Genomic DNA, 56,251 nt, shown 5'->3' on the forward strand with positions numbered 1-56,251 from the left:
AGATGCGCGACACCGACGAGGACGTCTTCCGCGCCGCCGAAGAACTCGGCATCGACCTGTCCCGGCGCGAGCCGAGCAGCGTCGAGGAGATCTGACGGCTCGCGCACGCGGCCCGCGCCTCCTCTCCGGCGCGGGCCCGGCGTACCGGTCCGTACCGTGAGTTCCGGAGGACACGATGAACGACGAGACGGCCGCGCTGCTCTTCGAGGTGGTCGAACGTCTCCAGCGGAGCATCGCGGCCCGCCACTGCCCGGCGGTCGCGGCCCTCGAAGGCGAGCGGCGGCTCGTGCTCAGCGACTACGACTATCTCCGCGACCCGCGGTCGGCCGTCTCGTTCGAGACGCGGGCGGCCGCCAGGGCTCGGGAGATCAGGGCGACGCGATGGGTCCTCGCCGTCCCCCTGGTCTGGGTCACCGCCTCCGGCACCGTCTACAGCCGGGCCGTGTCCAACCACCCGCTCCGCGAGGGCGAACAGGAGACGATCACCTGGATGAGCTTCCACGAGGGCGACGGCGTGGACTACGGCCGGGTCCCCTACGCGCGCCGCCCCGGCGGGGAGCCCGTGTTCGACACCCCGGAGATGTTCGCCGTGGGCGTGCTCCCGGCCCGGGCCATGCCGGGCCACACGCTCCTTCACACGCTCTTCCCGAACGGCTGACCACCCCTGTGGTCCGCCGGCGGCCGGCCTCCACTGCCGGGTCCACGGTTTCGCAGCCATGCTGCGGGGCGCGCGGGGTGGGGACGCAGGCAGGTCATCCGGGCCGGAAAACGACGAGATCCCGTCCGATCGGACGGGATCTCGTCAACACGCTGTCGCTGTGGAGCTATGGGGATTCGAACCCCAGACCTCCTCCATGCCATGGAGGCGCGCTACCAGCTGCGCCATAGCCCCTTGCGTTTCGCACCGCCCAGCGGCACCACGCCAGTGTATAGGACATCGCACCCTGCTCCGTAACCGGCGAGGTGACCGTCGAGGCCGCCGGGACAGGCCCGCCCCGGCGGCCGTACGGTCAGCCGAGCGACAGGGCGCGGGTGATCAGGGTCGCCAGCTCGGACACCGCGGGGTCCTCCGTCGAGGCCGCCAGACGACCGGCGTGTCCGGCCAGCTCCTCGGTCTCGACCCCGGCGACCGGCCTTCCGGTGCGGAGATACTCGGCGAAGGCCGCGGCGACCACGTCCACCTGGAACCGCGGCGACGACTTCTCCCACGGAGAGGAGACCAGGTCGGCCCGTCCGATGGAGCCGCTGACCTCACCCGGGGCGCGGGTGTCGGGGTCCTGCCAGCGCACGGTCGCGGTGGCGAGCTGGCCGGAGGCGCCCTGGCGCAGCCGTACCTCGTACAGGGCCGTCACCGTGTGACCGGGGCCGACCTCGCCGCCGTCCTTGCTGTCGTCACGGAAGTCCTCGGCCGCGATCCGCCTGTTCTCGTAGCCGATCAGGTTGTAGGACTCGACCGTGGCGGGGTTGAACACGACCTGCGCCTTGGCGTCGCGGGCCCGCAGGTCGAGGGTGGCGGCGAGTTGCTCGACGAACACCTTGCGCGCGTCGTCGACCGAGCTGACATAGACGGCGGCGCCGTCCCCGTTGTCGGCGAGCTGCTCCATCAGCTGGTCCCCGTAGTCACGGCCGACCCCGACGCACAGCAGGGTGATCTGCTTGCCCGCGTACTCCTCGACCCGGTCCAGGATGCCCTGCCAGCTGGTGTCGCCGTTGTTGGCCAGGCCGTCGGAGAGCAGGATGACCCGGTTGGTCGCCACCGGCCTGAAGGCCTTCGCCGCCTCCTGATACCCGGTGGTCAGCCCCGCCTCCAGGTTCGTCGAGGCCTGTACGGCCAGCCGCTCGACGGCCGCGTCCAGCTCCTGCCGTTCGGTCGCGGGGGTCATGGACAGCACGACCTGGGCCTGGTCGCTGAAGGCGACGATGGAGATCTTGTCCCCGGGCCCGAGCTGTCCGATGAGCCGGTGCAGCGCCTCACGGACCAGGTCGAGTCTGCCGGGTTCGCCCATCGAGCCGGAGACGTCGACCACGAAGGTCAGGTTCGCCGGGCGTCGTTCCCGTGACTGCGCCTGACGGGTGCGCAGACCGACCCTGAGCAGCGCCGTACCGTTGCCGGGCATCCGTGCGCCGTCCAGCTGTACGGAGAAACCGTCGTCCTCGGGTTCCCGGTAGTCCTGGCGGAAGGAGTTGACGAACTCCTCCGGTCTCACCCTGTCCCGCTCCGGGAGTCTGCCCTCCCCGATGACGCGTCTGGCGTAGTCGTAGGAGGCGGTGTCCACGTCGAGGGCGAAGGTGGAGATCTGGTCGACGGTGGTGTCGTTCATGTCCTTGGACGTGCCGGTGTCATTCTCGCGTTCCTCGGGTGCCTGGGCGTTCGCGTCGCCCCTGGGCTGGGTGCTGGGCGACCTATTCGCCGAGCTCCCGCAGGCGGCCGTGACCCACAGGGCGAGGACGGCCAGGACGACGGCGAGCGTGCGTGGTTTCATGTTCGCCTCCACAGAGATTCACAGGGATTCGCCGTGATTTATCTGGATTTGCATGGATTCACGGGGACTCGCGGGATTCGCGCGCCATCCCGTACGACGACCCCCTCATGACCTGGGCCTGGCGCTTGACCCAAGCGAGCGCAAACCGTGCCCGGCGCGTGATCGGCCTCTCCCCGCTCGACACCTCAAGTGACCACACGTTTTCCTCATTAATCAGGCTTCGTGCGGAAAAAAGGGGACATAGGATTCGGGATCATGCGCGTGTATCTCGGACTGGCGGCCAAGCGTCCCGAAGCCGGAATTCCCGAGGCGGTGCTGCACACGGTGCGCGCCTCGATCGAGACCGCCTTCCCCGTCCCGGCCGAGGTCATCAGACCCCGCGAGTGGCACAGGCCCGGCGTCAGCCTGTTCGCCTGGACCAACGAGCCCGACGACTCCCGGACTCCCCCGCTGCTGGCCACCGGCCACGACAGGGTGACCGGGGTCAACGGCAACCTGGCCGTGCCCGGCGACGTCGACCGGCTCGCGGGCGCCCCCGAACTGAGCGCCGAGGCGGTCGGCGGCTGCTTCTCGGTCTTCCGCGCGACCGGTACCGAACTGGCCGCCGCGACCGCGATCCACCGGGTCTGCCCGGTCTACTACGCCGAGACCCCGGACGTGCACGTGATCGGCAGCAGGGCTCTGCTGGTCAGCCTGGCCGCCTTCGGCGAGCGGATCGAGTGGGACGTGCTCGCCCTGCAGTCGATGATCCGGCAGGGCTACTTCCTGTCCGACGAGACGCCCTACCGGGGGGTCAGCGCGCTGCCGCCCTCCTCGACCGTCACCGTCAGGGGCGGCAGCCGTACGGTCACCGAGGCGCCGCTGCCGGTCGCCGTCGCCGCGCCGTCCTCGGCCAGGCGGCGCAGGGCCCTCATCGGGGGGCTGGCCGACGCCCTGCTGACCTCGGTCGAGCCGCTGCGCGCGGCGGGCGAGCCGGTCAACCTCGCCCTCACCGGCGGCCGGGACAGCAGGCTGGCCGCCGCGGTGCTGCACGCGGCGGGGATTCCGCTGCGCGCGACCACGAACGGCCTCGACAGCCACCCCGACGTGATCCTCGCCGGGCGGATCGCCGGGGCGCTCGGCGTCGAGCACACGGTCATCCCCCCGGCGCGCACCGAGCGCAGGGACGCCGTCCTGGTCGAGCACCCGCTCGCCAGGACCTACGAGACACTGCGGACCTGCGAGGGGATGACCTCGGCCTACGAGTCGATCGTCGGCTACCTGCCGTACAATGCCAGGCCGACCATGTCGGGGCAGAGCGGGGAGGTGTTGCGCGCGGGCAGCTTCCTGCTGCTCCAGAGCGACCTGAGTCCCAAGGCACTGCGGCGCCGGATCGACACCACCTTCATGCGGGACAAGGCCCTGTTCAGCGCCGAGGCCAACGACCACGCCCGTGAACTGGCCCGCCCCTGGCAGGAGCGCGAGGGGGTCGAGGCCCTCGACCAGATGTACGTCTTCTACCGGATCGGCCGCTGGCAGGCCGGTTCAAGGGCGGGATCGCAGCGCCGGGGCGACCCGGTCTGGCCCTTCCTCGACAACCGGGTGGTGCGCGCGGCCCTCGGGCTCGACCAGGCGTGGCGGCTGTCGGAGGAGGTCGTCCACGAGCTCATCACGACCTTCGCCCCGAAACTTCGCCACATCCCCATCGAGGGCAAGCCGTGGCGCTTCACCGCCGACAGGCGCTACTACCCCTGGCAGCGTAAGCCGGGATTCCTGACGGCTCCGAAGACCGGGGGCGGCTGGAGCTGGCGCACCAGCCCGGGTGAGGCGCTGAGCGGCGTGCTGCGCGACCACATCCTGGAGCACCTCGACCTGCTGGCCCCGATCGTCTCCCCCGACGAGGTCCGCAAGCTGTTCGCCGCGCCCGTGGTCACCAAGCCCGCCCAGGTCTGGCATCTCTACACGGTGGCCACGATGCTGTCGGGCGCGTACCCGGGCAAGGCCCCCGAGGGACTCGACGAGATCCACGTCCAGGTCCCCTCCTGACCCGGCTACGTAAAATCACCCCTAGACAGCGGAGAGTTTTCCTACAACATTAGTGGGATATTGATCTCGGCCTAGGAGTTCCCGTGGCACTCATTCAGCCCGATCCCACCTTCTATCCGTCGGCCCGTGACGCCATGCAGGCGCCTCGGGAGGAGCTCGCCTACGTCGCCCTGCTGGACGCCGAAGGGCAGGGCCGTCCCGACGGGCTCGCCACGATCGACCTGTCGGACGGGTCGATCGTCAGCGTCGGCGACATGCCCCACGCGGGCGACGAGCTCCACCACTTCGGGTGGAACGTCTGCAGCGCCGCCCTGTGCCCGTACGCCCCGCACCCGCACGTCGAGCGGCGCTACCTGGTCCTGCCGGGACTGCGCTCCAGCAGGATCTACGTGTTCGACGTCAAGGACGACCCCCGGCGGCCCAGGCTCGTCAAGACGATCGAGCCGGAGACCGTATTCGACAAGACCGGCTACAGCCGCCCGCACACCGTCCACTGCGGCACCGACGCGATCTACGTCAGCGCGCTCGGCAACGTGGACGGCGACGCGCCCGGCGGCGTCTTCACCCTCGACCACGACACCTTCGAGCCCAAGGGCCGCTGGGAGGTCGACCGGGGCCCGCAGGAGCTGCACTACGACTTCTGGTGGCACCTCGGCCACGACACGATGATCACCAGTGAGTGGGGCACCCCCAACCAGATCGAGGCGGGCCCCTCGCTCGACCTGCTGGTCGGCAGGAAGTACGGCCACAAGCTGCACGTCTGGGACCTGACCAAGCGCAGGCACCTGCAGGAGATCGACCTCGGGGACCAGCACCAGATGGCCCTCGAACTGCGTCCCGCGCACGACCCGTCCAAGACCCACGGCTTCGTCAACACGGTCATCAGCGTCGAGGACCTGTCGGCCGGCATCTTCACGTGGTACCAGGACAACGGGGTCTGGAAGGCGGAGAAGGTCATCACCATCCCCGCCGAGCCCGCCGAGCCCGAGCTGCTGCCCGAGCCGCTCAAGCAGTTCGGAGCGGTTCCGCCGCTGGTGACCGACATCTCGCTGACCCTCGACGACCGCATCCTGCTGGTCTCCTGCTGGGGCACGGGCGAGTTGAAGGCCTACGACGTCTCCGACCCGTTCTCCCCCCGCGAGACCGGTTCGGTGCGCCTCGGCGGCATCGTCGGCAGGACCCCGCACCCGGCGCGCCAGGGACGGGCGCTGAACGGCGGCCCGCAGATGGTCGAGGCCAGCAGGGACGGCCGGCGGGTCTACTTCTCCAACTCGCTCTACCGCTCCTGGGACGACGTCTTCTACCCCGACGGCATCTCCAGCTGGATCGCCAAGGTGGACATCGGCGACGACGGCTCGCTCTCCCTCGACGAGGGCTTCTTCGTCGACTTCGCCGCCGACGGCCGCCGGGCACACCAGATCAGGCTGCAGGGAGGCGACTCCTCCTCCGACTCCTACTGCTTCCCCTCCTGATCCCCGCGACGACCGCAGAAAGGAGTCGGCCTCCTCCATGAACGCTCTTGCGGGCCCCGCCCCGAAGAACAGGACGGAGCGCGCGAGATGGACCTGACGTCCGTGCTGGTCCTGGCCGGTCTCGGCGCCTTCCACGGCCTGAACCCGGCCATGGGCTGGCTGTTCGCCGTCGCCCTCGGCCTGCAGGAACGCTCGCGCTCCGCGGTGCTGCGCGCCCTGCCGCCCATCGTGCTCGGCCACGCGGGCTCGGTGCTGGTCACGCTCGCGCTGGTGTCCCTCGCGCGGCTGGCCGTGCCTCCCAGGGCCGTCTCCTACGGCGTGGCGGCCGTGGTGTGCGGGTTCGGGATCTGGCGGATCGTACGGCGGCGCCACCCCCGCTGGGTCGGCATGCGGGTGAACCGGTGGCAGCTCGCCGGGTGGTCGTTCCTGATGGCCACCGCGCACGGGGCGGGCCTGATGGTGCTCCCGGTCACCCTGCGCGGTGGCCACGGCGCCGCCGTACTGGCCTCGCAGAGTCTGCTGGCCACGGCGGTCCACACCCTTGCGATGCTGACGACGGTCACGGCCGTCGCCCTGCTGGTCTACGAGAAACTGGGGGTGGCGGTGCTGCGCAAGGCGTGGTTCAACCTCGACCTCGCCTGGGCCGTGGCCCTCGTCGGCGCCGGGGCCTTCGCCGCCCTCACCTGACACGTTTGACCCTGACACCGTGTGAGCCCGTACACCTGGAACCATCATGTTCAGCATCGGAGACTTCGCCCAGCTCGGCCGCGTTTCGGTACGCATGCTGCGCCACTACGACGCGCTCGGGCTGCTGCGGCCCGCCCACGTCGATCCGGCCAGCGGCTACCGCTTCTACCACGCGGCGCAGCTCTCGCGCCTCAACCGCGTCATCGCGTTGAAGGACCTGGGCCTCACCCTGCAGCAGGTGAGCTCGATCCTCGACGAGAAGGTGACCGTGGCCGAACTCCACGGCATGGTACGGCTGCGCCGTGCGGAGCTTGAGGAGCGGATCGCCGCGGACACCGCGCGGCTGCTGCGGATCGAGGCGAGGCTCCGGACGATGGAGAGGGAGGGCCACATGGCCGTCGAAGAGGTCGTCGTCAAGCGTGTCCCGCCGGTGCGGCTGGCGGAGGTCAGCGCCGTCGCGGCGAGCTACGACAGTGAGGAGATCGGCCCCGTCATCAAGCCCCTGTACGAGGAGTTGTTCCAGCGCCTCGAAAGGGCGGGGGTCGCACCGTCCGGGTACGGCATCGCCCACTACGAACCCGTCCAGGACGGCTCGGTGGTCGTGCACGCCGGAGTCGAGGTGACGGCCCAGCCGTCCCCGGGGCACGACTTCGAGATCGTGGACCTGCCCGAGATCGGGACGGCCGCGACCATCGTCCACCGGGGGTCGATGGACCACGTCGACTCGACCTACCAGATCCTGGCCCACTGGGTCGAGGAGCACGGCTACCGCAGTCTGGGCCTGGCCAGGGAGATCAGCCTTGAGTGCCCGGCCGACCACGAGAAATGGGTGACGGAGATCCAGCTCGCCGTGGCGGCCGGGTAGCCCTGACCCGGTTCGTCCAAGAAGGGGATTCGTCGCCCACCTGGACGGATCCCCTTCTCCACGGTGACGCCGATCCCGGTCCTAGATCCACGCGCCCGCGGCGACCAGCGGCGCCAGCGCCAGGACGGTCCAGGCGAACCAGCGCCGGATCCGGTCGGCGGGCAGCCGCGTGGCCAGGCGCCCGGCGACCAGCGAGGTGAGCAGCGCCCCACCGGCGAAGAGCAGCACCAGGCCGTAGTCCAGCCGCGTGCCCACGTGCCCGGCGAACCCCGCCACCGAGTTGACCGCGACGACGACCAGCGAGGTCCCCACCGCATCGGTCGCGGTCAGGCCGAGGAGCAGGGTCAGGGCGGGGACGACGGCGAACCCCCCTCCGACGCCGAACACCCCGGTCAGCACCCCGACACCGCCTCCCGCGGCCAGCGCCCTCGGCAGGCACCGGCGGCGGTTCACCCGCCCCGCCGTGGTACGGCAGGCACCGCCGGTCGACTCCGCGTCGCGCAGCATCCGCACGGCGACCACGACCATGATGACCGCGAACGCGGGCAGCAGCAGTTCGCCGGGCAGCCCACGGCCGAGTACCGCCCCGGCGAGGGCGGCAGGCACGCCTCCCGCGGCGAACACCGCCGCGACGCTCCAGCGGACCTGTCCCCGGCGCAGGCGTGGGACGAGCGCCCCCACGCTGGAGATCGCCACAACCGCCAGCGAGGTCGGGACGGCCACCGCCACCGGCTGGCCCGCGCCGTAGACCAGCACCGGCACGGCCAGCACCGAGCCACCCGCGCCGAGCAGTCCCAGGCTGACGCCCACGACCACCGCGCCGGCCAGCACCAGGGCCACGGTGAGAGTCATCGCCGACAGGCCCGCGCGAGCGCGGCGGCGGGATCACCGGCACCGGCCCTGTTGTACGGCAGGCGGGCCAGCAGCATGCCCATCATGCAGTTGTCACTGGCTCCCGCGTAGCCGAGCCCCGCGCCGACGAACGCCGTGACGAACAGGGCCGGTGCCCACCAGAGGCTCAGCGTGACGGAGCCGAGGACCAGCAGCCCCGCGACCAGGCGGACCTGCCTCTCCAGGCTCCAGCGGCGCCGTCCCCGGTTGACGGGCGCTCCCGAGGTGATCCAGGCGTTCAGCCCGCCGGTCATGACGGCCGTCCCGCGCAGCCCGGCGGCGGTGAGCTTGTCCTGGGCCGTCCTGGCTCGTCCGCCGGACTGGCAGACGAGCACGCTCCGGCCGGTCATCGCGCCGGCCAGTTGCGGCAGATACGCCTCCAGCCGGTCGAGGGGCACATTGACGGACCCGTCGATGTGCGCGCTCTCGAACTCGGCGGGGGTTCGCACGTCCAGCAGCAGCACGGCGCCTTCGGTCTCCCGGGCCGCGGTCAGCGCCCGGACGGTGGCCACGTCGACGGCGTTCACCGCGCCTCCCCCTTTCCGGCCAGGGCCGCCGCCACCTGCGAGGCGCCCGCGTCGCCGAGCACGACCGGGTGCAGGCCGTGGCGGGTGAGGACGGTGGCGGCGATCGAGGCCCGGCGGCCCGAGCCGCAGACGACCAGCACCTGCCGCTCGCCCCGCAGCTGTTCGGGGACACCCTGGGTGAGCAGGTCCGGCAGGAATCGCTCGACGGCGCCGGGCAGCGGGTCGGCCCGCCGTTCACCGGGCATGCGCACGTCCAGCACCCGGGCTCCGGGCATCCTTTCGAGGAAGTCGGTCAGGCCGAGCAGCTCGAAGCCGGCGCTCGCGTGCCCGCCGAGGTCGCGGACGACGCCGCGCACGTCGTCGACGCCGATCCTGGCCAGCTGGGTGAGGGCCTCGGTGACGTCCTGATCGGGTTCCGCCACCAGCACGATCGGTTCTCCGTACGGCACCAGCCAGCCCGCCCAGCTGCCGAAGTCGTCGCCGGGCGCGATGCCGGTCGATCCCGGCAGGAACCCCGCCGCCTGCACCGCACGCGGGCGGACGTCCACGACGTGCGCGTCTTCGGGGATCTCCTCGACCGTTGTCTCCGGCGGACGCAGGGCCGGCATGGCGGGCGCTCCGAGAAGGTTGGCCGGTCCCATGTGGGCGTAGAAGGCCGGGATGGGCATCGGCGCGGCCAGCAGTTCGTCGGCGAAGGCCTCGGCGTCGGGCAGCGCGAGCAGCGGGTTGTCCCGTCGCTCGTCGGCGATCGTGGAGGTGTGGCGGCCGACGCCGGACACGCTGCAGAAGGATCCCTCGCCGTGCGTCGGGAACAGGTCCACCTCACCGGGCAGCGCGGCCAGCCGGTGCAGCGAGCCGTACTGCAGCCTGGCCAGAGTGCGGGCGCGCTCGGGTCCGAGCAGGTCAGGCCGCCCTGCGGAGGAGACCAGCAGGCTGCCGCCGGAGAAGACCGCGACGGGCTCGCCGTCGATCAGCACCAGATAGCCGGTGTGCTCCGGCGTGTGGCCGGGCGTGTGCATCGGGCGGATGGTCAGACCGCCCCCACCGTCGATGTCCTCCAGATGGAAGGCCGGGGTGTGCGGGTACGCCGCCGCGGCGGCCGCCGGGAGCACCAGCTCGGCGCCGGTGCGCAGCGCCGCCTGTCCGCCTCCCGAGACGTAGTCGTTGTGCAGGTGGGTCTCCAGCACGAAGCGCAGCTCGACGTCGCGTTCGGCGGCCACGTCCAGGAAGCGGCCGATGTCGCGTTGTGGATCGACCAGGACACCGCGCCCCTCGTGGACGAGCAGGTGACTCTGGTCGCCGAGACCGGGCGTGCGGAACGAGATGACCTCCATCGTGGTCCTTCCTTTGGTAAATACCCCAGGGGGTATCAGTGAGACATGAGAGGGGCCAGGTACCCCCGGGGGTATATGCGGGACACACGGCGAGCGGGTGCCCCAACCGCTCGCCGCCCTTCGGTTCAGGCCAGGGCCAGGAAGAGCTTCTCCAGTTCCTCGACCCTCATCGGAGCCTCCTCACCACGGGCCTGGGCGTCCTGGCAGCATTTCAGGCCACTGGCCACGATCTTGAACCCCGCCCGGTCGAGCGCCTTGGACACGGCCGCGAGCTGGGTCAGGACCTTCACGCAGTCCTCCCCCGCCTCGATCATCGAGATCACACCCGCGAGTTGCCCATGGGCACGGCGCAGCCGTGTCACGGCGTCGCCCACCATCGATTCCGTCAGCTCCATACCCCCTAGGGTATGTATGGGTGTCCGTTTCGGCAAATCAGCGCATGTCAACGGCCGAAACTCCCGTTAGGAACGGCGTGGGTCGTAGTTCCGGAACTCGATCAGGCGGACATTGCTCTCCGGCAGCAGGGGCACCCCGCTGCCGGAGTCCAGCACCACCCGGCGCCCCAGGGGCTCGTGCAACGTGACGTCGATCCGGCCGGCCCTGTTGACGTCGGGGCAGATCCTCACGTCGTCGTCGTCCCGGACGTCGACGTCCACGACCACCGCCTCGGGCGTCTCGTGGACACGCGAGCCGTACGTCGTGTCGCAGTCGCCGTGCAGGTAGCTCAGCCGGAGCTCGGTCGGCGCGCTCGCCTCGTAGGTGTCCACCTCCTGGATCCCGTCGTCCAGCGGCCGGGGCGGCCCGCCCATCGCGGCCGGGTCGACCGCCACCCGCCGGAACGGCTCCGGCACGCCCCGCACGGTGAAGTCCCACGTCGGAACCCGTACCTCTCCCCTGCTGCTGGGCACCGTGGCCTCGCCCCGCGCCACCGCGACCACGCTCAACGGCCGGCAGCCCTCGGCCGGGCACTTCTCGTCGGCGAAGGACTTGGGCTTGCTCAGCCCCGCGTAGGCGGCCTCCGCCGTCAGGACCGGCACCTCCAGCGAGCCTCCGTCGGCCCAGCGCAACCTCGCCGGGGCGGGCGTCCCGGACGGCGGTTCGGTCTCCAGCCTCCAGACGCTGTTGATCGCGCTCCGTCCGACCCAGCGGGGTGTGCGCCTCCAGTCCGGCTCCAGGGTCAGGTTCCGCAGCGGGACGAACCCCGAGACCCAGGCCTCCCGCTCCGCCGAGCCCCGCCAGTGTTCGACGACCTCGCGGGCACGGGCGGCGAACTCGTCGTCGGTGACCGGCGCGTGTCCGGGACCGCAGGCCGTCACGAGCACGACGAGCAGCGCGATCGGGAGCAATCTCATGATCAGTAGACGCGCGACTGGGATGACCGGTTCGCCCCGCGAACGACTGTTACGGTGCTCCCCATGACGCACCCCGACCCCCTGCTCGGCCTCATCCACCGCACTCCGGCCGCCGCCGAACTGCTGACCTGGCCGTTCGACTTCGACGTCTCCCGCACCGACCACGTCGAGAAGGTGACGCTGCAGTCCGGACAGACCCTTGAGGCGGTCGCCGGTGACGGCGCGGGCGGGACGTACTTCCTCTGCGGGGACGCGGCCGGGCGGCGGCCGGTGCTCTACGCCGACTCCGAGGGGCAGGCCGGGCTGATCGGCGGTGACCTGACCTCCGCGATCCAGCTGATCGTGCGGGTCCCGTACTGGAGGGACTGTGTCTGGCGCGTCTCCGGCGGGCTCGAAGCGATGTCGTCGGTGGTTCCGGAGCTGGAGGAGGAGTACGCCGACCACGACATCGACCTCGACGCGTGCCGTACCTCGCTGACCGGACTGCTCGGGCTGCGCCTCCCGTCGACGACGGACGCGCTGACCCTCCTCATGGAGACGGTGGCATCGCCCGGCTTCGTCCTGCTCAACGAGTGGGGAGGCGCCTACGAACCGATCAGCGGGTGACCCCGGACCCCGCCAGTCCCTTCGAACCGCCCTGGGCCGAGGCTGAACACGGCCCGACCGGGTCCTACCGGCTCACGCTTGGCGGAGCGATCCGTGAGATCGTCCCCGGGGTTCGCGGCGGTCCCAGCGAGACGGCGGCCCCGGCGCACCGGTCTCCTTGCTCGGCTCGCCTCCGAAACCGCGCTGGTTGAGCGTCCGGCGGCCCCGAACCCCCCGGTGCCCGGCCTGCGACCACTGTGACGGTCTTTCGCACACGCCCTGCCGGACGTCGTCGCCACCGCACGATTACTCGAAATCGACCACATGACCGCTCCCCCGCCCGGCTACGGCCGGAGAAATACTTCGGGTTCGGATTTGGCAGCCGACCGTCCATGTATGGCAGAAAAGCTCCTGGATCGGCCGGTCGCACATAATTATGATTTCGATAAATCACCGACCCGAGGGAAGCGAAATGGTTCGTATGTTCAGAGCCGCGGGCGATCTTATGCTCATGATGGCGGCGCCGCGGGCCGAGGCGTCCGCCGACCCGACATATCTGCAGTGTTACTGCAATGACACGTGCGGGCTGATGCAGCGGATCTGCGGCCCCAGCGGCTGCAGCGACTGGTACCTCGCCGGAGGGTGCACCAAGCCGACCGGCGTCTACTCCTGCTGAGGTTTACCCAGCTCAAACCCCTGGAGGTTCACATGACTCGTCTGCTGAACAGGGTCGGGGACACACTCCTCTCCCTGACCGCCCCCCGGGCCGAGGCGTCCGCCGACCCGACATATCTGCGGTGCACCTGCAAGAACTGCGAACTCTGGCAGCAGATCTGCGGCCCCGGCGGCTGCAGCGACTGGTACCGCATCGGGACGTGTACCGCCGGAGGCTGCGATCACGGACCGTGGTTCTGCTGAACGGCGAATCCCGTGACGGCACGCATTTCCTCTGAAATGTTCCCGCAATCACACCGCCCCCGTTCAGCGGGAGGCTCGTGATATCGGTGGCATATTTGAGTTTCATATGCCGCCTGTCTCTCGCCCTGGTTCTCCTCGCCGCCGTCGCCGGTAAGTTACGCGGGCGAGGTGATCTGGCGCGGTTCCGCGCCGCGGTCGGTGAGTTCGGTGTGGCCCCGCGCTGGAGTTCCGCCGTCTCGGGTGCGGTGATCGCGGGCGAACTGGTCTCCGCGTCGCTGATGCTGATCGACGCCACCGCTCCCGTGGGCCTGGGACTCGCCGCGATGTTGCTGGCGGCCTTCACGGGAGCGATCGGCTCGGCCGTACGGCGGGGCGCGACGACGAGCTGCCGGTGCTTCGGCGCGTCCGATCAGCCCTTGGGTGTGCGGCACGTGGTGCGCAACGTGATCCTCCTGTCCGTCGCGGCGGCGGGCATGGCGGGGACCCTCCTGGCTTCCGGCGGACTCGACGTGACCGCCATGCTCCTCTCCGGTTTCGTGGCCGTCGTCCTGGCCACGCTGGTCATCGCCTACGACGACCTCGTGGCGCTGATCCTTGTCCGCTGAACGTCCGCTGAATTCTCTTGCAGGTCCTCTCAGGCTGGGAGTGTCGATGGATGCCGTACTGATCGCCGCTGTGGTCGTCGTCGGTTTTCTGGGCTTGCTCAACTTGCTGCTGTCGCTCGCGGTCCTGCGCCGGTTACGGGACCACGAGGCGAAATGGGCACGGGCCGGCCTCGACCGGCTCGTGGAGCGCAGGTCGTCGCCGGAGTCCGGATACCGCGTCGCCGACTTCGAGGCGACGGCGCTCGACGGCGCCACCGTGTCCCTGCGCGATCTGAGAACTCCCCTGTTCACGGGCTTCTTCTCCACGGGGTGCCCGTCCTGCCGGGAGGAGGTTCCCCGTTTCGTCGAGTACGCCGCCGCCATGCCCGGCGGCCCGGAGCGGAAACTGGTGGTCGTCTCCGGCACCCTGGAACAGGGCGCCGACATCATCGACGCCGTAGGCCGGGTGGCGCGGGTGGTCGTGGAGCCGCAGGACGGTCCGGTGACCGGCGCGTTCGGCGTACAGGGCTCACCCACGTTCGTCCTGCTCGACCGGGACGGCACCGTGCGCACGAGCGCGGTGAGCGTCCGCGAACTGGCCTCACCCCAGGTCCCCGCGCGGTGACGAGCGGACTCGGCCTCACCGCCGGCCACGTCGGCGGTGAGGCGACCTGGCGGGAGAGAGCGGTCGCCGCCCTGGGCGTCGCGTGGCACGCCGGACCGGCCCTGCTGCTGACCTATCTGACCGCCGCGCTCGTCACGGGCGCCGCGCCGGTCGGCGTCGCCTGGCTGACCAAGTACGTTCTGGACGGGCTGTCGGCCGAGCGGGTGCCCGTCGGCCGGTTGGTGACACAGGCCGTCCTGCTGGCGTGCCTGGGACTGCTCACGGCGACGCTGCCGTTCCTCTCCCGGTACGTGCAGGCGGAGCTTGGCCGGAGCATCCGGTTCCGCACCCGGGACCGGCTGTATGAGGCGCTGTCTCGTTTCGAGGGTATGGCCCGGTTCGAGGATCCCGAGTTCCACGACCGCATCGGCCTGGCACGGCAGGCGAGCGGGACGGCGCCGCAGATCGTCCTCGACGCGGCGCTGGGAGGCGTACGCGCCGCCGTCACCATGATCGGGTTCGCCGGAACGCTGCTGGCGGTGCGTCCCGTCATGGCGGGGTTCGTAGTGCTCTCGGCCGTGCCCGCCGTGGTCTCCGAGCTGGCCCTGAGCCGCAGGCGCGGTGAGATGCTCTGGACGACCAGCCCCAACGCGCGCCGGGAGTTGTTCTACTCCCAGCTCATGACCGACCGCGCGGCGGCCAAGGAGATCCGGCTGTTCGGCCTGGGCGACTTCATGCGGAAACGGATGCTGGCCGAACTACGACAGGTCAACGGCGCGGAGCACGAACTCGACCGGCGGGCCTTCCGCGCTCAGGTGGGCCTGGCCGCGCTCGCCGCCGCGGTGTCCGGCGGCGGGCTGGTCTGGGCCGTCCAGCTGGCCCGGGTGGGCGAGCTGACCCCGGGCGACGTGGTCGTCTTCGTCGCGGCGGTCGCGGGTGTGCAGTCCGGGCTGTCCGGGCTGATCACGTTACTGGCGAGCGGGCACCAGGGGCTCCTGCAGTTCGGCCACTATCTCACCGTCCTGAACGCGGGACCCGACCTGACGAGGCCGGACTCCCCGCTGCCCGCCCTGCCGCTGAGGGACGCGATCGAGCTGAAGGACGTCTGGTTCCGCTACGACGCCGACAAGCCGTGGGTGCTGCGCGGCGTCGATCTGCGCATCCCCCGCGGTGCCCTGCTCGCCGTGGTCGGCGTGAACGGCGCCGGCAAGAGCACCCTGGTGAAGCTGCTGTGCCGGCTGTACGAGCCCACGCGCGGGACGATCACCTGGGACGGGGTGGACATCCGTCTCATTCCGGTGGCGGAACTGCGTGACCGGATCGGCACGGTCTTCCAGGACCACATGAACTACGACTTCACCGCCGCCGAGAACATCGGCATCGGCGACCTGACGGCGCTGGAGGACCGCGACAGGATCCGCGCCGCCGCGACCGCCGCGGAGGCCCACGAGACCGTCTCGGGCCTGCCGTACGGATATGACACGCTCCTGAGCAGGATTTTCTTCATGAACTCCCGGTCGGACGGCAGGACGGCGGGTGTGACACTGTCCGGCGGCCAGTGGCAGCGGCTCGCCCTCGCGCGCGGCCTCATGCGGGGCAGGCGGGATCTGCTCGTCCTCGACGAGCCCAGCTCGGGCCTGGACGCCGAGGCGGAGCACACGATCCACCGGCGGCTGGTCGAGCACCGGCACGGCGCCACCAGCGTGATCATCTCTCACCGGCTGAACGCCGTCCGGATGGCCGACCGCATCGTCGTCCTCGCCGACGGCCGGATCACCGAACAGGGCACGCACGAGGAACTGATGACCGTGGACGGCGACTACGCCCGGCTCTTCCTCCTGCAGGCGCTGGGTTACGACACCGGGCAGGAACCGCAGGCGGTCTCCTCGTGATCGGACTTCTCACCTCGGTCTCCGTCCTCGCCGCGTTCGCCGTCCTTCTCGCCCGTCTGCGGCGGCGCTGGGTGCTGGTGACCGTGAGCGGCACCAGCATGACGCCCACCCTCCAGCCGGGAGACCGTCTCCTGGTACGGCGGTGCCGCATCACCGGATTGAAGGTCGGCGACATCGTGGTCCTGGAGCCGCCCCGCCCGGTTCACCCAAGGGGCGTCGTCGTCGTCGCGCCCGCACGACCGCGTACACGGTGGAAGGTCAAACGGGTGGTGGCGCTGCCCGGCGACCGGATCCCGGTGTCGGCGCGCGCCGCGTCGGACGGCCGGGAGACCGTCCCGGAGAACTCGCTGATCGTGTTCGGCGACGCCGGCGAGAGTCACGACTCACGTCAGGTCGGCCTGTACTCCGGCGACCGGATCCTCGGCGTGGCCGTCCGCAGGAGAGCCGGGCGGCTCCCGCGGCCGTGATCAGCGGCGGACCGTCACCACCGGACCGCGAAACGCCCCTCGACGGCCTCGCCGTCCCGGAAAGCGAAGATCCCGCCCGATCGGACCGATCAGGCGGGATCTTCGTCGACCACTTCGCTGTGGAGCTATGGGGATTCGAACCCCAGACCTCCTCCATGCCATGGAGGCGCGCTACCAGCTGCGCCATAGCCCCTTGTGTGGTGCAGAAGAAATCTTAGCCGACTTCCGGGACCCCTCGTGCCATCGCGGCGGCGACGAGGGCGACCAGGACGGAGGCGACGGCGCTCACCGCGACGATCGTGAAGGACAGCACGTAGGCGCCGCGGGCGGGGACGGCCGTGCCCGCGACGGTGATCGAGGTCAGCAGCGCGGCCGTCACCGCCCCCGAAGCGCTGCCTCCGATGGAGCGGACCAGGGAGTTGACCCCGCTGGCGATGCCGCTCTGGTCCATCGGCACATGCTGTACGGCCAGCGCCCCGAGGGCCGCGTAGGCGACTCCGAACCCGAGCCCCTGCAGCGTGTTGGCGACGATCAGGTCCGAGACCGAGGCGTTGAAGATCGCGAACCAGCCGAAGGCCGCCGCCGTGATGGCCGCGCCGACGGCCAGGGAACGCGCCGGGCCGAGGCGTCCGGAGATCCGTCCCGCCATGAAGGACGACACCAGCATGGTGACGGTGCTCGGCAGGGCGTAGAGGCCGACGTCGAGGACCGATCCGCCGAAGCCGTACCCGGCCGAGGAGGGGGTCTGGACGAAGCTGGAGACCAGCGTGAAGGAGCCGAACATCGCGAAGCCGAGCAGCAGCGCGGCCAGGTTGGCCGGCAGCGACCGGCGGCCGACGAGCAGGTCGAGACGGACCATCGGCGCCCTGAGCCTGAGCTGGCTGAACACCCACACCGCGCAGACCACCGCGGTGGCCGCGAACAGGGCGACCACCTGGGGGGATCCCCATCCCCAGTCGTTTCCCTTGGACACCGCGAGCAGCAGGCAGACCAGCCAGATCGACAACAGCAACGCGCCGACGAGGTCGAGGCGGCCCCCGGCGCGAGCCCCGCTGTCGTGGGCGCTCAGGGCGATGAGGACGATCGCGACCACGCCGAGTCCGGCGGTGATCCAGAAGACCGGGTGGTGGCTGGGCGTCCGGTCGGCGATGACGCCGGTGACGATCATGCCGAGGTTGCCGCCGATGCCCATGGTCGCGCTGACCACGCCGATCGCGGTCATCACCTTCTGGGCCGGGAAGCTGTCCCTGATCATGCCGATGGCCAGGGGGATCAGCGCCGCGGAGGCTCCCTGCAGGGCACGGCCCACGATCAGCACCGGCAGCGTGAGCGAGACGGCGCAGATCACGGAGCCCAGGACGAGCAGACCGACGGTGAACAGGATCATCCGCTTCTTGCCGTACATGTCCCCCAGGCGGGACAGCAGTGGCGTGGCCACCGCGCCGACGAGCAGCGATGCGGTGAAGACCCAGGCGACCTCGTCGACCGAGACGCCGAAGCCGGCCATCATCCTCGGCAGCAGCGGAATGACCACGGTCTGCTGGACGGAGACGACCATTCCCGCCATGGAGAGGGCGAGCAGGGTGAGCCAGAGCTGTCTGCTCCGGATCGCGGCACCGGATCCGGCGACGGCCACTCCTGCCATGCTCCCCCTCTTTTCCCATCGGCTTGCGGCAATGAGATGGTAAATGCTCGTCAGAAAACGTCATCTACTGGGTCATGTCGCGTCACGGGTGGCGTGATACGCCTTGGGCGCCATGTCCGTGGACTCCCGGGGAGCGCCGCCTTCAGCCCGCGGTGGTGCGCATGGTGAGCTCGGTGCCGTCCTGGGACAGTTCGAAGGACACGGTGACGGCGCCGAGCCGGGAGGTGCTCGGCAGGTGGGTGCCGCCGCACGGAATGGTCACCTCTCCCTCGGGCAGGCCACAGCGCCAGGTACGGCGTGCGGTCAGTTCGCGCCCGGGGCTCTCGATCCGGACCTCGGCGTCGGCCGCGACCCACTCCTTCAGCGTGTCGCAGACCTTCCCGGTGATCTCCGGAAGGCTCTCCTGCAGCCCTTCCGTGACGAAGCCCTTGCGGCGCAGCGACTTGCCGAGGCGATAGACGTCGAGGCTGCCCCCGGGCAGGATTCGCGAGGAGGCGATGGCCGTCTGGTCGAAGTCGGGGTTGCCCAGGCCGTCCGCGGAGATCTCCTTGCGCCACCGGTCTGCCAGCGCCGCGTTGAGCGCGAGCGCGGCGAGGTGGCAGGCGGTGTGCCCCGTGGAGAGCGCGTGACGGTACTCGGCGTCGACGGCGAGTTCGACCTCCCCGTCGGGGACCGGCTCCCGGGTGACGTGGACGACCAGCCAGCTCCACCCGGAGCTGCCGCGCCGTACCGGGATGTCCTCGCCGAGGTGGATCCGCTGCTCGCCGTCGGCCACCGCCCCGGTCACGCAGTCGGTCACCGCGATCCCGGCGATGGTCCCCCGGTCCGCGGGCTGGTCGGGCCAGGTGTGGTCGAGCGGATGGAAGGGGGTCTCGGCCACGACCGTCCCGTGCTCCTCCCCCACGGGGACCCTCGCCACGACTGTGGAGCGGCCCCCGGTCTCCCCCGCCGGATAGCTGACAAGCGTCGATCCCTCGATCACCGTTTCCCCCTTCTGCCCCTGTTGGTTCCTTCATCATCTCAGCCAAACGAGTATGGCCCGAGCCACCCCTGAGGAGGCACGGGCCATACGGCGGAGGGAGGGGGGATCAGAGGGCGGGGACGCCCTTCTCGTCCTCCAGATAGCGCGCCCTGCCCGCGTACCAGCCGGTGGCCAGCTGCACGCCGACGACCGCGAACAGCAGCAGGAACGACAGCGTCCAGCCTCCGCTGGCCTCGTGCATCACACCGACGACCAGAGGACCCGCGCCCGCGATGAGGTATCCGGCGCTCTGTCCGAAGGCGGACAGAGCGGCGGTGGCCTCGGGGGTCCGGGTGCGCAGGGCCAGCATGGTCAGCGCCAGCGGGAACGATCCCATCCCGATCCCGACCAGTACGGCGAACAGCCAGGCCAGGTTGACGGGGGCGAGCCACAGGCCGAGGAAGCCGATCGTGTAGAAGACCACGAAGGCCGCCACGACGGGCCGCTGGTCGGCGAACTTCGAGGCGATCCACGGCACCACCATGGAGACCGGGATGCCGATCGCGGTGAAGACGCCCAGCGTCAGCCCGGCCTGGCCGGGGGTGTAGCCACCGTCGATGAGCATCTTCGGCAGGAAGCCGAACATGATGTAGGCGACCATGCTCTGCGTGCCGAAGTAGGCGGCGACGGCCCAGGCGAGCCTGCTCCTGACCAGGCTCCGGGGACCGAGATCGCTGCTGCCCGTGTCCCGCTCCGGCTCACTGCGCGACAGCGCAAGCCACGGAATGGCGGCGACAGCGGCCAGCGCCGCCCACACCCCGAGGGCAACGTGCCAGTTGCCGTCGGCGGCCCGTTCGATCGGGACGGTCGCGGCGGCCGCGAGCATCGTGCCGGCCGCGAGGGCGGTGGTGTAGACGGTGGTCATGGTCCCGGCCCGGCCGGGGAAGTGGCGCTTGATCAGGGTGGGGATGAGCACGTTGCCCACGGCGCCGCCGGACAGCGCCAGCGCGCTGCTGAACAGGAAGACCTCGGCCGAGCCGACCATCGCGCGGATGAGCAGTCCGGAGCCCAGGGCGACCAGGGCGGTCAGCAGCAGCCGGTGTTCGCCGATCCTCCTGGCCAGGGCCGGTGTCACGGCGCCGACTGAGGCGAAGATGAGAACGGGTAGTGTGGTGAGGAGCCCGACTCCGACGCCCGACATGCCGAGGCCGGAGGAGATGCGGTCGAGCACCGGTCCCACACTGGTGACCGCGGTGCGCAGGTTCAGTGCGGCGAGGACGATTCCCAGCACGAGCAACCAGGCGAGAGATCCCGTCGTTCCACCGGTGCGGCCCCGAGTCTGATGGGTTAGCACGCTCATGCGGGGTTCAGTCCTCCTTCAATCGATTCACCCAATCGTAGGATGATTGGCTGACTCCAACTGTAACAGGACCTAAAACTTGGTTTGTTCCTGGCAATGCGCGCCCCGCCCGAAGCCCTGACACTGTGAAAGCCGGATCACGCCCTCCTTTACAGGGCGTGATCCGGCTTCCTTCCCTCAGTTCAGGGCGATGACCGGCTCAGACGCGCGGGCCCGGCATGGCGGGCGGCTCCTCGCCCGGCCGCCTGCCCGCTCCGGGCAGCGGGCCGCCACCGGGAGGAGCGAGCGGGGAGGACGGCGGGTACTCTCCGCCGACCGTGCGCGGCGGAACCGGATCGTCGTATCCGTAACCGCCGTTCCCAGCGCCGCCCTCCGGCCTGTCGGTGACGGTCGCGCCACCGCCGGCGCCGTAACCGCCCGGACGGTCGTGCGGCGCGGGGACCTCACCGCGCCAGGAGCCGCTCTCCCCGCCGCGCGACTCGATGAACGTCTTGAAGCGTTCCAGGTCGCCCCGGACCCGGAGCCGGACGAGCTGCAGCCAGTCACCCGCGGTCTCGACGAAGCCCTCCGGCTCGTACTCCATCTGGAGCGTGACACGGGCGGTCTCCGGGGACAGGTGGTGGAAGGTCACCACCCCCGCCTGGTGCGGGCCGTCCAGGGACTTCCACGCCACCCGCTCGTCCGGGTGCTGCTCGGTGATCTCGGCCTCGAACTCACGGTGGACGCCCGCGATCTCCACGGCCCAGGCCGTACGGGTGTCACTCAGCTGCCTGACCGATTCGACGCCTTCCATGAACTCGGGAAAGGTCTCGAACTGGGTCCACTGGTTGTAGGCCGTCCTGATCGGGACGTTCACATCGACGGACTGTTCGATCGTGCTCACAGGTCTGCCTCCCTCTCGTGGGTTCGGTAGGCCGACCTGCCCGACGATCCGCGGACATAACTACTTACGCCGCAAAAGCCAGTAAAGGCCTACAAGCGGCAGCACGAGAGGGATGAACACGTAACCGCTGCCGTAGCCCGACCAGACCGTCGCGTGCGGGAAGGCCTCGGGGTCGGCCAGGCTCAGCGTGCCGACGACCAGCACGCCCGCCAGCTCGACGCCGCAGGCCGTCAGGGCGAGGCTCCGCCTCCCCCTGACCAGCGCCACGGCCAGCACGAGGTAGACCAGCGCGGCGAACGCCGACAGCGAGTAGGCCAGCGGCGCCTCACCGAAACGGGTCGCGATCTGCACCGCGGCACGCGCGCCCGCGGCCAGGGCGAAGACACCGTAGACCGCGACCAGCGCGCGTCCCGGCCCCGAGCCGATCACCGGTTCGCTCATGCCGTCCCCTGCCAGATCTGCAGCAGCCGTCCCACCATGACGCAGACCGCGAAGGCGCCGACCGCGACCACCGCCGACCCCCAGCGCGAACGCTCGGCGAGGCCGAGGAAGACCGCCCCTGGCGGGATCACCAGCGTCCCCGCGAGGTAGCCGATCAGGGTCGCCGTCTCCGCCGGCCCCCTGCCCCCGATCACCCCGGCGACCGCGAAGCCCGCCTGGACGAGCAGGCCGAGTTCGAGCAGCGCGAGCATGACGAGCAGCACGGTGCCCATCGGCCTGTTCCGGCCCGCGGCCACGATGGCGGACAGCACGATGACCAGGGCCAGGATGATCAGGGCGGTCGCGAGCGGGCCGATCATCGGGACATCACCGTGGCAGGAGGCATGGGCAGTAGGTTACTGCCCGGTGCCGCCGCCCTCCTCTCCGCTTCCGCATACCCTGGACACGTGGAGACGATCCTGGTCAGCGCCTGTCTCATGGGACGGCGGGTCCGCTACGACGGGGCCGCCAAGACCAGCGGTGACGCGCTGCTGGCCGCCTGGCGGGCCGAGGGACGGCTGGTGCCGTTCTGCCCCGAGGTCGAGGGCGGCCTGCCCGTGCCGCGTCCTCCCGCCGAGATCGAGGGCGGGGCGGGCGGCGCGGCCGTGCTCGCCGGGGCGGCCCGGGTGCTCACGGCCGACGGCACCGACGTCACCCAGGCCTTCCTCACCGGGGCGCGGGCGGCGCTCGCCGCCGCGCTCTCCTGCGGTGCCCGGGTGGCGATCCTGAAGGAGGCAAGCCCCTCCTGCGGAAGCCTGACCATCCACGACGGCACCTTCGGCGGCGGGCGGCTGGCCGGTGCCGGGGTCACGACCGCCCTGCTCGAACAGCACGGCGTCTCGGTGTTCGGCGAGGACAGGATTCCCGCCGCCGCCGTACGGCTGCGCGAGTTGTCGCGATCCTGAGGCGTTCTCAGTACTCCCACACGTCGGTGCGGCTCTCCCCTCCGACGCAGTAGATCGCCGAACCGTGCTCCCCCTGGACCAGGTCCACCCTGATCCATCCCTCGGCCTGGGTCACCTTGGCCTCGTAGCCCGGGTTGGGGTTGGCGGAGACCACCCGGCACACGCCCCCCTCGATACTGAAGGCGACGGAGCCGTTCTTTGAGCTCACCGTCTTGGTCCCGCCCTCGGCCGCGAGGTGGGGCGTGGGGCTGGGAGTGGCGGAGGCCTTCTCCGGCTCGGGCGTTGCGGTCGGCGCCTTGGCCGGGGGCTTGGTCGTGGTCCGGGTCGGGGTTCCGGTCGCGGTCGGCTTGGCCGGGGAGTCGTCCGTCTGACGCTCGTGGCCGGAGATCCGCCTGGATCCGACCGACCCCTTCGTGTCGCCCTTCGGCAGACCGGTGGCCCGCGGGTGGGAGGTGCCGCGGCGGCCCAGGGGGGAGACGTAGGCCCCCGGGGTGCGCCTGCCCTGGGGAGAGGCGCTCGGCGGGCCCGTCACGACGGCCGTGCCGGTCGGCGGCTTCGAGGGAATCGCGACGGCCCCTATCCGGGACAGCTCCGCGTCCAGGGACTCGACCCTCGCGTCGTCGAAAACCTGGCTGGTCAGCACGTCACGGACACCAAGCCAGGTGATCCCGGCAGCCAGGACCGTGGCAGCACACCAGACCACAACGAATCCCCAGGTTTGCCTCATGCGGTGAATTATTACCTCATGTGCTTCTTTGTTCACTACGGTTACGTCGTATGGCGACGGTTCTCGTGGTAGAAGACGACGAGTACGTGCGCTCCGCGATGATCCAGGAACTGGGCAGGCGCCAACACGCCGTGCGCAGCGCGGGACGTGCGCTCGACGCGTTGCGGGAGATCACCCAGAATCCCCCCGACGCGGTGATCCTCGATCTCGGCCTGCCCGACCTGGACGGGTCGGAGGCGCTGAAGATGGTCCGCAGCGTCTCCAGCGTTCCGGTCATCGTGGCCACGGCCAGGGACGACGAGGCGGAGATCGTCCGCCTGCTGGAGGCGGGCGCGGACGACTACCTGGTCAAGCCGTTCTCCGGCGACCACCTCAACGCGCGGCTCGACGCGGTGCTGCGCAGGGCCCGGGCCGCGGGGCCGCCCCCGGTGCTGCGCGTCGGCGCGCTCTCGGTCGACCTCAACCGGCGTGAGGCCTCCCTGGGCGGGGAGCCTCTCTCGCTGACCCGGCGGGAGTTCGACCTGCTCGCCTACCTCGCGGCCCGCGCCGACCGGGTCGTCCCGCGCAAGGAGCTGCTCACCGAGGTGTGGCAGCAGTCCTACGGTGACGACCAGACCATCGACGTCCACCTGTCGTGGCTGCGGCGCAAGCTCGGTGAGAGCGCCTCCGCCCCCCGCTATCTGCACACCGTGCGCGGCGTCGGCGTCATGCTGATCACACCGTCGTGAGACGCACCCTGGCCCTGCTCGCCCTCGCCGGCGCCTCGATGATCGCCCTGGCCTTCCTGGTCCCGTTCGGGATCATCGTCAGGGACATCGCACACGACCGGGCGATCGCCGAGGCGGAACGGCAGGCCTCGGCGCTGGTCCCGGTACTGGCCATCACCACCACGCCGGCCCGGCTGGCCCGCGCGGTCGCCAGCACGGGCCAGCCGGAGCGCATCGCGCTCCACCTGCCCGACGGAAGGAAGATCGGCACCCCCAGGGCCTCGGCGCTGACCGTCGCCACGGCGGTCCGGCTGACCCGCGCCGCGACCTCGGACGAGCTGGGCGACGACTCCCTGCTGCTTCGCCCCGTCACCCTGGAGAACGGCAGGACCGCGGTCATCGAGATCTTCGTACCCGTCCAGGAACTCACCAGGGGGGTCGCCGTCTCCTGGGCGGTGCTGACCGGGGTGGCGCTGGTGCTGATGGCGGGCTCCGTGCTCGTCGCCGACCGGCTGGGGGCCCGGCTGGTGCGTGCCTCCCAGCGTCTCGGCAACGCGGCGACCTCCCTGGGAGCCGGTGACCTCACCGTCAGGATCGCCCCCGAGGGGCCCACGGAGCTGGTCGCGGTCGGCGAGGCGTTCAACACCATGGCCGACCGGGTGATCCAGTTGCTCGCCGCGGAACGGGAGATGGCGGCCGACCTCTCGCACCGGCTCCGCACGCCGCTGACCGCGTTACGTCTCAGCCTGGACCACCTGGGCCCGGAGGCCGAACAGAGCCGCCGGGCCCTGGGCCGTCTCGAAGCCGAGGTCGACGAGATCATCGCGGCCGCCAGGCAGCCCTCACGGGCCCCTGCCCTCGTCCACTGCGACGCGGCCCACGTACTGCGTGAGCGGCTGACCTTCTGGTCGGCGCTGGCCGACGACCAGCAACGGCCCTGGCAGCTGATCGGCGCCACGGAGCCGGTCAGGATCCCGGTCGCGGCGACCGAGCTCAGCGCGGTCGTCGACGCGCTGCTCGGCAACGTCTTCCGGCACACCCCCCAGGGCACCGCGTTCACGGTGACGCTGCACCAGGGACCGGACGCGGTCGGCATCCTGATCGCCGACGCGGGCCCCGGAATCGCCGACCCCGAGGCGGCGCTGCGGCGCGGGGCCAGCGGCGCGGGCTCGACCGGCCTCGGTCTGGACATCGCCCGCAGGCTCGCCGAGGGCTCGGGTGGCGCGCTGCGGATCGACTCATCGGTCCTCGGCGGCGCCCATGTGCAGCTGTGGCTGCGCACCGACCAGTACGAGCCCCTCTTCCGTACGGCCCGGCGCCCCCAGGCCAGACGCTGGCCGCGCAGGAAGGACGCCACGCAGGACGCCCAGGACTGACCCGCGCCGTCAGGCGGGTTCTCCGGAAACACCGGCCCCGGTCATCGCCAACGCCTCCTCACGTGTCATACGGGCGCCCTGGCCGTACGCCTCCTCGTAGGCCCGGTCGCCGAGCGCGCGTCTGGCGGCCCCGGCGAGCCGGACCACGTCCACGTCACCGGCCGACGCGGTTCCACGCACCGCCGTACCCGCGCCCAGCAGCAGGGCGGCCCTGGCCGGGTCACCCTCAAGCAGCGCGACCCCGGACATCAGCTCGACGACCAGGGCCGTCATCGTCACGTTGTGCAGGTCCGCCGTGGAGGCCAGCGCCCGGCGGTACCACGCCAGCGCCTCCCCCGCGACGCCCTCCGCCTCGGCGGTCAGCCCGAGACCGATCATGATCGTGGCCCGGGCCTCCTCACCGCCGAACCACCCGGAGGGGCACCCGGCGAGCGCCTCCTCGGCCAGGCTCCTGGCCCGTGCCGTCTCACCCCGCGCCCTGGCGACGGTGCTCAGCACGTGACGGGTGAGGGCGAACACCTCGGAGGCCCCCGTACGGCGCGCCAGCACGGCGGCCCGTTCCGCGTCCTCCGCGGCCCCCCGGAGATCCCCCGTCTGCAGGCGCACACCGGCCCGCTGGCACAGGGTCCCGGCGACGTCCTCCTCGGCCCCGAGCTCACGGGCCGTCCGCAGGGCCTCGTCGCACAACGCCCACGCCCGTTCGGCCTCTCCGCGCCAGGAGGCCAGTTTGGCGAGCTCGGACAGCGCGACCGACGTCCCCCACCTCTCTCCGACCGCCCGGAAACCGGCCAGCGCGGCGGACAGGCTGTCCTCCGCCTCACCGAGCCGCCCGGTGTAGGCCGCCACGAGCCCCTCGCCGAGGTGGTTCAGGGCCCGGCTCCACGGGTCGGTGCCGACCAGCCCGTACCACCGGTCGTCCAGGTTCGCGGTGTGCGCCTCCGGGATGCCCATGGCCATGCCGAGCAACATGGTCATGAAGGGCTGCCTGGGCGGACGGCCGCCGGCCAGCATCGTCGCGACGGCGTTGCCCAGATGGGCGTCGAACTCGCCGCGCGGCCCGCCGGAGGCGATGCTCAGGACGCCCACGGTGTACTCCTCCTCCAGCCCCTCCGGAGGATGCGGGCCGATCCCGCGCAGGAGCTCCTCGGCCCGCGCCGCCCCCTGGCTGCGCAGTCCCCGCAGCCACCAGTAGGTCGTCAGGCGCGCCAGCAGCCGCAGCGCCGTCCCCCGCTCCGCCTCCCCCGCCTCGGTGGCGTGGCGGAGCGCGGCGTGCAGGTTGTCGCGCTCGGCGTCCAGCGCGGCCAGGCACTCCAGTTGCTCGGCGGTGATCAGGCGTGGCTCGACCCGTACCGCCAGGCCGAGGAAGTACTCCGCGTGCGCGCGCCGCGTCCGCCGGGTCTCCCCCGCCTCAGCGAGCCGTTCCGCGCAGAACGCCCTGATCGTGTTGAGCATGCGGTAGCGGGTTCCCGAGACCTCCACAAGAGACTTGTCCACCAGGCCGGTGAGCGCCTCGACCGTGCCGCCGTCCGGCAGCCCGCACACCGCGCGGATCGCCTCAAGCGTCGCGCCCCCGGCGAAGACGGTCAGCCGCCCGGCCAGCGCCCGCTCCTCCGCCCCCAGCAGGTCCCAGCTCCACTCGACCACCGCCCTGAGCGTGCGGTGCCTCGGCTGCGCGGTACGGCTGCCGCGCGACAGCAGCCCGAACAGGTCGTCCAGCCTGGCGGCGACCTCGCCGACCGGCAGGGAACGCAGCCTGGCCGCGGCCAGCTCGATCGCCAGGGGCTGACCGTCGAGTGCCCGGCAGATCCGTCCCACGGCCTCGGCGTTGTCCTCCCCGACGGTGAACCCGGGCAGCACGGCGGCGGCCCGGTCGGCGAACAGTTCGACAGCCGGGTAACCGGGCATCTCCCGCGCCGGGGTTCCCCTCGGCGGCACCGCGAGCGCGGGGATCGGGCACAGGCTCTCGCCGGTGATGCCCAGCGCCTCCCTGCTCGTGGCGAGGACCCGCAGCCGGGGACAGGCGCCGAGCAGCCGCCCGGCGAGCGCCGCGACGGCCTCGACGAGGTGCTCGCAGTTGTCGAAGATCAGCAGGACGCTCCGTGCGGCGAGCGCCGCGACCATCCGCTCGACCGCGTCGCCTCCCGGTCTGCCGAGTCCGGGGGTGAGCCACGCCTCGCGCAGCCCGAGGGCGTCGAAGACCGCCTGGGGCACCTCCGCGTCCCGGCTCAACGGCGCGAGGTCGACGAATCGGACCTCCCCCGGGTGCCGGGTGGCCACCTCGACCGCCAGCCGGGTCTTGCCCGCCCCTCCCGGCCCGGTGACGGTGACCAGGCGTGCCCGTTCGAGCAGCGCGCCGACCCGCTCAAGCTCCCGCCCTCTGCCCACGAAGCTGGTGAGCTGGGCCGTGAGCGCGTGCCTCTCCGGAGCGGCGGGCACCACCGGCCCGGAGAGAAGGGAGAGGTCCGCCCTCAGCACGGCCAGGTGCGTGGCGGCCAGCTCCGCCGACGGATCGGCGCCGAGTTCCTCGGCGAGGAGTCCTCTGGCCTCCTCGTAGACGGCCAGGGCCTCGGCCTGCCTGCCACCGCCGTACAGCGCCCGCATCAGCTGACCCCGCAGCCGCTCCCGCAACGGGTGCGCGGCCACCAGGCCGGTCAGCTCGGCCACCAGCGCCCGGTGCCCGCCCATGGCGAGCTCCGCCTCGACCCGCTCCTCCACGGCCGAGAGCCGCAGTTCCTCAAGCCGTACGGCCTGCCCGCGCGCGAACGGGGCACCGTCCACGTCGGACAGCGCGGGCCCCCGCCACAGGGCCAGCGCCTCGCGCAGGAGGCCGGCCGCGCGCGGGGCGTCCCCCTCCTCCAGGGCTCGCCGTCCCCGGACGGCCAGTGCCTCGAACCGGTGAACGTCCACCTTCTGCGGGCTCACCGCGAGCCGGTAACCGGCGGGGGTGAACTCGACCGTCCCGGCGTGCCCGAGCAGTCTCCTGAGCCGGGAGACCTGAGCCTGCAGCGCGTTGGCGGCGTTGCCACGCGTCTCCTGACCGTAGAGGCCGTCGATCAGCCGCTCGACGGTCACCACCCGGCCCGCGTCGAGGGCCAGCAGCGCCAGCAGCGCGCGCGTCCTGGGCCCGCCGACGGGGACCGGGCCGCCCTCGGCGTCCCTGATCTCCGTCGCGCCGAGCAAGCCGAACCACATGTCATCGATTATCGTGCGCCGGCCCCGCCCCACGGATCAGGGCATCTCAGGCCTGTCTGCCCACCGCCGGAGAACTGCAGAAAACACGAGATCCCGCCCGATCAGCTGATCGGACGGGATCTCGCCGGTCCTGTGGAGCTATGGGGATTCGAACCCCAGACCTCCTCCATGCCATGGAGGCGCGCTACCAGCTGCGCCATAGCCCCTGGTCACCGCTCCGAGTGCTCTCGTTGCGGCGCTTGGGAAGCATACAAGGACACCCGGGGGTTCACCTAATCGACGACCGTACGGCTCTCGCCCTTCACCGGGCGTGAGCCGTACGAGGGGTCAGCTCTGCGTCACCTCGGGGCTGTCGTCGCTCTGGACGGGCTCGGGGAGGGTTCCGGCGTTGTGCTCCATCAGGCGCCAGCCCCTGCGTCCCTCCTCCAGCACCGACCAGGAGCAGTTGCCCAGGCCGCCGAGGGCGGACCAGAGATCCTCAGGCAGGCCGAGCAGGTGGGCGATGCCGAGCCGGATCGCCGCTCCGTGGGAGGCGACGACCAGCAGACCGTCCTCGTCGAGCCGTTCGGCCCATCTGCGGATGGAGGCCGAGACACGCGCGGCGACGTCGGCGACCTCCTCACCGCCGGGGGCCTCCCAGGCGGCGTACTGCTCGGGCCACCCGGCGGAGATCTCCTCGCGGGTGAGCCCCTCCCACTCACCGCCGCCCCGCTCCCTCAGGTCCTTGTCGACCGACACGCTCAGACCGGTGAGACGGCCGAGCGCGGAGGCGGTGTCGTAGGCCCGCTGGAGATCGGAGGCAACGATCATGGTGGGGCGGAGCGCGGCGAGCAGCGAGGCGGCCCTGGCCGCCTGGGCGACGCCGGTCTCGTCGAGCGGGATGTCGCTGTGGCCCTGGAAGCGGTGTTCGACGTTCCACAGCGTCTGGCCGTGTCTCAGGCAGACGACACGGCGGCTCACTCAGTTACCGCCGGGCGGGCACGCTGGGCGGCGGCCTGCGCGACGCTGTCGGGCAGGGCGATGGCGGGGCAGTCCTTCCACAGCCGCTCCAGGGCGTAGAAGGTGCGGTCCTCCTCGTGCTGGACGTGCACGACGATGTCGACGTAGTCGAGGAGAACCCAGCGGCCCTCACGCTCTCCCTCACGGCGGACGGGCTTGGCGTGGGCCTCGACGCGCAGCCGCTCCTCGATCTCGTCGACGATGGAGCGGACCTGACGGTCGTTGGTGGCGGAGCAGAGCAGGAAGGCGTCGGTGATGACGAGCTGGTCGCTCACGTCATAGGCGAGGATGTCGTCGGCCAGCTTGTCGGCCGCGGCCTCGGCGGCGATCCTGATGAGCTGGACGGATCTGTCGGTTGCGGTCACGGTTTCGGTTAGTCCTCCAGTAGTCGGCGCTGTCACCTATCAGGGTGCCCGATCGAACGCCTGTCGAAGAGCCGCCTTCGGGTACAACGCCTATCGTGTGCCACCCGATTCCACGTCGCAAACGGATTGATGGTCCGGCGAAGAGCGCACATGACGGTAAAGGCCGCGTTTGTTGATGTACTGCACAATACCGTCAGGGACCAGATACCAGATGGGTTGTCCGGAAGAGACACGTTCTCTGCACTCCGACGACGAGATGGCCAGCGCCGGAATCTCCAGCAGGCTCACCTTGCCCTCGGGCAGCCCGGGGTCGCGCAGGATGTGACCGGGCCGGGTGGCCCCGACGAAGTGCGCGATGGTGAAGAGCTCGTCGGCGTCGTGCCAGCCCAGGATCTGCGACAGCGCGTCGGCCCCGGTGATGAAGTACAGCTCGACGTCGGCTCCCCCCGCCGCGGCGATCTCCCTGAGGGTGTCGATGGTGTAGGTGGGCCCGGGGCGGTCGATGTCCACCCGGCTCACCGAGAAACTCGGGTTCGAGGCGGTCGCGATGACCGTCATCAGATAGCGGTCCTCCGCGGCCGAGACGGTCCTGTCGGCCTTCTGCCACGGCCGCCCCGTCGGCACGAAGATCACCTCGTCGAGGTGGAAGTGATGCGCGACCTCACTGGCGGCGACGAGGTGCCCGTGATGGATGGGGTCGAAGGTGCCGCCCATGACTCCCAGGCGTCTCTTCCCCGTGCCGTTGGCCGCTTTCATCATGAAACGGACCATACGCGTAAGCCGTACCCGGCTTTTAATCACCCCCCGCGCATGCCCGGCGGGCCCGACGTAGCATGCCGGACATGACCACCACCCCGGATCGCAATCGCGTGCAGCTTCCCGGCGTAAGCTCACGTGCCTACGAACATCCCGCCGACCGGTCCGCGCTGGTAGCCCTGCGCTCGCTCAGTGGGTTCGACACGGTTCTCAAGCAGATGTCCGGCCTGATCAGTGAGCGCCGCCTGCGCCTGATCTACCTCGCCTCCGCGGTGCGCACCGGCGAGACCCAGTTCCGCACACTGCACGACATGGGCCGTGACGCGGCCTACACCCTGGACCTGCACCGCATTCCCGAGGTGTACGTCCAGCAGAGCCCGCAGGTGCAGGCCATGGCGATCGGGTTCGACGACCCGTTCATCGTCGTCACCACCGGCCTGCTCGACCTCATGGACGACGAGGAGCTGCGTTTCGTCGTCGGCCACGAGACCGCGCACATCCTGTCCGGCCACGCGGTCTACCGCACCATGCTGGACATCCTGACCCGTCTGGCCACCCGCGTCGCCTGGATCCCGCTCGGCTACATCGGGCTGCGCGCGATCGTCGCCGGCCTTGAGGAGTGGCACCGCAAGTCGGAGCTGTCGGCCGACCGCGGCGGTCTGCTCTGCGGCCAGGACCCGGAGGCCGCGCTGCGCGCGCTGATGAAGCTCGCCGGCGGCTCCCGCCTGCACGAGATGAACATCGAGGCCTTCCTCGACCAGGCCCGCGAGTACGACACGGCCGGTGACGTCCGCGACGGCCTGCTCAAGGTCCTCAACCTGCTCGGCACGACCCACCCGTTCGCCGTCTCCCGGGTGGCCGAGCTGGACAAGTGGCGCCGCAGCGGCGAGTACGAGACCATCCTCTCCGGCGACTACCCCCGCCGGGCCGACGACGCGAACGCCAAGATCTCCGAGGAGGTCAGGGCCGCCGCCCGCTCCTACCGCGAGTCCTGGTCCCAGTCGCAGGACCCCTTCATCGGCGTCCTTCGCGACGTCGCCGAGGGCGCGGTCAACGCGGGTGAGCGCATCTTCAACCGCTTCGCCCGCCGCGACGGCAACTGAGGGCGTGGCTCCCTGAAAAGGTCTGGAAGGCCGCCTTCCGGGCCTTTTCCGAAGGCCACCCCTTCCGGAGGCCCCGTGAGGCGCTCCGGAGGCTAGATCAGGAACGCGAGCGCGCGCACCGCGGCCGCGCACAGGGCGACGAACCCGCCCAGCAACGCGAGCATGCGCAGCCCCTCCTTGTGAAGCTCGGGGAACCTCGCGCCGACCCGCTCCACCTCCCGGTTGACGATCATGCCGCAGAGGACGCCGAACACGACGCCCGCGAGGATCACCGGGGCAGGCTGCAACCACCACTCAGGCGGCGGTGAACCCCCGCAGGCCAGCCACAGGGTCACCCAGGCCGCCGCGGCGGCGGGAACCCCCGGCCAGGCGAGCACGGTCAGCAGCGAGATCGCGAAGACCGGCGGGAAGGACGCGGCCCGCAGGACACCCCGCGACCTGGCCGTCCTGCGTCCGCGCGCCAGCCGGTGCCCGGCCCAGACCGAACGGACCAGCGCGGCGCAGGCCCCCGTCACGGCGAAGGTGGCCACCGGCCAGATCACGGTCGCCACGACACACGGCACGGCCAGTACGGCCAGCAGCAACCCCAGCGCCGCACTGCCCTTCTGGGACGGCCTGCCGGGCGCGGAGTCCTCTGCTGTGCTTCCCGCCCGCGGCCTCCTGACCATCCGCCGGACGGGCCTGTCCCCGGACGGCTCACCGGTCACGGGCTGACGCGTGACCCCCTCGTGCCCCTGGACGGGCCGTCCGGCCCGCGGCGGCTCCTCCGTCCTGGTGCCCGTCCCACGCGGGCGTGCCTCCGCTCTGCGCGCCGCACCCGCCGCGGCGGCCACCGGAACCTGCCGCGTCGCGCCGCGCGGCCGCTGCTCCGCTCCCGCGGCCCTGGCCAGGCGGCTGAGACGGGCGGTGAGAAGGGCCGCGGTCGGGCGCTTGGCCGCCTCCCGGTGCAGGGCCGCCCGCACCAGTGGGAGCAGCGCCGCCGGGACACCGGCCAGGTCGGCCTGGCCGTTGAGGATGGCGTACATCTGCGCCTCGGCGGGTCCCCTGCCGAAGGTGGGGCGCCCCGTCGCCGCGAAGGCGACGGTCGCCGCCCAGGCGTGCACGTCCGCGGGCTCGCCGACGGGCTCGTCGGCGAACACCTCGGGAGCGGCGTAGCTGGGGGTGCCCAGGAAGGTTCCGGTCAGGGTGAGCCGGGTGGCGTCCAGCACCTGGGCGATGCCGAAGTCGATCAGGACCGGGTCGTTCTCCACGTTGATCAGGACGTTGGCGGGCTTGAGGTCACGGTGGACGATCCCGGCCGCGTGGGTGATCGACAGGGCGGTGGCCAGGCCGTGGGCCAGGTTGATCAGCGCCGTCCCTCCGAGCGGGCCGCCGCGCCGTACGCGGTCGAGGAGGGTGTCTCCCTCGATGTACTCCATGACGAGGTAGGGGCGTTCACAGGCGAGGTCGGCGTCGAGGACCCGCGCGACGTAGGGGCTCTCGACCCGGCGCAGCGCGCGCACCTCGCGTTCGAGGCGTATCCGCGACTCCGCGTCGGCGTCGACGGCGTCGTGGAGCATCTTGAGGGCGACGCTCTCACCACGCTTGTTGGTCGCGTGGTAGACCTCACCCATGCCGCCCCGGCCTAAGCGCTCAACCAACGTGTAGGAGCCGACGCGCCCGAGACGACCCACGTGACCTCCTGCGTCGGCCACATGGCCCTGGGGGACCGCTGTGCCTACCGGGTCGCACGTTCGCCCGTGCTTCCCTGCTCTCCAGCCATAGGAGTCCTCACCCTAGCGGGCGAATATGACGATTTTCCGGAGGCGCGCCGTACGAGGGGAAAGATCCGTGCCGATTCAGGGGCGGGAGTCCTCCAGGAGGCTGTCCAGCTCCGCCGTCGGCTCGGCCGACAGGTCCCGCCTTCCGGTACGGCGCCAGCGCACATGCCCCCTGCCCTCAAGCCACAGCATCAGGCGGTCGAGGCACACCAGCACGACGACGACGAACAGGAACGCGATCACGGTCTCCATGGGGCCCAGTCAAACCATCCTGGGCCCCGATCACCCGGAGCGACACGCTCTAACCGTTCGTAGCACCCGAGGAGGCGATGACCGTGCCCGCACCGGTGCGCAGATGCCCCTCACCGGTGTAGACCCACTTGGTGGAGGTCAGCTCCGGCAGGCCCATGGGCCCGCGCGCGTGCAGCTTCTGGGTGGAGATGCCGATCTCGGCACCGAACCCGAACTCGCCGCCGTCGGTGAACCTGGTCGAGGCGTTGACCGCGACCGCGGCCGAGTCGACCAGGGCGACGAACCGCCGGGAGGCCGTGACGGAGCGGGTGACGATGGCGTCGGTGTGGCCTGAGCCGTACCTCCTGATGTGCGCGACCGCCTCCTCCAGGGAGTCCACGACGGCCGCGGCGATGTCCAGCGAGAGATACTCGGCCAGGAAGTCCTCCTCCCCTGCGGGCACCACGCCGTCACCGTGGGCGGCGATCCTGGCGTCGCCGTGCACCGTCACGCCCTCGGCCGCCAGCGCGGCCAGTGCGCGCGGCACGAAGGCGTCCGCGACGTCGGCGTGCACCAGGAACGTCTCGGCGGCGTTGCACACCGAGGGGCGCTGCGCCTTGGCGTTGACCAGGATCTCCAGGGCGAGGTCGAGGTCGGCCTCGGCGTCCACGTAGACGTGGCAGTTGCCGACACCGGTCTCGATGACCGGGACCGTCGACTCCTCGACCACCGAGTTGATCAGTGAGGCCCCGCCGCGCGGGATCAGCACGTCGACCAGGCCACGGGCCCGCATGAGCTCCTTGGCCGACTCCCTGGACTGCCCGGGCACCAGCTGTACGGCCCCGGCCGGGACGTCGGTGCCCGCCAGCGCCTCCTGCATGATCCTCACCAGGACCGTGTTCGACTCGTAGGCGCTCGACGAGCCGCGCAGCAGGGTCGCGTTGCCACTCTTCAGGCAGAGCGCGGCGGCGTCCACGGTCACGTTGGGACGGCCCTCGTAGATGATGCCGATCACGCCGAGCGGCACCCTGAGCTGGCGCAGTTCGAGGCCGTTGGGCAGCGTGCCGCCCCGGATCACCTCACCGACCGGGTCGGGCAGGTCGGCGACCTGGCGTACGGCGTCCGCGATGGCGGCGACCCGTCCCTCGTCGAGCCTGAGCCGATCGATCATGTAGGCCTGAACGCCGTTCTGTTCCGCCCGCTCGACGTCGAGCGCGTTCGCGGCGACGATCTCGGCCGACCTGGCGACCAGGGCGTCGGCGATCGCGCGGAGCGCGACGTCCTTCGGGGCCCGCGGCAGCGGGGCCAGCTCGGCGGCGGCCTCCTTAGCCGCCAGGGCTACCTTCAGGAAGTCCTCGGACATGTCGCGCTCCAAAAGAACTAGTGGTGGGACTCCAGTATGACGATGTCGTCACGGTGGATGAGCTCGCGTTCATATTCCGGACCCAGGCTGGCGCCCAGCTCACGCGTCGAACGGCCGAGCAGGTCCGGGATCTCCACGGCGTCGAAGTTGACCAGTCCCCTGGCGACCACCCCGCCGAGCGGCCCGCACAGATCGACCGGGTCACCCGCGGCGAAGTCTCCCTCGACGGCGGTGACCCCGGCGGGCAGCAGCGACTTGCGGCGCCCGACCACGGCGTCCACCGCACCCGAGTCCAGGTGGAGCCTGCCCCGCCCGGTGGTCGCGTGCGCCAGCCAGAGCAGGCGGGTGCCCGGATGACGGCCGTCGGGGTGGAAGCAGGTGCCGATGTCGGCGCCCGCGAGGGCCTGCGCGGCGTGCGCGGCCGCGGTCAGCACCACCGGCACGCCCGCACCGGTGGCGATCCTGGCTGCCTGCACCTTGGTGACCATCCCACCGGTGCCGACGGCGCCGCCCTTGCCCAGCTCGACCCCGACCAGGTCCTGCGGGCCGCGCACCTCCCGCAGCCTGCTGGCACCGGGACGGCGCGGGTCGCCGTCGTAGAGCGCGTCCACGTCGGACAGCAGCACCAGGGCGTCGGCCCGCGTCAGATGGGCGACCAGGGCGGCGAGCCGGTCGTTGTCGCCGAAGCGGATCTCGTCGGTGGCCACGGTGTCGTTCTCGTTGACCACCGGGACGATGCCGAGTTCGAGCAGCCTGCTCAGCGTGCGCTGGGCGTTGACGTGGTGCGAGCGGCGCATCATGTCGTCGGCGGTCAGCAGCACCTGGCCGACCCGCAGGCCGTAGCGGGCGAAGGAGGAGGTGTAGCGGGCGACCAGCACCCCCTGGCCGACCGAGGCCGCGGCCTGCTGGGTGGCCAGGTCACGCGGCCTGGCCGAGAGACCGAGCGGGCCGAGACCCGCCGCGATCGCCCCGGAGGAGACCAGCACGACCTGCGTCCCCGCCGTACGGCGCGCGGCGAGCACGTCGACCAGGGCGTCGACCCGGTCGACGTCGATCGTCCCCTGCGGGGTCGTGAGCGACGACGAACCCACCTTCACGACGAGGCGCGAGGCCGTACGGATTCGATCGCGCACAGAGTCCACGAAACGCTCACCTTTCCCGGAGTCGGAGGGGCCGCGGAGATCACCGCCGGACAGCAGGCTATCCGAGCCTGTTGTCCGTACCGCGCGGCCCCTGGTGCACGGCCTCGGCGTTGAGGGTCGGCTGCCAGTCGAAGATGTAGCCGCTCTCCATGGAGCCGATGATCACCTCGGCGCCCGCCTTCGCACCCGCCTTGGTGAGCTCCTCCTCGACCCCGAGCCGTTCGAGACGGTCGGCCAGGTAACCGACGGCCTCGTCGTTGGTGAAGTCGGTCTGGCGGATCCACCGCTCCGGCTTCGCCCCGGTGACCTGGAAGGTGTTGTCGTCGACCCGGCGCACCGTGAAACCCGTGTCGCCGAGTTGCTTGGGCTTGATGACCAGGCGGGTCGGCTCGACCACCGGCGCGGCCTTCCGCGCGGCGTCGACCATCTCGCCCATCGCGTAGGTCAGCTCCTTGAGGCCCTCGTGGGTGGCCGCGGAGATCGTGAAGACCCGCATGCCCCGCTCCTCAAGCATCGGCCTGACGATGTCTGCCAGCTCGCGGGCGTCGGGGACGTCGGCCTTGTTGAGCACGGCCAGACGTGGCCGGTCCTCCAGCTTGCCGTACGCCCTCAGCTCCGCCTCGATCGCCTCGTAGTCGCTGATCGGGTCGCGGTCCGGCTCCATGGTCGCGCAGTCGATCACGTGCACGAGGGTGTTGCAGCGTTCGACGTGCCGCAGGAACTCGTGCCCCAGCCCCTTGCCCTCGGACGCCCCCGGGATCAGGCCGGGCACGTCGGCGACGGTGAAGATCGTGTCGCCCGCGGTGACCACGCCGAGGTTGGGGATCAGCGTGGTGAACGGGTAGTCGGCGATCTTGGGTCGGGCCGCGGAGAGGGCGGCGATGAGCGAGGACTTGCCCGCGCTGGGGAAGCCGACGAGGGCGACGTCGGCGACGCTCTTCATCTCCAGCATCACGTCGAGCTCGTCGCCGGCCTCGCCGAGCAGCGCGAAACCGGGGGCCTTGCGCTTGGTCGAGGCCAGGGCGGCGTTGCCGAGCCCGCCGTGGCCGCCCTCGGCGATCACGTAGCGGGTGCCGGCGCCGATCATGTCGACCAGGACCTCGCCGGTCGTCGCGTTCCTGACGACGGTGCCGTCGGGGACGGGCAGCACGACGTCGTCACCGTTCGCCCCGTCACGGTTGGACCCCTGGCCCTGCTTGCCGTTGGCCGCCTTGCGGTGCGGGCGGCGGTGGTAGTCCAACAGCGTCGCGGTGTTGGCGTCGACCTCAAGGATCACGTCGCCGCCGCGGCCTCCGTTGCCTCCGTCGGGGCCGCCGAGCGGCTTGAACTTCTCCCGATGGACAGAGGCGCAGCCATGTCCCCCGTCACCGGCCTTGATGTGCAGGACCACTTGGTCCACAAAGTCCGGCATGCCTGCTCCCTACCCCCATATGCGGAAATACCCGTTTTAAAACGCGAACAGGGGTGGACCGCCTATGCGATCCACCCCTGCCGTTGACGTCTGTCGGTGCGGATCTACTCCGCGACCGGGACGATGCTCACTGCGCGGCGACCGCGCTTGACGCCGAACTTCACGTGACCCGCGGCCAGCGCGAACAGCGTGTCGTCGCCACCACGGCCGACGTTGTCGCCGGGGTGGAAGTGGGTGCCACGCTGGCGAACGATGATCTCACCGGCGTTGACCAGCTGGCCGCCGAAGCGCTTCACACCGAGCCGCTGGGCGTTGGAGTCACGGCCGTTCCGAGTGGACGACGCGCCCTTCTTGTGTGCCATCTCGCAAAACTCCCGAAACTCAGGCCTGGTTGATGCCGGTGATCTTCACCTGCGTGTAACGCTGGCGGTGACCCTGGCGCTTCTTGTAGCCGGACTTGTTCTTGTACTTGAGAATCCGGATCTTCGGACCCTTGGTCTCGCCGAGGATCTCGGCGGCGACGGTGAACTTGCCCGCCTCGGTGGTCACATCGCCATCGTTGACGACGAGCACCGTCGGCAGCGAAACCGTGGAACCGACCTCGCCGGCGACCTTGTCCACCTCAAGGACGTCACCGACGGAGACCTTCTGCTGCCTGCCGCCGCAACGAACGATCGCGTACACCGCGGAACCCTTCTTCTGACTGTTTGCTCGCTGGATGCTGCGCCCCGCATCCGGCCGTGGGCATTGATTGTGACCGACGAACCAGGTAGGCGCGCGAACAGGGCACGCCATGAGCGCACCGGTTCACCAGGGTACCGGATTACCGGTCTCCTGGTCGAACCGGGCGGAACGTCGGTAGGCCGGGCCAGGCCCGTCCCTCGTGGAAATCCTGTGGAACGGGTCTAGTCGGCCGTCTTGGCCTTACGGGAGCGTCGCCGCCCCCGGCCCGAAGCCTGTACGGCTTGCGCGTCCTCACCTCGGACGTCATCAAGCGCATCGGTCACCGTATCACGGCCGGACACCTCGCTGGCCGCGACGGCGTGGCCGTCCTTGACGAGCTTCTCCGCGACGGCCTTCTCCACGGCCATCTTGCCCTGGGTGCCACGCGGCTCGGGCTTGCTCTCCACCGGCTCGGTCGAGACGTGCAGGCCACGGCCGTTGCAGCACTCACAGACGGTCGAGAAGGCCTCGAGCAGCCCCTGCCCGACCCGCTTACGGGTCATCTGGACCAGGCCGAGCGAGGTGACCTCCGCCACCTGGTGCTTGGTCCGGTCGCGGGCCAGGCACTCAAGCAGGCGCCGCAGCACCAGGTCCCGGTTGTTCTCCAGCACCATGTCGATGAAGTCGATGACGATGATGCCGCCGATGTCCCGCAGCCTGAGCTGACGGACGATCTCCTCGGCCGCCTCCAGGTTGTTGCGGGTGACGGTCTCCTCAAGGTTGCCGCCCTGGCCGGTGAACTTGCCGGTGTTGACGTCGACGACCGTCATGGCCTCGGTCCTGTCGATCACCAGCGAGCCACCGCTGGGCAGCCAGACCTTGCGCTCCATCGCCTTGGCGATCTGCTCGTCGATCCGGTAGGCCGCGAAGACGTCGCCCTGCTCCTGCCACCTGACGAGCCGGTCGGCCAGGTGCGGCGCCACATAGTGGACGTACTCGTCGACCGTCTCCCACACGTCGTCACCCGCGACGACCAGTGAGGTGAAGTCCTCGTTGAACACGTCGCGGACCACCCGGACCGTCAGGTCGGGCTCGGACGACAGCAACTCGGGCGCGCTGGCCGACTTGGCCTTGCGCTGGATGTTCTCCCACTGGGCCGACAGCCTGGCCACGTCGCGGCCGAGCTCCTCCTCGGAGGCCCCCTCGGCGGCGGTGCGGACGATGACGCCCGCGTTCTCCGGCATCACCTTCTTCAGGATGCCCTTGAGCCGGGTGCGCTCCTTGTCGGGGAGCTTGCGGCTGATACCGGTCATCGAGCCGTCGGGCACGTAGACCAGGTAACGGCCGGGAAGGCTGATCTGTGAGGTGAGCCGCGCGCCCTTGTGCCCGATGGGGTCCTTGGTGACCTGCACCAGCACCGACTGGCCCGACTTCAGCGCCACCTCGATCCGCTTCGGCTGGCCCTCAAGGCCCACGGTGTCGAAGTTGACCTCACCGGCGTAGAGCACCGCGTTACGGCCCTTGCCGATGTCGACGAAGGCCGCCTCCATGCTGGGCAGGACGTTCTGCACCTTGCCGAGGTAGACGTTGCCCACGTAGGACTGGCTCGCCTCACGGTTGACGTAGTGCTCGACCAGCACGCCGTCCTCAAGGACCGCGATCTGGGTACGGCCACCGGTGCGGCGCACGACCATGACGCGCTCGACCGACTCCCTGCGGGCCAGGAACTCCGACTCGGTGATGATCGGCGGACGCCGCCTGCCGAGTTCCCTGCCCTCCCTGCGACGCTGCTTCTTGGCCTCCAGGCGGGTCGAGCCGCGCACGCTCTGCACCTCGTCGGCGGAGGTGCTGCGACCGGCCCTGGGCGCGCGGATGCGCACGACCGTGTTCGGCGGGTCGTCGCTGAGCTCACCCGCGTCGTCGGCGCCCCTGCGGCGGCGACGGCGGCGGCGGCGGGAGGTGCCGCCGCTGTCCTGCTCCTCCTCCTGGACGGCCTCTGCGGAGGTCTCCTCCTCCTGCGGCTGCCGCTGCTCGGAGTCGTCCTCGTCGGCCTCGTCGAGCTCACGCGTCTTGCCCCGGCCCCGGCCGCCCCTGCGGCGGCGACGGCGACGGCTGCCCTCGAACTCGTCCCCCTCCGAGTCGTCGTCCTCGGGCTCCTCGGCGCCCTCCGCCTCATCCTCCACGGCCTCGGGCTCAGGCTGCGGCGGCTCGGGCGGCTGCGGCGCGGTGGGGCGGGCGGGCGGTTCCGCACGGTAGGGGTCAGGCGCCTGGAACAGCGGCTGGAACACCGCGGCGGGCGCCTGGAAGGTGACGGTGGGAACCTCGAAACGTTCCTGTGCGGTCAGGCCGAACGGGTCGGCGAACAGACCGGGGCGTTCCTCGGCGACGTCCTCGCCCGCGGGCTCGTCGTCCAGCGGCTCGTCGGCGGGCATCGCGAGCAGGAGCCCCTCGGCGACCTCCTCGGCCTCCTCAGCCTCCTCAGCCGGAACCGACTCGGCGACCGGCTCGGGGAGCGTCTCCTCCGGGACGGCCTTCTTCCGCGTACGGCTGCGCCTGGCGGGCGCGGGGGCCTCCTGCGCCGGTTCCTGGGCGCTCTCCTCAGCCGCGGCGACCGGCTCCGCCGTCTCCTCGGCCGTCTTCTTCGTACGGCTCCGCCGCGTGGTCGTACCCGTCGCCGCGGTCGTCCTTCGTCTGGTGGCGCGCTTGGGCGCCTCCTCCTGAGCCGGCTCGGGCGCCGTCACCTCAGGCGCCGCCGTGGCGACCGGCTCCCCTACGGGCTCGGGCTCCGGTTCGGGTCTGGTGACCACGACCACCGGCGGGGCGGTCTCCGGCTCCTCCGGCGGAGGGCCCGCCGGCCTGCTCGCGGCCCGCCTGCGCGGTGCCTGCTTCGGCTGTTCCTCTGTGTCCCCGCCAGGGCCTGTGGCCCCGGTTCCGGGCTCGTTGTCGAGCATGCGGGCGTTCTCCCGTCAGCTCCCGGGCGCGTCTCCGCGCCGCGCGGGAGCTCTCGTCTCTCGCTGTACGCCGGGCCCGCGGGTCCGGCGCCAAGTCCTATAGGTCGCCGCCGACGTGCCCGCCCACCGGTTCCGTTTCGCCGCCGCGCGTGGTGTCGCGGTCCAGGCCGAAGGGATCGGCGGGCTCACCGGTCATCACGTCGAGCGGTCCCTGCGCCAGCCTGGTCACCTCGGGGGGCACCGGCGGCGCGAAGCCAGCCACAAGACGCAGTCCGGTAAGAACGTCGTCGGGTCGAACGGCAGGAGTAGCGTGCCGTACAACCATGCGAAGTATGACACATGGCTGACTGGACCCCTGACCTGCTGTTGTCCCAATTCCCTCAGTTGCCTCACGGGTCTCAAGACCCAGCACCGCCTCCCGGGCGTCGAAGCGGCGCAGCCCCTTCTTCGTCAGGCGCTCGACCTCGACGCGCTCGGCGGCCTTGAACTCCTCGACCGCGACGGCCGCGAGGGCGGCATCCGCCTGCGGCAGCCGTACCTCCCACGCGGAGCATTCGAGCCGGTCGGACAGGTTCTCCCCGGCCGCCTCGACGACCGCCAGCACGTCGAGGCCCGGCGGGAGCGAGTCGTCCAGGGCGGCGCGCAGCCGGTCGGGGTCGCATCGCCGGGTCACGGCGATCTCAAGGTATTCGGCCTCGCTCGCGACTCCGGTCGGCGCGGCGGCGCCCACGTAGGAGATCCTGGGGTGGGGTGAGAAGCCCGCGCTGAACGCCACCGGCACGTCGGCGCGGCGGACGGCACGTTCCACCGCCCGGGAGATGTCACGGTGACTGGTGAAGCGCAGACGGCCGCGCTTGGCGTATCGGACGCGCAGACGCTGCGCGACCGGCGCGGGCGCCGGCCCATCGGGAACGGGTTTCAGAGTGGTTTCGTCCTTCCCAAGTCGTGATGGTCGCCTTTGTCAGCGGGCCGTGCTCACGCACGGCCTATCTCAGACAACCGTCAGTGGCAGCAGCTTCTTCCCCGTGGGCCCGATCTGGATCTCGGTGCCCATGGTCGGGCACACGCCGCAGTCGTAACACGGGCTCCAGCGGCAGTCCTCGACCTCGACGTCGTTGACGGCGTCCTGCCAGTCCTGCCAGAGCCATTCGCGGTCGAGGCCCGCGTCGAGGTGGTCCCAGGGGAGCACCTCGTTCTCCTCGCGCTCCCGCGTGGTGTACCAGTCGACGTCGATGCCGACCTTGGTGGCGGCGTCCATCCAGCGCTGGTAGGAGAAGTGCTCGCTCCAGCCGTCGAACCGGCCGCCGTCCTGCCACACCGCGCGGATGACCTCACCGACCCTGCGGTCGCCCCGGGACAGCAGCCCCTCGACGATCGAGGGCTTGCCGTCGTGGTAGCGCATTCCGATGGCGCGGCCGTACTCCTTGTCGCCGCGCAGGGCGTCCTTCAACGCCTTGAGCCTGTGGTCGACCACCTCGTGGGAGGCCTGGGCCGCCCACTGGAAGGGGGTGTGCGGCTTGGGCACGAACCCGCCGATGGAGACCGTGCAGCGCACGTCACGCGACCCGGTGGCCTCGCGACCGGCCTTGATGACCTTTCTGGCCAGGTCGGCGATGCCCAGGACGTCGATGTCCTCCTCGGTCGGCAGGCCGCACATGAAGTAGAGCTTCACCTGCCGCCAGCCCTGGCTGTAGGCCGTGGTGACGGTCCTGATCAGGTCTTCCTCGGTGACCATCTTGTTGATCACCTTGCGCATCCGCTCCGATCCGCCCTCGGGGGCGAACGTCAGGCCGGAACGGCGGCCGTTGCGGGAGAACTCGTTGGCCAGGTCGATGTTGAAGGCGTCGACCCGGGTCGAGGGCAGCGACAGCGAGGTGTTGGTGCCCTCGTAGCGGTCGGCCAGTCCCTTGGCGACCTCGCCGATCTCGGAGTGGTCGGCCGACGACAGTGAGAGCAGGCCGACCTCGTTGAAGCCCGAGGCCTTGATCCCGGCCTCGACCATGTCGCCGATCGTGGTGATCGAACGCTCCCTGACCGGGCGGGTGATCATCCCTGCCTGGCAGAAGCGGCAGCCGCGCGTGCAGCCGCGGAAGATCTCGACGCTGAACCGCTCGTGCACGGTCTCGGCCAGCGGGACCAGCGGCTTCTTCGGATAGGGCCACTCGTCGAGGTCCATGACCGTGTGCTTGTGGATGCGCCAGGGCACGCCCGAGCGGTTCGGCGCCACCCGCTGGATCCTGCCGTCGGGGTGGTATTCGACGTCGTAGAAGCGGGGCACGTAGACCCCGCCGGACTCGGCCAGGCGCATGAGCAGCTCGTCGCGCCCGCCGGGCGAGCCCTCCGCCTTCCACTCGCGGATCACCTCGGTGATCGCGATGGCGACCTGCTCGCCGTCCCCGAGCACCGCGGCGTCGATGAAGTCGGCGATCGGCTCGGGGTTGAAGGCCGCGTGACCTCCGGCGAGGACGATCGGGTCGTCCTCGCCCCGGTCGGCGGCGTCGAGCGGGATGCCGGCGAGGTCGAGCGCGGTGAGCATGTTGGTGTAGCCGAGCTCGGTGGAGAAGGAGATCCCGAACACGTCGAACGCCCGCACGGGGCGGTGCGCGTCGACGGTGAACTGGGGCACCCCCTCGGCCCGCATGAGCGCCTCCAGGTCGGGCCAGACCGCGTAGGTCCGCTCGGCCAGGGTCTCCGGCATCTCGTTGAGGATCTCGTAGAGGATCTGCACGCCTTGGTTGGGCAGGCCCACCTCGTAGGCGTCCGGATACATCAGAGCCCAGCGGACCGTCGCCTCGTCCCAGCTTTTGACGGTCGAGTTGAGCTCACCTCCGACGTACTGGATCGGCTTCTGCACCCTGGGCAGGAGCGCTTCCAGGCGGGGAAACAACGACTCGACAGGCATAGGCCAAGACTATCCGCCTAGAAAGGGTGCCACTGGCGATCGTCGCCCGCCCTCAGCGAGTCGAGGCGGTGCCGAAGCTCGGCGAAGGCGGTCTCGTCGCGGTGCGCGTTGCGCAGCACGGCGGTGAGGGTCTGCAGCTCGCGCATGTCGCGCAGCACCGGATACCCCTCCCACCTGGTCGCGTCGTAGCCGTAGGCCTGGCTGAAATTGCTCCGCTGGCGCTCGGTCAGCCCGAAGCGCACGCCCGCGAGCGTGGGAATCAGGTCGATCTCCCTCGGCCCGGCGCACACCCCGTCCCAGTCGCACAGCAGGAACCCGTCACGGGTGCGGATCATGTTCCCCCGGTGGGCGTCCCCGTGCACCAGCCCGTACGGCAGCGCGAACTCAAGCCGCTCGTAGTAGGTCTCGGCCAGCGCCTCGCAACGTTCCAGGAGCCAGGCACGGTCGGCCTCCCCGAGGGCGAGACCGGCCAGGATCGACCTGCGCACGGTGCCGAACGGGTCGTGGGTCGGCAGTTCGAACGGCACCGGCGGAAGGTCGTGCAGCCGCCGCAGCAGCGGCCCGAGCTGAGCCGGGTCCGGCGGGGGGCCGATGTGCTCCTCGTGGTACCAGAAGGTGGCCAGGAACCCCTCGGCGACGATCGGCTGCTTGATCTCAAGCGGCCTGATCGTGGGGAAGCCCTGTTCGACCAGCCAGCGCGTGACCTTCACCGAGGTCACCAGGCGGTCGAACTTCCCGGGGGTGTTCGCCTGCGCCAGCCGTACGACGACGCGCTCGGCTGGCAGGTGGTAGACGGTGTTGGCGAAGTCACGCAGCAGCGTGACCCCGTCCGCGTCCAGATCGGCCTTCCGGCATGCCTCGTTGAGTGCCATGGCTGCCCTGGTGAGGAGCGAGCCCTCCGCGGCAATCGTCATCGTCCACTCCTGTCTGAAATGGCGTGGCGGGCCCGCTGGGGCAGACCCACCGCGCAGAAACTCTCGATCTGCCTGGCCAGCTGCTGCCCGCCGGGCCGGGATGCCAGCAGCTCACGACCTGTGCTGAGGGTCGCGCCCAGGCTGCTGATGCGTCTGTCCGGCGCGAGCGCGAGAATCGGCTCCATCGCCTGTTCGGCTCCCGCGGCGTCGCCCTCCATGATGTGGGCGACCGTCAGGTGCGCGCTGGCCATGGACTCACATCCGTAGGAGCGGTTCTCCGGCTCCCCCGCGGCGTACAGCGCCAGCGACTCGCGGGCCGCCTCGATGGCCGAGGCGGGCTCGTCGAGGTGCAGGTGGGTGACCGCTGCGTAGTAGCGCTCCTTGGCCGGGCGGAAGGCGAACTCCCCGCCGATCTCGTCGTGCAGCTCGTCGGAGCCCGCCGCCCTGGCGTCCTCAGCCCTGCGCAACTGGTCGGCGGCCTCTCTCCTGCGGCCGAGCATGGCGTAGGAGCGGGCGCACAGCATGTGCAGGCGGGCCGCGCCCGACCCCGCACGCAGGTAGCTCAGGCCCTCCTCGGCGTATCTGGCGGCGTCGCCGTAGCGTCTGTCCCACAGCGCGACGGAGGACTGCATGCCACGCGCCCAGCCCATGAGCGCGATGTGCCCGGCCACCTTGCCGTAGGTCCACGCGGCCCGGGCGAGGGTGTCGGCGGGGATACGGCGGTCCATGTCCATGCTGACGTTGGCCATCAGCCCGCACAGCGCGCCGGTGAGGAAGTACAGCTCCCTGGCCTGCCCGGGGTGGATGCGCTTGTCCAGCGCCTTCCTGGTGCGCTCCTGCAACTCGCGCATCTCGACGAACAGCGGCAGCGGCGCCTCGGCGACGTAGCGCTTGCCGACCCAGATGACCTGTGTCCGCAGCCGTTCCAGCGCGCCCGTGCCCAACTCGCTCGCCTCCGCCTCCTCCGCGTGCGCACCGGCCTCGTCGGCCGCGACCGTGATCATGTCGAAGGCGGGCGGCGCCGACGGCACAGCCCGAAGCCCCTCAGGTGTGTAGTCGTTGGCGAAGCCGAGCTGGACGGGGCCGGTCTCGAAGAGCCTGCACAGCAGATCGGTGTAGTCACGGTCGGGTCGCGCGCCCGCCTCCCACTCCCGCCACGAACGCTCGGTCAGGCCTCGTCGCTTGATGCCCTCCCTGTCGCACAGGGCGTGGAAGTGCTCTATGGCCTCCTCGACGGTCCACCCGTGGGCGAGCCTGCGGCATTTGAACAGGCTCTGCTGCGGGCAGCAGCTGTGGATCTCCTCGACCATCTGCTGTATGACGGCCGCGGACGGCGGTCCCGGCAGAGCGGCGAGCGTACGGTTGCGGATGATGGTGGCGCAGGCGAGGGCGGCACGGTCTCCGCCCCTCGAACTCTGGGTCATAGGCTTTTTCGGCCCTTTCCCGATGGGGTCGCCCCCACGCTAGTGGTCTGATCGACATCGGGTGGACCTGAGAGCATTTCGCCGGTTAAGGGGAGTTTCTCCCTCATGAACCGTTACCGCCGAAGGGAACCACCGTCCCACCGTTGCGCAGCTGAGCCTGGAACAGCTGCCCGCACAGGCTGCTCGGAGTTTCGGCGAACCATACCGCAGGTGGATTCCCGGCCGAAACAGCGGCCCAGCGACCCTTGCTGAACACGATCCGATAATCGGGGAACGCGGTACGTAGCAGTTCCAGTGCCCGTTGCCGCTCGGCGAGCTCCGATGTCACGGCCCCTCCGTCATCGCGAGTTCCGTCATCGTTCCCAGAATGTTCGCTTGACGCACGGAAATCCAGTGAGAATCCAGGGGTGCGAACATGCGGACGGCTCTCATGTTCGCCGATTCAGAATGGTTGCTCGCGAATGTGGATGGCCTGGAGCAGGCCTATGGCGATCATATTGGCGAAGGTCGCAGTACCACCATACGAGACAAACGGCAGCGGAAGACCTGTAATCGGCATGATTCCAATCGTCATCCCGATGTTGACGAAGGCCTGGAAGGCGAGCCAGCAGACGATCACCCCCGCCACCAGCGTCCCGAACCGGTCGTCGCACAACCGCGCGATCCTCATGCCGCGCAGCAGGATCACCCCGATCAACGCCACCACGGCGACCGACCCGAGGAAGCCGAACTCCTCCCCGGCGACGGTGAAGATGAAGTCGGTGTGCTGCTCCGGCACGAACCGCCCCGTCGTCTGACCCCCCTCGAACAACCCCTTGCCGAAGAGCCCCCCCGACCCGATCGCGATGAGCGACTGGGTGCTGTTGTAGCCGACCCCCCGCGGATCACTCGCGGGGTTCAGAAAAGCGGTGAACCGCGCGATCTGGTACGGCTCAAGCACGTCGAGCAACCAGACGGCCACCACCCCGCAGACCACGAGCAACGCCAGCCCGAGAATCCACCGCTTCCTGACGCCCCCGATCACCAGCGCCCCGGCCGTGATCACGCCGAGGACCATCGTGGTGCCCAGATCCGGCTGGAGCATCACCAGCCCCATGGTGAACCCCGCGACCCCGAGCGAGAGCCCGATGTCCAGCGTGCGGGGCCTGTCGGTGCCCCTGACCGGTCTGGCCAGCAGCATGGCGAGCATCAGCACCAGCCCGAGCTTGGCGAACTCCGAGGGCTGGAAGGCGAACCCACCCCCCAGCATGATCCACGAGTGGGCGCCGTTCACCGTCGAGCCGAGCGGCGTGATCACCAGCACCAGGCCGACCAGGCTCATGACGTAGACCAGCGGCGCGTAGACCCGCAGCGACCTGTGGTTGACCATCACCGCCACGCTGGTCAGCGCGATCCCGATGGCCACGTTGAGAATGTGCTTCTTGACGAGGCCGGTCGAGCCGGGCGCCCAGGTCCTGGTCGACGACCAGACCAGCAACGTCCCGATCACCGTCAGCGCGGCGACCGCGACCAGCAGCACCCCGTCCATCCTGCGCACCGCGGAGGAGGCCGCGACCGCCCTGCGTGTGAGGGAACCACCGGCCGGCACGGCCATCGTGCGGTTCATCGGGCCACGGTCCCGTCCCGCTCGATCATCGGCAACCTGGTCGCGGGCCGGTGGTCGGGCAGCGCCGCGCGCACCGGCTTTCCCTTGCCCTGACCGTCCTGCGGCGCGATGCCGTAGATGCCCTCGTAGATCTTCCGCGCGGCCGGAGCCGCGGTCTGACCGCCCATCCCGCCCTGGGAGACCATCACGACGATCACGAAACGCGGTTTCTGCGCCGGGGCGAACGAGGCGAACCAGGAGGTGTCGTTCTTGCCGTACACCTCGGCGGTCCCTGTCTTGCCGCCGACCCTGACCTTGTCCATGGGGAACCCGCCGAAGGCGCCGGCGGCCGTGCCGTCCGAGGCGACCTCGCTGAGCGCCCCCCTGATGTAGGACCGCTCGGCCTGGGAGAGCGGCAGCTTGCCGACGACCGGGACCTTGATCTCCTTGACCATGGTGCCATCCGGCCGTACCAGCGCCCAGCCGATACGGGGACTGCGTAGCTTGCCGTCACCGACGAGCGCCGAGTAGGCCGCGGCGAGCTGCAACGGAGTCACCAGCACATCACCCTGCCCGATGGAGAAGTTGGCCGCGTCTCCGGGCCGCCACTGGTAGCCCTCCAGGCAGTTCTCGTACGCCAGCTGTTTGAGGAAGGCCGCCCGCGACGGACTTGACCTGGCGACCTCCGGATATCCGCTCTTGGCCCGCCTGCAGTTCTCCGTCTTGGTCGCGTCCCACAGCTGCTTCTTCCACTCGCGGTCGGGGATGCGCCCCGCCGACTCCCCCGGCAGGTCGATCCCCGTCGGCCTGCCGAATCCGAAGGCCCGCGCCATCACCGCCATCGGTTCCTTCGTCTTGCCCCTGGGCCGCAGCCCCCCGTCACGCAACCACTGCTCGTACGCCGCCCGGTAGAAGATCGTGTCGCAGGACTTCACCAGCGCCGTGTGCAGGGTCAGGGTGCCCATCCCGATGCCGTGGAAGTTGTTGAACGGTCTGCTGCCGACCATGAAGGACCCCGGGCAGTCATAGTGCCCGTGCAGCGGATACCCGTCCCTGAGCATCGCGGAGACCGAGGAGATCTTGAACGTCGAGCCCGGCGCGAACTCCCCCTTGATCGCCCTGGACACCAGTGGCCTGCCCGCCTTGCCGGACAGCAGCCGCTGGTACTCGGGCTCCGAGATGCCTCCCGTCCACACCGCCGGGTTGTAGGTCGGCGCGCTGGCCAGGGCGACCACCCTGCCGGTCCGCACGTCGAGCACGACCCCCGCCGCTCCGTCCGCGGACGGCGCCGACTTCATCGCCTCCGCCAGCGCCTTCTCCGTCACCGCCTGCACCCTGGCGTCGATGCTGGTGATGAGCGTGTCACCCGGAGTCGGCTGCACCTGCCGCTCCACCCCGATCACCTTGCCGAGCCGGTCGACCTGCACCCGTCTCAACCCGGGAACCCCTCGGAGCTCCTTGTCGTAGACCGCCTCAAGACCGTCACGGCCCACCAGGTCGACCCCGGAGAAGACCGCCTTGAACCCGTCGCGCCTCTCCATCTCCTCCTGCGTGATCGGCTGCAGGTAACCGAGCACCTGCGCCCCCGCCGAGTTGCCGGGATACTCCCTGACCGCCTGCACCTCGGCGGTCACCCCGGGGAACTCCTCCTGCCGCTCCAGGATCTGCAGCGCCTCACGCGTCGTGACGTCGTCGTCGATCGGAATCGGCTGGTACGGCGAGCCCGGCCAGCACGGCCTGGTGACCCCCGGCCCGCACGCCCTGATCCGCATGCGCAGCTCCGACGGCTTACGGTCGAGCACCGCCGCCAGACGCTGCAGCACCTCCCTGCCGTTGCCCTCCATCCGGTTGAGGCTCGTACGGTCGACGGAGACCACGAGCCTGGTCCGGTTGCGTACCAGCGGACGCCCCGCCGAGTCGAGGATCTGCCCACGCACCGCGGGCACGACCACGTCACGGGTCCGCGTCTCGGTCGCCGCCTCGACGAACTCGGCCCCGCGCACCACCTGCACCTGCCACAGCCGTACGGCGAGCAACGCCAGCAGCGAGGCCACCAGGACCTGGATCACGACCAGCCTGGTCCGTGTCCTGATCATGCCCGCCTCCCGCGGGCCGGGACCGGCGTCCCGCCCCAGCCTCGCCGTCCGCTCATCTACGTCCCCGAACCAGATGCGTGACCGGCCGCAACTCCCGCTCGCGCGGCCCCTTGACGATCCTCATCACCAACCACACCATCGGAGGCGCCGCCAGCAGGTTGTAGCCGATCGCCCAGGGCAGCGGAGAGGCCAGCACGTCCCCGCCCGCACCGGGCTCCCCGAGCAGCACGCTGACCACCGCGACGGCGGGCGGCCCCGCCGCGGCGCAGGCCAGCGCGACCGGCAGCCTCGCGTCGGGACGGCTCTCCCCCGCCCTGCCCGCGGCGAACCCGATCAGGCACAGCACCAGCGCGTACTGCCCGAGCACATGGGCGGCAGGCGGCAGCACGTCACCGGCGAACCCTGCGCCGAACCCCATCACCGCCCCCGCGGCCGCGCCACGGACCAGGGCGTACCCCACGACGGTGAGCAGCACCAGGTCGGGCGCGGCCCCGCCAGGCAGCGGAATCCGGTTCACGAACGTCACCTGAACGACAAGGGCCAGCAGAAGCACCGCGACGGCCCCCAGGTCACGGCTCACCCTCCGCCTCCTCACGCGGCCCGTCCCCACGCGGGGCCTTTCCCCGTGGCACAGCCGGCAGCACGGTGTCCCGCGGGGCACGCTGGGGCGCCTGCACCACCACCCCGACCACGTCCAGCGCCGTCAGATCGGCGTACGGCCGCGCGTAGGCCACCCTGGTCAGCTCCCCCGGAGTCGCCACCACACGTTCGACCACCCCGATCGGCACCCCCGCCACGTACGGCGCGCCCCGCTGGGAGCCGAAGCTCACGATGCGGCGTCCCGGCACGATCTGCGCCGAGGAGTCGAGCAGACGGAACCGGAGCAGACGACCGTTCTGCCCGATCCCGTGCACCAGCCCGATCTCGTTGCTCCCCTCAAGGCGCGCCCCCGCCGCGGAGGCCGGGTCACTGAGCAGCACCACCGTCGAGGTCGAGGTGCCCACCTGCACCACCCTGCCGACCAGGCCGTCGCCGTTCAGCACGGTCATCTCGGAGCGCACCCCGTCGGCGCTGCCCACGTCGAGCTGTACGGCCTCCTCGAAGCCGGGCGTGCCACGCCGGGCGATCACCTGGGCGGGCACCAGCCGGTATCTGGCGGCCCCCGCGACACCGAGCAGACGGCTCAGCTCCTGCGCGTGCCCACGATCCAGCGCCTGCGCCGTCAGGTCCCGTCTGAGTCGCTGGTTCTCCGCGCGCAGCACGTCGATGCGGCGCTGCGCGTCCGGTGCGGCCGCCATCGTCTCGAAGAAGTGCCCGACCGGCCGGACCAGCCCCGCCCCGAAGTTCTCCGCGGCGCCGAACAGCTCGGCGCCAACTCCTCTGAGCGGGCTGAGCGGGGAGTTCGCCCCCGCCCGGTGGTCGACGGTCATGAGCACCAGCGCCGCGGCCAGCAGCACTCCCAGACTCATCCGTGCCCGGCGCGTGTCCCTCATCAGTGTCGCGGTTCCGACACCAGGACCTGCTGCAGCGCCTCGAAGTCCTCGACGCACTTACCCGAACCGAGCGCGACGGAGTCCAGCGCGTTGTCCACCAGGTGGATCGGCATGCCCGTCTCGTCCTTGAGCCGCTCGTCCATGCCCTTGAGCAGCGCGCCGCCCCCGGTGAGCGCGATCCCACGGTCCATCAGGTCTCCGGAGAGCTCCGGCGGGCACTTGTCCAGCGTCGTCTTGACCGCGTCGACGATCACGTTCACCGGTTCCTCGGTGGCCTTGCGGATCTCGGCCGCGGAGACGACGACCGTCTTGGGCAGGCCGGTGACCAGATCACGACCCCGGATCTCGGCGTGCCCCTCCTCGGGAAGCGCGCAGGCGGAGCCGATGGCCATCTTGATCTCCTCGGCGGTCCGCTCACCGAGCATCAGCGAGTACTCCTTCTTGGCGAAGGTGATGATCGCCTGATCCAGCTCGTCACCGCCGATCCTGATCGACTGGCTGGTCACGACCCCGCCCATCGAGATGATCGCCACCTCGGTCGTCCCGCCGCCGATGTCGACCACCATGTTGCCCGTGGGCTCGTGCACCGGAAGCCCGGCCCCGATCGCGGCGGCCATCGGCTCCTCGATGATGTAGACCCCCCGGGCCCCCGCCTGGTAGCCGGCCTCCTTGACCGCCCGCTGCTCGACCCCGGTGATCCCACTCGGCACCGCGATGATGATGCGCGGCTTGGCGAACTGACGGCGCCGGTGCACCCGCTGGATGAAGTAACGGAGCATGCGCTCGGTGACGTCGAAGTCGGCGATCACACCGTCCTTGAGGGGGCGGATCGCCATGATGTTCCCCGGTGTCCTGCCGATCATGCGCTTGGCCTCGATGCCGATGGCCACGATCTTTCCCGTGGTCGTGTTTATCGCGACGACGGAGGGTTCGTTGAGAACCACACCGCGGCCCCGCACGTAGACGAGAGTGTTGGCGGTGCCGAGATCGACCGCCATGTCGCGGCCGAGAAATGCAAGCTTGCTGCTCATGAGGAAGGCGGCCTCCTTCCGTCAGGTCGTCGGCGAAAACTACAGAACGCACTCGAATCGTAACGTGACGTACCCACCACTGAGCGCAATGAGCCCACCAGATCCGGGAAAATCTTAGAGCGTCTCAAACACGCGGAGCCCCGTCACCCTCCCAGGCGACGGGGCTCCGCGAAGCCGGAGACCTAGAAACGGTCCGGGAAGAAGAGCTTGATCTCGCGGGCGGCGGACTCGGGAGAGTCGGAGCCGTGCACGACGTTCTCACCGATCTCCAGGGCGTGGTCACCACGGATCGTGCCGGGAGCCGACTTCACCGGGTCGGTCAGACCCGCCAGGGCACGGAAGGCCTCGACCGCGCGAGGACCCTCGGCGACCAGCGCGACCAGCGGGCCGGAGGTGATGAACTCGACCAGCTCGCCGAAGAACGGCCGCTCCGAGTGCTCGGCGTAGTGGGCCTTGGCGGTGTCGACGTCCAGGGTGCGCAGCTCAAGCGCCGCGACCTTCAGGCCCTTGCGCTCGATCCGGGCGATCACGTCACCGATGAGACCACGCGCGACACCGTCGGGCTTGATCAGGACAAGAGTGCGCTCGGACACTGAGGTTCTCCTTTGAACGGGGATGACTCGCGGACTGCGAGGAACGCGCGAAGTTTATCGCCCTCGGCCCGGTTCCCCGTGGTCGGCGACGTCATGGGCGGTCCGCCCCGTCTCCCAGCGCCCCCTCCGGGGACGGAGTCGGCGGCGGCACGACCGGCAACGTCCCCGGCTCGGGTGCGCCCGCCGCTCCCGGATCTCGCCCGGGACCGGTCTCGGGAACGGCCCCGTCGGGCCCCTCCTCCTCGGCCTCTTCGGCGGATCGGTCATCGCCCGCGGACCCCACCGGAGATGGGGCCGAGTCGACCGGCGGCGCGGGCGCCGGGACCGAAACGCTCCTCTCGTTCCCCGCCGCCCCCTCCTGCGACGCCTCGTCTTCGACGGCCCCGGCACCGACCACGACCGTACGGCGGGCCAGCGCGGCGCCGAGCACGATCGTGGCGACCACCAGACCGCCACCGACGAGCGCCCACAGATGCAGCGCCCCGACGAACGCGTCCACCATCGCCTGCGGGGTCTCCGCCTGCCTCAGCATGGTGAGCTGGACGCCGGTCCCCAGCAAGAAGCCGGACAGGATCCCCGGCAGGAACAGCGAGAGAGCGAACAGCGCCACTCCCACTCCCGAAGGACGCAGCACCGCTGTCAGGGCCACGGCGGCACCCGCCGTGAGCAGTGCGAAGGGAAACAGGAGCGCGAGCCCCTCCGCGGTGGGCAGCAATGCCCTGACCGCGCACAGCCCGGCGACCAGGACGGCCAGGCCACCTGCGGCGCACAGCGGTGCGGTGGACTCTCCGAGTCTGCTCACCGCGACGGCCGCGGCCAGTCCGAGGACCCCGGCGACCAGGAACGCCGGCCACAGCCCGCTGAGCCCGGGACCACTCAACCCACCCAGCTCGACATTGGTGACCTGCGCCGCGGTCGGCAGGACGACGACGCCGACCACCAGCATCGTGTAGGCGGGAGCCCTGCCCGCCCCTTCCCCGAACCCACTCGCCGAAGCCAGGAGGAAAAGCCCGATGATCGACAGCACCGCGACGAGAACGAGCAGGCCCGGCGGCCAGTCGAACGTCGTGCCCAGGGCCAGTGTCGCCACCGCCGCGGCCGACCCCGCCGCGACCGGCAGGCGACCGCCCCGCATGACCTCGGGACTCGCGGAACCTTCGCCGCTCCTTATCCAGAACACGAGATAGACGGCGGCCAGCACCAACGCCACTCCGGTCAGCATGGGGTACGGCTGGAGCGTGACCCTCCAGGACCTGACCTCGTTGAGCGGCCACAGGGCCAATGCCTGAGCGGCCGTGAGACTCACCGCCAGCATGCCCGCCCAGAGGGCACGCAGGACGGCGGAGCGTTCCCAGACCGTCACAAGGCTGGCGGGCAGCAGCAGCCCGGCTCCGACACCGTGCAGAGCCCGCAGCACCCCGACCAGGGACGCCGACCCGGCGTAGCCCCCGGCCGCGTCCGCGAGCGCCAGCAACGCCAGTCCGGCGACCAGGACCGGCACCGCCCGGACCTGGCGTAAGAACAGTGCGGCGAGCGGCACGGTCAGCACCATCGCGGGTAGGGCGAGCCCGTGTGCCCTGACCATCTCGACCTGGGAGACGTCGGGCGGCAGCAGTGCCGCGACCACCGAGATCGTGTTGGGAACGGCGACGATCGCCAGCGGAAGGGTCACCGCGACGAGCAGCCCTAGGATGACGTCGAGCATCAGCGAGGCACGGAGAGGACGCGCCAGGTCAGCGGACCCGGCGGCCACCCCCCGGGCCGGCTGCATGGGAGGGACGGCCATGTTGGCCGACTTTAGCGGGAAGTCACGCCCTCGACACGGCGAGCGACGAATATCGCCGTGATCCACAGTGCGGCGAAGATCGCCCCAAGGAAGAACATGGTCGGAACGAGAAAACCCGCGGCTATGGCCAGAACCTGGATCACGCTTCCCACGATGTAGGCGAAGGGGTGTTTCAACAGACCCACCACCAGGACGCAGAGGACGGCCAGACCCAGCCCGACCGTCACCGCGAAAGCGGGCTCGACCCCCTGGGTGTTGATCGCCACCGGCGTGAAAAGGCCGACGACGATCGCCTCCATGCCCAGCACACTGGCACAGAGCCGCCGCATACCCGGCGTGACGGTGAACATGCCCCGCCTCTCGCTCACGTGGCCTCCTCCGCCTTCAGCAACAACCGCGCGTCTCCGGCCGTGACCACGGAGCCGGTGATCAACACACCGGCACCGGCGAACTCCCCCTCCTCGTCGGCCAGGCCGATCCCCATGTCGATCGCCTCGTCGAGTCGTTCGGCCAGACGAACCCGGTCGGCTCCGAAGATCTCTCCGGCCAGCGCCGCGAGCCTGTCCGGCTCCATGGACCTCGGCGAGGAGTTCCTCGTCACCACGATCTCGTCCATCATGGGCTCCATCAGCTCGAGAATGCCCTGGACGTCCTTGTCCGCGAACATGGCCACCACACCGATGAGCTTGCCGAAGCCGAAGGACTCGTGGACGGCCTCCAGGGTCGCCTGCACCCCGCCCGGGTTGTGCGCGGCGTCCACG

55 protein-coding genes and 3 tRNA genes (1 of these 58 cut by a window edge) are annotated in these 56,251 nt (G+C 70.7%); 16 read left to right on the forward strand and 42 right to left on the reverse strand.

The features are described from left to right. Positions 1 to 175: 175 nt before the first annotated feature. Positions 176 to 658 (forward strand): hypothetical protein, encoded by a 483-nt coding sequence (locus ACFOYY_RS24485; RefSeq protein WP_352016313.1) that lies wholly within the window; start codon positions 176 to 178, stop codon positions 656 to 658. Between the two features lie 161 nt (positions 659 to 819). Here ACFOYY_RS24485 and ACFOYY_RS24490 read toward each other — a convergent pair. Together ACFOYY_RS24490 and ACFOYY_RS24495 are read right to left on the reverse strand one after the other, a co-directional pair. Next, positions 820 to 892 (reverse strand) — tRNA-Ala (locus ACFOYY_RS24490). Positions 893 to 1,010: 118 nt separating this feature from the next. Next, positions 1,011 to 2,483: a vWA domain-containing protein gene (locus tag ACFOYY_RS24495; RefSeq protein WP_386192396.1), complete on the reverse strand. Its 1,473-nt coding sequence runs from the start codon at positions 2,481 to 2,483 to the stop codon at positions 1,011 to 1,013. A gap of 255 nt (positions 2,484 to 2,738) precedes the next feature. Here ACFOYY_RS24495 and ACFOYY_RS24500 point away from each other — a divergent pair, with 255 nt between their 5' ends. From ACFOYY_RS24500 to ACFOYY_RS24515, 4 genes are all read left to right on the forward strand, one after another. Next, the gene (locus ACFOYY_RS24500) at positions 2,739 to 4,508 is read left to right on the forward strand and encodes an asparagine synthase-related protein (RefSeq protein ID WP_386192399.1); all 1,770 of its coding nucleotides are present in this window, start codon (positions 2,739 to 2,741) and stop codon (positions 4,506 to 4,508) included. Between the two features lie 83 nt (positions 4,509 to 4,591). Next, positions 4,592 to 5,980, forward strand: a complete 1,389-nt coding sequence (locus ACFOYY_RS24505) for a selenium-binding protein SBP56-related protein (protein WP_386192402.1) — start codon at positions 4,592 to 4,594, stop codon at positions 5,978 to 5,980. Between the two features lie 87 nt (positions 5,981 to 6,067). Next, complete coding sequence (locus ACFOYY_RS24510; RefSeq protein WP_352016317.1) at positions 6,068 to 6,667, forward strand: hypothetical protein; 600 nt, start codon at positions 6,068 to 6,070, stop codon at positions 6,665 to 6,667. A gap of 46 nt (positions 6,668 to 6,713) precedes the next feature. Next, on the forward strand, positions 6,714 to 7,532 hold the full coding sequence (locus ACFOYY_RS24515) for a MerR family transcriptional regulator (RefSeq protein WP_386192405.1): 819 nt from the start codon (positions 6,714 to 6,716) through the stop codon (positions 7,530 to 7,532). A gap of 81 nt (positions 7,533 to 7,613) precedes the next feature. On the opposite strand, the gene ACFOYY_RS24520 is transcribed toward ACFOYY_RS24515, so the two are convergent. The 5 genes from ACFOYY_RS24520 to ACFOYY_RS24540 form a co-directional block, all read right to left on the reverse strand. Then, entirely contained in the window at positions 7,614 to 8,384 is a 771-nt protein-coding gene (locus tag ACFOYY_RS24520) for a sulfite exporter TauE/SafE family protein (protein ID WP_352016319.1), read from the reverse strand. After that, the gene (locus ACFOYY_RS24525) at positions 8,381 to 8,950 is read right to left on the reverse strand and encodes a rhodanese-like domain-containing protein (RefSeq protein ID WP_352016320.1); all 570 of its coding nucleotides are present in this window, start codon (positions 8,948 to 8,950) and stop codon (positions 8,381 to 8,383) included. Before ACFOYY_RS24525 ends, ACFOYY_RS24520 begins: the two co-directional genes overlap by 4 nt. Next, positions 8,947 to 10,284, reverse strand: a complete 1,338-nt coding sequence (locus tag ACFOYY_RS24530; RefSeq protein WP_386192408.1) for an MBL fold metallo-hydrolase — start codon at positions 10,282 to 10,284, stop codon at positions 8,947 to 8,949. Before ACFOYY_RS24530 ends, ACFOYY_RS24525 begins: the two co-directional genes overlap by 4 nt. Before the next feature lie 125 nt (positions 10,285 to 10,409). After that, positions 10,410 to 10,679 carry a metal-sensitive transcriptional regulator gene (locus tag ACFOYY_RS24535; RefSeq protein WP_352016322.1) on the reverse strand — a complete coding sequence of 90 codons (270 nt, stop codon included), beginning with the start codon at positions 10,677 to 10,679 and terminating at the stop codon, positions 10,410 to 10,412. 66 nt (positions 10,680 to 10,745) lie between these two features. Next, positions 10,746 to 11,636 carry a hypothetical protein gene (locus ACFOYY_RS24540; RefSeq protein ID WP_386192411.1) on the reverse strand — a complete coding sequence of 297 codons (891 nt, stop codon included), beginning with the start codon at positions 11,634 to 11,636 and terminating at the stop codon, positions 10,746 to 10,748. A 63-nt stretch (positions 11,637 to 11,699) separates the two neighbouring features. On the opposite strand from ACFOYY_RS24540, the gene ACFOYY_RS24545 reads away from it, so the two are divergent. From ACFOYY_RS24545 to lepB, 7 genes are all read left to right on the forward strand, one after another. Further along, entirely contained in the window at positions 11,700 to 12,242 is a 543-nt protein-coding gene (locus ACFOYY_RS24545) for a hypothetical protein (RefSeq protein ID WP_352016324.1), read from the forward strand. Between the two features lie 490 nt (positions 12,243 to 12,732). After that, the gene (locus ACFOYY_RS24550; protein ID WP_362784356.1) at positions 12,733 to 12,897 is read left to right on the forward strand and encodes a hypothetical protein; all 165 of its coding nucleotides are present in this window, start codon (positions 12,733 to 12,735) and stop codon (positions 12,895 to 12,897) included. Between the two features lie 32 nt (positions 12,898 to 12,929). Further along, positions 12,930 to 13,139, forward strand: coding sequence for a hypothetical protein (locus ACFOYY_RS24555; RefSeq protein WP_352016326.1), 210 nt, complete (start codon positions 12,930 to 12,932; stop codon positions 13,137 to 13,139). Between the two features lie 95 nt (positions 13,140 to 13,234). After that, positions 13,235 to 13,744 (forward strand): MauE/DoxX family redox-associated membrane protein, encoded by a 510-nt coding sequence (locus ACFOYY_RS24560; protein WP_352016327.1) that lies wholly within the window; start codon positions 13,235 to 13,237, stop codon positions 13,742 to 13,744. Between the two features lie 46 nt (positions 13,745 to 13,790). Beyond that, positions 13,791 to 14,348 carry a TlpA family protein disulfide reductase gene (locus tag ACFOYY_RS24565; protein WP_352016328.1) on the forward strand — a complete coding sequence of 186 codons (558 nt, stop codon included), beginning with the start codon at positions 13,791 to 13,793 and terminating at the stop codon, positions 14,346 to 14,348. Continuing rightward, complete coding sequence (locus tag ACFOYY_RS24570) at positions 14,345 to 16,219, forward strand: ABC transporter ATP-binding protein (RefSeq protein WP_386192415.1); 1,875 nt, start codon at positions 14,345 to 14,347, stop codon at positions 16,217 to 16,219. The genes ACFOYY_RS24565 and ACFOYY_RS24570 overlap by 4 nt, the downstream gene beginning before the upstream one ends. Further along, a complete protein-coding gene (lepB, locus tag ACFOYY_RS24575) occupies positions 16,216 to 16,686 on the forward strand; it encodes a signal peptidase I (protein ID WP_386192418.1) in 471 nt (156 codons plus the stop codon). Before ACFOYY_RS24570 ends, lepB begins: the two co-directional genes overlap by 4 nt. 120 nt (positions 16,687 to 16,806) lie before the next feature. Here lepB and ACFOYY_RS24580 read toward each other — a convergent pair. The 7 genes from ACFOYY_RS24580 to ACFOYY_RS24610 form a co-directional block, all read right to left on the reverse strand. After that, a tRNA-Ala gene (locus tag ACFOYY_RS24580) sits at positions 16,807 to 16,879 on the reverse strand. A 21-nt stretch (positions 16,880 to 16,900) separates the two neighbouring features. Continuing rightward, positions 16,901 to 18,331, reverse strand: a complete 1,431-nt coding sequence (locus ACFOYY_RS24585) for an MFS transporter (RefSeq protein ID WP_386192420.1) — start codon at positions 18,329 to 18,331, stop codon at positions 16,901 to 16,903. A 142-nt stretch (positions 18,332 to 18,473) separates the two neighbouring features. Next, complete coding sequence (locus tag ACFOYY_RS24590) at positions 18,474 to 19,313, reverse strand: metal-dependent hydrolase (RefSeq protein WP_362784369.1); 840 nt, start codon at positions 19,311 to 19,313, stop codon at positions 18,474 to 18,476. Between the two features lie 106 nt (positions 19,314 to 19,419). Further along, a complete protein-coding gene (locus ACFOYY_RS24595; RefSeq protein ID WP_386192425.1) occupies positions 19,420 to 20,652 on the reverse strand; it encodes a CynX/NimT family MFS transporter in 1,233 nt (410 codons plus the stop codon). A 199-nt stretch (positions 20,653 to 20,851) separates the two neighbouring features. Further along, complete coding sequence (locus ACFOYY_RS24600; protein ID WP_352016334.1) at positions 20,852 to 21,535, reverse strand: SRPBCC family protein; 684 nt, start codon at positions 21,533 to 21,535, stop codon at positions 20,852 to 20,854. A gap of 60 nt (positions 21,536 to 21,595) precedes the next feature. Continuing rightward, on the reverse strand, positions 21,596 to 21,976 hold the full coding sequence (locus tag ACFOYY_RS24605) for a hypothetical protein (protein WP_386192427.1): 381 nt from the start codon (positions 21,974 to 21,976) through the stop codon (positions 21,596 to 21,598). Beyond that, positions 21,973 to 22,335 (reverse strand): hypothetical protein, encoded by a 363-nt coding sequence (locus ACFOYY_RS24610; protein WP_352016336.1) that lies wholly within the window; start codon positions 22,333 to 22,335, stop codon positions 21,973 to 21,975. Before ACFOYY_RS24610 ends, ACFOYY_RS24605 begins: the two co-directional genes overlap by 4 nt. Before the next feature lie 87 nt (positions 22,336 to 22,422). Here ACFOYY_RS24610 and ACFOYY_RS24615 point away from each other — a divergent pair, with 87 nt between their 5' ends. After that, the gene (locus tag ACFOYY_RS24615; RefSeq protein ID WP_352016337.1) at positions 22,423 to 22,920 is read left to right on the forward strand and encodes a DUF523 domain-containing protein; all 498 of its coding nucleotides are present in this window, start codon (positions 22,423 to 22,425) and stop codon (positions 22,918 to 22,920) included. A gap of 7 nt (positions 22,921 to 22,927) precedes the next feature. Here ACFOYY_RS24615 and ACFOYY_RS24620 read toward each other — a convergent pair whose 3' ends face one another. Then, positions 22,928 to 23,647 (reverse strand): hypothetical protein, encoded by a 720-nt coding sequence (locus ACFOYY_RS24620; RefSeq protein ID WP_352016338.1) that lies wholly within the window; start codon positions 23,645 to 23,647, stop codon positions 22,928 to 22,930. A 50-nt stretch (positions 23,648 to 23,697) separates the two neighbouring features. On the opposite strand from ACFOYY_RS24620, the gene ACFOYY_RS24625 reads away from it, so the two are divergent. Both ACFOYY_RS24625 and ACFOYY_RS24630 read left to right on the forward strand, forming a co-directional pair. Next, positions 23,698 to 24,375 (forward strand): response regulator transcription factor, encoded by a 678-nt coding sequence (locus ACFOYY_RS24625; protein WP_352016339.1) that lies wholly within the window; start codon positions 23,698 to 23,700, stop codon positions 24,373 to 24,375. Continuing rightward, positions 24,372 to 25,730, forward strand: coding sequence for a sensor histidine kinase (locus ACFOYY_RS24630; RefSeq protein WP_362784376.1), 1,359 nt, complete (start codon positions 24,372 to 24,374; stop codon positions 25,728 to 25,730). Before ACFOYY_RS24625 ends, ACFOYY_RS24630 begins: the two co-directional genes overlap by 4 nt. 9 nt (positions 25,731 to 25,739) lie before the next feature. On the opposite strand, the gene ACFOYY_RS24635 is transcribed toward ACFOYY_RS24630, so the two are convergent. From ACFOYY_RS24635 to nadD, 5 genes are all read right to left on the reverse strand, one after another. Further along, positions 25,740 to 28,922 carry a BTAD domain-containing putative transcriptional regulator gene (locus ACFOYY_RS24635; protein ID WP_386192433.1) on the reverse strand — a complete coding sequence of 1,061 codons (3,183 nt, stop codon included), beginning with the start codon at positions 28,920 to 28,922 and terminating at the stop codon, positions 25,740 to 25,742. Between the two features lie 133 nt (positions 28,923 to 29,055). Continuing rightward, positions 29,056 to 29,128: transfer RNA gene (locus tag ACFOYY_RS24640), tRNA-Ala, on the reverse strand. Positions 29,129 to 29,249: 121 nt separating this feature from the next. Next, the gene (locus tag ACFOYY_RS24645) at positions 29,250 to 29,882 is read right to left on the reverse strand and encodes a histidine phosphatase family protein (protein WP_352016342.1); all 633 of its coding nucleotides are present in this window, start codon (positions 29,880 to 29,882) and stop codon (positions 29,250 to 29,252) included. Further along, positions 29,879 to 30,286 carry a ribosome silencing factor gene (gene rsfS, locus ACFOYY_RS24650; RefSeq protein WP_352016343.1) on the reverse strand — a complete coding sequence of 136 codons (408 nt, stop codon included), beginning with the start codon at positions 30,284 to 30,286 and terminating at the stop codon, positions 29,879 to 29,881. Before rsfS ends, ACFOYY_RS24645 begins: the two co-directional genes overlap by 4 nt. Before the next feature lie 90 nt (positions 30,287 to 30,376). Further along, positions 30,377 to 31,045, reverse strand: coding sequence for a nicotinate-nucleotide adenylyltransferase (gene nadD / locus ACFOYY_RS24655; RefSeq protein ID WP_352016344.1), 669 nt, complete (start codon positions 31,043 to 31,045; stop codon positions 30,377 to 30,379). Positions 31,046 to 31,119: 74 nt separating this feature from the next. Between nadD and ACFOYY_RS24660 the strand changes: the two genes are divergently transcribed. Further along, on the forward strand, positions 31,120 to 32,145 hold the full coding sequence (locus ACFOYY_RS24660; protein WP_184715434.1) for a M48 family metallopeptidase: 1,026 nt from the start codon (positions 31,120 to 31,122) through the stop codon (positions 32,143 to 32,145). A gap of 92 nt (positions 32,146 to 32,237) precedes the next feature. Here ACFOYY_RS24660 and ACFOYY_RS24665 read toward each other — a convergent pair whose 3' ends face one another. The 22 genes from ACFOYY_RS24665 to ACFOYY_RS24770 all read right to left on the reverse strand — a co-directional run. Continuing rightward, positions 32,238 to 33,818 carry a serine/threonine-protein kinase gene (locus ACFOYY_RS24665; RefSeq protein WP_386192440.1) on the reverse strand — a complete coding sequence of 527 codons (1,581 nt, stop codon included), beginning with the start codon at positions 33,816 to 33,818 and terminating at the stop codon, positions 32,238 to 32,240. 165 nt (positions 33,819 to 33,983) lie between these two features. Continuing rightward, the gene (locus ACFOYY_RS24670) at positions 33,984 to 34,157 is read right to left on the reverse strand and encodes a hypothetical protein (RefSeq protein ID WP_386192443.1); all 174 of its coding nucleotides are present in this window, start codon (positions 34,155 to 34,157) and stop codon (positions 33,984 to 33,986) included. A 49-nt stretch (positions 34,158 to 34,206) separates the two neighbouring features. Then, positions 34,207 to 35,499: a glutamate-5-semialdehyde dehydrogenase gene (locus ACFOYY_RS24675; protein ID WP_362784388.1), complete on the reverse strand. Its 1,293-nt coding sequence runs from the start codon at positions 35,497 to 35,499 to the stop codon at positions 34,207 to 34,209. 17 nt (positions 35,500 to 35,516) lie between these two features. Continuing rightward, positions 35,517 to 36,641 (reverse strand): glutamate 5-kinase, encoded by a 1,125-nt coding sequence (gene proB, locus ACFOYY_RS24680; RefSeq protein WP_352016348.1) that lies wholly within the window; start codon positions 36,639 to 36,641, stop codon positions 35,517 to 35,519. A gap of 58 nt (positions 36,642 to 36,699) precedes the next feature. Next, positions 36,700 to 38,052, reverse strand: a complete 1,353-nt coding sequence (gene obgE / locus ACFOYY_RS24685) for a GTPase ObgE (protein ID WP_352016349.1) — start codon at positions 38,050 to 38,052, stop codon at positions 36,700 to 36,702. Between the two features lie 104 nt (positions 38,053 to 38,156). After that, entirely contained in the window at positions 38,157 to 38,414 is a 258-nt protein-coding gene (gene rpmA, locus ACFOYY_RS24690) for a 50S ribosomal protein L27 (RefSeq protein ID WP_352016350.1), read from the reverse strand. A gap of 19 nt (positions 38,415 to 38,433) precedes the next feature. Then, on the reverse strand, positions 38,434 to 38,736 hold the full coding sequence (gene rplU, locus ACFOYY_RS24695; RefSeq protein ID WP_352016351.1) for a 50S ribosomal protein L21: 303 nt from the start codon (positions 38,734 to 38,736) through the stop codon (positions 38,434 to 38,436). A gap of 221 nt (positions 38,737 to 38,957) precedes the next feature. After that, positions 38,958 to 41,666, reverse strand: a complete 2,709-nt coding sequence (locus ACFOYY_RS24700) for an Rne/Rng family ribonuclease (RefSeq protein ID WP_386192448.1) — start codon at positions 41,664 to 41,666, stop codon at positions 38,958 to 38,960. Between the two features lie 97 nt (positions 41,667 to 41,763). After that, on the reverse strand, positions 41,764 to 42,588 hold the full coding sequence (locus ACFOYY_RS24705) for a TIGR03936 family radical SAM-associated protein (protein ID WP_352016364.1): 825 nt from the start codon (positions 42,586 to 42,588) through the stop codon (positions 41,764 to 41,766). 69 nt (positions 42,589 to 42,657) lie between these two features. Further along, positions 42,658 to 44,568 carry a TIGR03960 family B12-binding radical SAM protein gene (locus ACFOYY_RS24710; RefSeq protein WP_352016353.1) on the reverse strand — a complete coding sequence of 637 codons (1,911 nt, stop codon included), beginning with the start codon at positions 44,566 to 44,568 and terminating at the stop codon, positions 42,658 to 42,660. Between the two features lie 17 nt (positions 44,569 to 44,585). Then, positions 44,586 to 45,482, reverse strand: a complete 897-nt coding sequence (locus ACFOYY_RS24715; protein ID WP_386192451.1) for a phosphotransferase family protein — start codon at positions 45,480 to 45,482, stop codon at positions 44,586 to 44,588. Then, a complete protein-coding gene (locus ACFOYY_RS24720; RefSeq protein ID WP_352016355.1) occupies positions 45,479 to 46,906 on the reverse strand; it encodes a hypothetical protein in 1,428 nt (475 codons plus the stop codon). Before ACFOYY_RS24720 ends, ACFOYY_RS24715 begins: the two co-directional genes overlap by 4 nt. 103 nt (positions 46,907 to 47,009) lie before the next feature. Continuing rightward, a complete protein-coding gene (locus tag ACFOYY_RS24725) occupies positions 47,010 to 47,234 on the reverse strand; it encodes a hypothetical protein (protein ID WP_184715420.1) in 225 nt (74 codons plus the stop codon). Between the two features lie 114 nt (positions 47,235 to 47,348). Further along, positions 47,349 to 48,512, reverse strand: coding sequence for a rod shape-determining protein RodA (gene rodA, locus ACFOYY_RS24730; RefSeq protein ID WP_352016356.1), 1,164 nt, complete (start codon positions 48,510 to 48,512; stop codon positions 47,349 to 47,351). After that, a complete protein-coding gene (gene mrdA, locus ACFOYY_RS24735; RefSeq protein ID WP_352016357.1) occupies positions 48,509 to 50,587 on the reverse strand; it encodes a penicillin-binding protein 2 in 2,079 nt (692 codons plus the stop codon). Before mrdA ends, rodA begins: the two co-directional genes overlap by 4 nt. A gap of 52 nt (positions 50,588 to 50,639) precedes the next feature. Beyond that, positions 50,640 to 51,167 carry a rod shape-determining protein MreD gene (mreD, locus tag ACFOYY_RS24740; protein ID WP_386192456.1) on the reverse strand — a complete coding sequence of 176 codons (528 nt, stop codon included), beginning with the start codon at positions 51,165 to 51,167 and terminating at the stop codon, positions 50,640 to 50,642. Further along, positions 51,157 to 52,080, reverse strand: coding sequence for a rod shape-determining protein MreC (mreC, locus tag ACFOYY_RS24745; protein ID WP_386192459.1), 924 nt, complete (start codon positions 52,078 to 52,080; stop codon positions 51,157 to 51,159). The genes mreD and mreC overlap by 11 nt, the downstream gene beginning before the upstream one ends. Next, a complete protein-coding gene (locus tag ACFOYY_RS24750) occupies positions 52,080 to 53,111 on the reverse strand; it encodes a rod shape-determining protein (RefSeq protein WP_352016360.1) in 1,032 nt (343 codons plus the stop codon). Before ACFOYY_RS24750 ends, mreC begins: the two co-directional genes overlap by 1 nt. Positions 53,112 to 53,293: 182 nt before the next feature. After that, positions 53,294 to 53,704, reverse strand: coding sequence for a nucleoside-diphosphate kinase (ndk, locus tag ACFOYY_RS24755; RefSeq protein WP_352016361.1), 411 nt, complete (start codon positions 53,702 to 53,704; stop codon positions 53,294 to 53,296). Between the two features lie 91 nt (positions 53,705 to 53,795). Beyond that, positions 53,796 to 55,490, reverse strand: a complete 1,695-nt coding sequence (locus ACFOYY_RS24760) for a hypothetical protein (protein WP_386192462.1) — start codon at positions 55,488 to 55,490, stop codon at positions 53,796 to 53,798. A gap of 11 nt (positions 55,491 to 55,501) precedes the next feature. After that, a complete protein-coding gene (locus ACFOYY_RS24765; RefSeq protein ID WP_352016363.1) occupies positions 55,502 to 55,858 on the reverse strand; it encodes a DUF4233 domain-containing protein in 357 nt (118 codons plus the stop codon). Continuing rightward, positions 55,855 to 56,251: the final stretch of a bifunctional folylpolyglutamate synthase/dihydrofolate synthase gene (locus tag ACFOYY_RS24770; RefSeq protein WP_362784410.1), read on the reverse strand. 896 nt of this gene lie beyond the right edge of the window; 397 of the gene's 1,293 nt are visible here — the last part of the coding sequence; its start codon lies off the right edge, out of view — the gene reads right to left on this strand; the stop codon is at positions 55,855 to 55,857. The genes ACFOYY_RS24765 and ACFOYY_RS24770 overlap by 4 nt, the downstream gene beginning before the upstream one ends.

This window comes from Streptosporangium jomthongense (assembly GCF_042650425.1).
Lineage (GTDB): Bacteria > Actinomycetota > Actinomycetes > Streptosporangiales > Streptosporangiaceae > Streptosporangium.

Coding starts and splice junctions, on each gene's coding strand:
- ACFOYY_RS24485 (WP_352016313.1), top strand. CDS start 176: ATGAACGACGAGACGGCCGCGCTGCTCTTCGAGGTGGTCGAACGTCTC.
- ACFOYY_RS24495 (WP_386192396.1), bottom strand. CDS start 2,483: ATGAAACCACGCACGCTCGCCGTCGTCCTGGCCGTCCTCGCCCTGTGG.
- ACFOYY_RS24500 (WP_386192399.1), top strand. CDS start 2,739: ATGCGCGTGTATCTCGGACTGGCGGCCAAGCGTCCCGAAGCCGGAATT.
- ACFOYY_RS24510 (WP_352016317.1), top strand. CDS start 6,068: ATGGACCTGACGTCCGTGCTGGTCCTGGCCGGTCTCGGCGCCTTCCAC.
- ACFOYY_RS24515 (WP_386192405.1), top strand. CDS start 6,714: ATGTTCAGCATCGGAGACTTCGCCCAGCTCGGCCGCGTTTCGGTACGC.
- ACFOYY_RS24520 (WP_352016319.1), bottom strand. CDS start 8,384: ATGACTCTCACCGTGGCCCTGGTGCTGGCCGGCGCGGTGGTCGTGGGC.
- ACFOYY_RS24530 (WP_386192408.1), bottom strand. CDS start 10,284: ATGGAGGTCATCTCGTTCCGCACGCCCGGTCTCGGCGACCAGAGTCAC.
- ACFOYY_RS24535 (WP_352016322.1), bottom strand. CDS start 10,679: ATGGAGCTGACGGAATCGATGGTGGGCGACGCCGTGACACGGCTGCGC.
- ACFOYY_RS24540 (WP_386192411.1), bottom strand. CDS start 11,636: ATGAGATTGCTCCCGATCGCGCTGCTCGTCGTGCTCGTGACGGCCTGC.
- ACFOYY_RS24545 (WP_352016324.1), top strand. CDS start 11,700: ATGACGCACCCCGACCCCCTGCTCGGCCTCATCCACCGCACTCCGGCC.
- ACFOYY_RS24550 (WP_362784356.1), top strand. CDS start 12,733: ATGATGGCGGCGCCGCGGGCCGAGGCGTCCGCCGACCCGACATATCTG.
- ACFOYY_RS24555 (WP_352016326.1), top strand. CDS start 12,930: ATGACTCGTCTGCTGAACAGGGTCGGGGACACACTCCTCTCCCTGACC.
- ACFOYY_RS24565 (WP_352016328.1), top strand. CDS start 13,791: ATGGATGCCGTACTGATCGCCGCTGTGGTCGTCGTCGGTTTTCTGGGC.
- ACFOYY_RS24585 (WP_386192420.1), bottom strand. CDS start 18,331: ATGGCAGGAGTGGCCGTCGCCGGATCCGGTGCCGCGATCCGGAGCAGA.
- ACFOYY_RS24595 (WP_386192425.1), bottom strand. CDS start 20,652: ATGAGCGTGCTAACCCATCAGACTCGGGGCCGCACCGGTGGAACGACG.
- ACFOYY_RS24605 (WP_386192427.1), bottom strand. CDS start 21,976: ATGAGCGAACCGGTGATCGGCTCGGGGCCGGGACGCGCGCTGGTCGCG.
- ACFOYY_RS24610 (WP_352016336.1), bottom strand. CDS start 22,335: ATGATCGGCCCGCTCGCGACCGCCCTGATCATCCTGGCCCTGGTCATC.
- ACFOYY_RS24620 (WP_352016338.1), bottom strand. CDS start 23,647: ATGAGGCAAACCTGGGGATTCGTTGTGGTCTGGTGTGCTGCCACGGTC.
- ACFOYY_RS24625 (WP_352016339.1), top strand. CDS start 23,698: ATGGCGACGGTTCTCGTGGTAGAAGACGACGAGTACGTGCGCTCCGCG.
- ACFOYY_RS24635 (WP_386192433.1), bottom strand. CDS start 28,922: ATGTGGTTCGGCTTGCTCGGCGCGACGGAGATCAGGGACGCCGAGGGC.
- nadD (WP_352016344.1), bottom strand. CDS start 31,045: ATGATGAAAGCGGCCAACGGCACGGGGAAGAGACGCCTGGGAGTCATG.
- ACFOYY_RS24660 (WP_184715434.1), top strand. CDS start 31,120: ATGCCGGACATGACCACCACCCCGGATCGCAATCGCGTGCAGCTTCCC.
- ACFOYY_RS24670 (WP_386192443.1), bottom strand. CDS start 34,157: ATGGAGACCGTGATCGCGTTCCTGTTCGTCGTCGTCGTGCTGGTGTGC.
- ACFOYY_RS24675 (WP_362784388.1), bottom strand. CDS start 35,499: ATGTCCGAGGACTTCCTGAAGGTAGCCCTGGCGGCTAAGGAGGCCGCC.
- obgE (WP_352016349.1), bottom strand. CDS start 38,052: ATGCCGGACTTTGTGGACCAAGTGGTCCTGCACATCAAGGCCGGTGAC.
- rpmA (WP_352016350.1), bottom strand. CDS start 38,414: ATGGCACACAAGAAGGGCGCGTCGTCCACTCGGAACGGCCGTGACTCC.
- ACFOYY_RS24700 (WP_386192448.1), bottom strand. CDS start 41,666: ATGCTCGACAACGAGCCCGGAACCGGGGCCACAGGCCCTGGCGGGGAC.
- ACFOYY_RS24710 (WP_352016353.1), bottom strand. CDS start 44,568: ATGCCTGTCGAGTCGTTGTTTCCCCGCCTGGAAGCGCTCCTGCCCAGG.
- ACFOYY_RS24715 (WP_386192451.1), bottom strand. CDS start 45,482: ATGACGATTGCCGCGGAGGGCTCGCTCCTCACCAGGGCAGCCATGGCA.
- ACFOYY_RS24720 (WP_352016355.1), bottom strand. CDS start 46,906: ATGACCCAGAGTTCGAGGGGCGGAGACCGTGCCGCCCTCGCCTGCGCC.
- rodA (WP_352016356.1), bottom strand. CDS start 48,512: ATGAACCGCACGATGGCCGTGCCGGCCGGTGGTTCCCTCACACGCAGG.
- mrdA (WP_352016357.1), bottom strand. CDS start 50,587: ATGATCAGGACACGGACCAGGCTGGTCGTGATCCAGGTCCTGGTGGCC.
- mreC (WP_386192459.1), bottom strand. CDS start 52,080: ATGAGGGACACGCGCCGGGCACGGATGAGTCTGGGAGTGCTGCTGGCC.
- ACFOYY_RS24750 (WP_352016360.1), bottom strand. CDS start 53,111: ATGAGCAGCAAGCTTGCATTTCTCGGCCGCGACATGGCGGTCGATCTC.
- ACFOYY_RS24760 (WP_386192462.1), bottom strand. CDS start 55,490: ATGGCCGTCCCTCCCATGCAGCCGGCCCGGGGGGTGGCCGCCGGGTCC.